Below are 56,243 nucleotides of genomic sequence, written 5' to 3'. Positions count from 1 at the left end.
GTCGGCCCGGACGGTATCGTCGATGGCGACGTAGCTGCCAGCGCCGACGACGCCGATGACGAGGACGATAGTCAGGATGGCGAGCACGAACTTGGCGAGGTAACTGCGCCGGATGAACGAGGGGACGAGTGTTGTTGCGAGTGACATTGTCTGTTAATAGGGGTCGATGCGGTCGAGTTCGGCGATTCCGCCGTCGGCGCTGTCGTCGAACTCCCAGTACTCGAAGGTGGTCTCGGTCGGGTCGCCGTTGTCGTCGAAGCCGGTATCGTTGGCCACGCCGCGGTATTCGACGGCCGACCCCTGTGCGGCGAGGGTGATGCCGTCGGCGATCGACTCCGGCGTGATCGTTTCGCCGCCGGGGCTGGTCACCGAGTGGATCGCGCTCTGGATCGCCTGACCGTCGTTCTGGCCGGCGTAAGCGTTGGCCAGCAGCAACACTGCGGTGGCATCGTAGGCGTAGTACGCGAACAGCCCGGGCTCGGTGCCGTACTCGGCAGTGTAGCGGTCGACGAACGTCTCGGTGCCAGGCCCGTCGATCAGCGGCGCGGTACCTTTGATGCCGTTCAGCGAGTAGTCGACCTGCTCGGAGAGGTCGGGCTCCCGCAGGGCGTCGGTACAGAGAACGTCGAGGTCGGGAGAGGGCCCGAGATCGGTAAACAGCGTCTGGGCCATCTCGGGGTAGATCGCCGGAATCGCCAGGTCGGCCTCGCCTACGCGTTCGAGCGCGTCTGCGTAGGAATCTGCGGTGACGTCGACGGGAATCTGGTCGGTGACGGTGCCTCCGCGGTCGCGGAAGGCACGGCTAAACGCCTGGCTGAGTTGCCACCCGTAGTCGTTGTTGACATAGAGGGTGGCGGCGGTGTCGTGGCCGAGTTCGGCGGTTGCGATCTCGGCCATGACAGTCCCCTGGACGTTGTCCGAGAGAGCAGTCCGGAAGACGAACCCGCCGTCGTTGAGCGTAGTGAGCGTGGGAGTGGTCGCCCCGGGCGAACAACAGACGGTCTGGTAGGGGATCAACACCTGCTGGGTGGCCTGCAGGACGATGTCGGAGTCCAGCGGGCCGGTCACCATCGGATACCCGTCGTCCACGAGCGAGGCGGCCGCCTGAGCCGCGGCCGCCGGGTCGCTTTCCGTGTCGGCGGCCGTATGCTCGATCTCGAGGGGAATCTCGAGGCCGTCGCGGGCCTGTTCGATCGGCAAAACGGCGGCGTCGCGGATTCCCTCCCCGACGGCGCTTCGTGGGCCGCTCAGAGGGAGCATGGTACCGAGTTTGATCGTTCGATCGGTACTGGCACGATCGGTTTCGGAGGAGGTGAGGCCTGTTGAGCCATCGGAGACGACGTCGTTACAACCTGCGAAGGCGGCGACGGCGGAGCCGGCAAGCCCCGCGAGCAGTCGCCGTCGGGTTGAATTCCTGTTCATGTTTGCAGATCTAACCAACCATATATTAGATTAATGGAATCTCATATGACTACTCCAGAGTTGTTGAAATAGACCTTCATGGTTCGGTTGATATATTGTGCCAATATACACAGCAGGTACCGTTCGACGGGAGAAGAGAAACGGAGGCAAAAACGACTTGTGACGATATACGAGCCAGCCGTTTCGAGAAACGGATTCGACGGCAGGCCGAGCACCGTTCTCGCCGTCGGAAGCGAAACGCTACCGACGGAGGTCGTTCGCGGATGACCGCGACGTCACGCTCCCCGACAGCACCCTGACGAACTGCGGCCGGCGACGAAAGGTAACAGGCGGCCCCGCTCGTCCGGTTCGGGTTCCTCCCGGCTCGAGTCTCATCCGTCCGATCCGTCGCCGAACGTGAACACGTCCTCGCCGTCGGTTGAATCGTCGTCCGATTGCTCGGTCGTGTCAGCGTCTCGGTCGACGGTGTCAGCGCCGGCATCACCGCCGTCGGTCGACTCCCGGGTTGCGTCGACACCCGCGCCGTCGCCCGCCGGATCGTCCTCGATACGGCCGTCGGCCCCATCGATGACCCCGAGGGGATCGGAACCGACGCCGTCCCCCGCGTCGTTTACCTGTCCCTGTTCGCCCTCACTTTCCCGCACCGACTCCGGGTCTTCGATGCCCTCGAGACCGACCGATTCGTCGTCGGCTCCCCCTGTGGAATCGGCGACCGAACCGTCGGCAGTTCCGGAATCGACGGTCGACTCGGACTGGCCGTTCTCGCCGGCCCCATCGACCGCCGGCGTCTCGAGTTCCGGCCCGGCCCCGTCGGGTTCGGGTTCGGCGTCGGTCTCGAACCGGTCGAGCGCCTCCGAGAGCCGCCCCGCTTGCTCCGAGAGACTCGAGGCCGATTCGGTAACCTCGGTGAGCGCGGAGGTCTGTTCCTCGGCCGCCGCCGCGACGTTCTCTGCCTCGGCAGTCGTCTCCTCGGAGATCGTCGCCGCGCCGTCGACCATCGCGACGACCTCCTCGGTCGACGCGGCCTGTTCCTCCGTGGCCGCCGAAATCTCTTGCACGCCGACGTTCGTCTCGCCGGCCAGGTCCGCGATCTCCTCGAGCGCGTCGACCGCTTCCTGGACTTTCCGACCGGCATCTTCGATTTCGGCCGTGGTGTCTTCGACCTCCGCCGCGGAGCGTTCGGTCCGTTCCCGGATCGCCTCGAGGCGTTTCTCGGCTTCGTCGGCCGCCTCGGCGACGTTTTCGGACAGCGCCTTGACCTCCTGGGCGACCGCCGCGAACCCTTCGTCGTCCTCGCCGGACGCCGAGCGGGAGGCTTCGATGTTCGCGTTCAGCGCCAGCATGTTCGTCTGGCGGGCGATCTCCGAGATGGTCGCGATCAGTTCGTCAATCTGCTGGACCTCTTCCTCGAGACGACGGATCTCCGTCACGGCTCCCTTGGCGTCGTCCTCGATCTCGTCCATCGCCACGACCGCGTCCCGGGCCGCCTCGCGTCCGCTTTCGCCGGTTTCGGCGGTCCGTTCGGCGAGATCCGCGACCTCGTTCGAGGAGGCGGCGATCTGCTCCGTGGTCGTCGAGAGGGCACTCATCTCCCCATCGACCGACTGGAGCGCCTCGTTCTGCCGTTCCGCGCCGTCGGAGATTTCCTGGATCGACTCGGTCACCTGCCGGGAGGCCGACCGGACCTCCTCGCTCGAGGCCGTGACCTGTTCGGAGGCGGTCGCGACGGCGGTGGCGAACCGCTCGGCCTCGGCCACCGTGGTTTCGATCTCGGCGAGCATCTCGTTGAACTCGGCCGCGATCGCGGCCATGGCCTCGTCGTCCGCGTCGCCGCCGTCGACGTCCATCCGCGCGGTCAGGTCGCCATCGGCGGCGGCCTCCATCACGTCGCTGTACTCGTCGGCCTTCCGCTCCAGCCGTTCGTTGATCGCCTCGACGCGTTCGCGCTCGTGTTCGGCTTCCTCGCGGGCAGCCTCGGCCTCCTCGATCTGGTCGCGCAGAGCGACCCGCATCGAGTCGAAGCCGTCGTAGAGCCGGCCGATGTTGTCGATCCGTTTCGTCTCGAGATCGACGTCGAGGTCACCTTCCTCCATCCGTTCGGCTTTCCGGGTCAGTTTGTCGATCGACGAGGCCGTGTTCCGGCCGACCACGGCCCCGACCGCGCCGATCAGGAGGACCCCGACGGCGGTCGCGATCAGTCCCCACTCGTTGACCGCTGCGACGAAGCCGTAGGTCTCCTCGATCGGCTCGTGGGTGACGACGACCCAGTCCGTGCCCGAGACACGGGCCGCGCTGGCGACGTACTCGTCGGCCTCGAACCCGTAGCTCTCGAGGACGCTCGGGGCACCGTCGAGTTCCTGCGTGCTCGCCCCTTCCGTCCGTGCAGCCTCGAGGAGGCCGGCATCGCCGTCGTAGGCGCTGTTGAGCGTCTCGTACTCGTCGCCGTAGCCGGCGTCGTCGAGGATGATCCGATCCGCCCCGTCGACGACGACCGTCGTCACCTGCTCGTCGTCCTGGAACTGGCTCCCGTAGGCCTCGAGGTCGGCGGTGTAGACGATCGCCCTGTCGTCCTGTCCGGGGACCGAGAGGACGTACGTGATGACCGCGGTCTCCTCGCCGAGTTCGCCCTCGAGCACGTACGGACTCGAGACCCAGGGCACCTGTTCGGTGGCGCTCTCGTAGGCCTCCTCCGGCACGTTCTCGATCTCGTCGGCGGACGCCTCGCGGAGGTCGCCCTCGGTGCTCGCGAGGACGGTCCCCTCGTCGGTGTCGACGTAACTGATCGCGAAGGTGTCGGCGTCTAAGTGTTCCTCCCAGTCGAGGAACCGTTCCTGGATCGCCGCCGGATCGTCGGCGGCGACGACGCCGGACCAGGCGATCACCCCGATCGTGTGCTCGTTCTGCTCGTTCCACATCTGTAGCCCCTGTGCCTCCTGGCCGGCGAACTCCGCGTGGTCGTCCTGCACCCGTTCTTCGACCTCGTGTGTGATGCCGGCCGTCGCCACGAACCCGATCAACCCCACCGACAGTCCGAGCACGAGCAACGCGATCCCGAACTTGACCGCGTACCTGCGTCGGATGGCTGCCGGTACCAATCCTCGAGGGAAATCCATGCCACCGGACACATGAGTACAACGACATATAAATTATGACGTATTATTATCAGATCCGATAACCGCTGGCATCGCGATCGGCCTTCGATCGGAAACTGCACGGGACCAATGGACGAATATCGTTGTTTAAATCGGCGATATATCGTTACTATCTTTCACAATTTCCTGGTCGACTCCGCGAAAGTGAATCCACACCATCACGTCACTCCCACAACTATTAAGAATTATAAACAGAAATACTGGTCGAGATGACCGGATCGGAGCACGGGTTCGAAGAGGGGGCAACCGGAGAGCACGGGGAGCGAAACGACACGGCGACCGGCCGGCGTCGGCGTCGGTTTCTCGAGGGCGCGGCGGGAGCCCTCGCGGTCGCGTCCGCGGGGTGTCTGGACGACGCGGGTACGGAAGCGTACGGCGCCGTGGTCGGCAGCGAGACGGCAGACGACGGGGTGACGATCGGCCTGCTCGCGCCGGACCCGGACGGCGACTTCGTCGGCCGGTCGATGGCCCGCTCGGCGCGGATCGCCGTCGACGAACTCAACGACGCCGGCGGGATCGCCGGCCACGAGGTCGAACTCGCCGTTCGCGACACGAACGCGAGTCCGCTCGAGGCCCGCCGCCAGTACCAGCAACTCGTCCTCGAGGACGACGCGGACGTGACGGTCGGGATCTTCGACAGCCCCGCGCTGTTGAACGTCCTCGACGACGTCGCCGAACAGGAAACGCTTCACCTCACGACCGGTGCGGCGACCTCCGCCGCGAGCAGGCTGGTCAGTCGGCAGTACGAGGACTACAGGTATCACTTTCGCGTCGGCCCGACGAACGACCGCGACCTCGGGCGCGGCGTCGTCGACTTCCTCGCAGACATGGCCCCGGAGATCGGCTGGGAGTCGGTCGCCGTCCTCGCCGAGGATTACGACTGGACCGAAGGGCCGTGGGACGTCTACCAGGAACGACTCGAGGACACCGGCGTCAGGGTTACGCTAGAGCGGCGATACCCGCCCGCGACCGACGACTTCTCGGGACTGTACGACGAGGTCCAGGAGTCGGGTGCGGACATCGCGTTGATCACCACCGCACACACGGGGACCGACGCCCTGCGGGACTGGAAGGTACCCCAGCCGCGACCGTTCGACTTCGGCGGGATCCACGTCCCGATGCAGTTGCCGAGTTACTACCGGCAGACCGGGGGAGCCTGTCGGTACGGGATCGGCCACACTAGCGCGACGGCCCGCAGCCGGAACACCGAGAAGACCCAGCCCTTCGTCGATAGCTATCGGGAAGAGTACGAGTCGAACCCGGTCTACACCGGCTATCACACCTACGACGCGGTGATGCTGTACGCCGAGGCCGTCGAAAGCGCCGGGACCTTCGACGACGGGGAACTGGTCGACGAACTCGAGTCGATCTCGTTTACCGGCACCGTCGGAACCCTCGAGTTCTACGGTCCGGACCACGAGTTCGCTCACGACCTCGAGTACGGCTCCGAACAGTTCCCGTTCTTCCAGTGGCAGGAGAACGCCGCCGGGGTTGGCGTCCAGGAGGTCATCTGGCCGGACGAACTGGCGACGGCGGAGTACGAGGCACCGCCGTGGTTACGGGAGGCTCGATCCTAGTTTTCGGCAGCATCGGCCGACGAGTCCTCGACGCCGACCGCTTTCGAGACGTCCACCTCGTCGGGTCCGTCGCGTCCGCCGACCACGAGCTCGCCGTCCTCGGTCTCGACGTAGGCGTCGTCCGCGAACCCGCCCTCCGCGTGGGGGTGTTCGGGATCCTCGAGTTTCTCGGGCGTCGACGGGGCCGGCGCCAGCCCGTCCCGCGGCGCGAACTGGCCAAGCGGGTCGTCGATCGTGATCTCCCACGTCTCGAAGAAGTCCCGGTAGCGCTCGTAGTGGGCCTCGAGTTCGTCGACCGGGAACTCCATCATCTCGGTCCAGCCGTGGTTGTAGAAGTCGAAGTTGGCCTGGATGTGGGTGATCTCGCGGGCCTCGGCCTCGGAATAGCCGTCCTGGAGCGCCCGGAGGTAGGTGTCGACCGTCGCATCGAACAGGCCGTCGAGGTGGTCCTTCCGTTCGTCGGCCCGCTCCGGATCGGCCTTCCCCAGGAAGACTCGCGTGTGAAGCCGGACGAGTCCCGACTTGGCCGCCGAGCGAACGACCGGCGTCTCGAGGGCCTTGCGGGACGCGAAGTGACGTACGTTCTGCTGGAGTTTCATACACCGTCCTATGGAGGGAGCGCTAAAGAGCGGTTCGGACCCGGAACCCGTAAACGGGGAATGATAGAGATATGAGCGCATACCCCGCCTTCCCGTGAGTGACGAGTGTTCCGACGCTCTGTCGGAACCGAGGAGCGAACAGGCGGGGGTCGAGCGGACAGCATAGTGTGACAGTCCACCGTTCTATTGCAGGGTTGGATTTCCCACCATTTCCGCAAGATATTCGCCATGACATGACCATAGTATGTAGCACGGATGAAGACCACACGGCACGCAACCTACAATCTTAACTACCACATAGTGTGGCTCCCGAAGTCTCGCAGAACCGACGGTTCTGCGGATATCGCGGAACAGGGGTCCGCTCAATACCGCAACGCGGTACTGACGGGAGAGGTTGCCGACCGTGTGGAATCCATCCTCCACGAAATTGCCGACGAGAAAGGCTTGGACATTCAAAACCTGACTGTTCAGCCTGACCACGTTCACCTGTTCGTCAGTAGCCCGCCCAAACACAGCCCATCGCTGCTCGCCAACTGGTTCAAGGGCATTTCCTCACGGAAATACAACCACCGCCACGCCGACCACGACGGCGAGAAAATCCAGTGGGCACGCGGCTACTACGCCGGAACAGCCGGGCACGTCTCCAGCGAAACTGTCGAAAACTACATCAGCCGACACAAGGGGGCCGAAGCGTGACCGAACTCACGAAAACGCTCGAACTGAAGCTTGTGGACCCGAACGTCCACAAGCGTCAGAAGCTTCGTGAGACAGGGGACGCTTACCAGCAGGCGCTTCAGGCCGCGTTCGCCGCTGGTTGTGACACACAGTCAGCGACCAACGACGTGGTTGTCGAGTACGACCTGAGCGGCTACGCGAAAAACGCCCTCAAGAAGTACGTCCCACAACTCTGTGGAAACAGCTACGACGCCGACGAGCTTCACGACGACCACCCGGTGCGGTTCACTAACGAGGGACTGCAACTTGACCACCAGCCACAGAACGCTATCGAGTGGTACGTCAAAATCCCGCACCACGAGGATTACCACCTCTGGATTCCGGCACGCGCCAATCCCGAACAGCGGGATTGGCTCGAAGCGGTGTACGCAGACGACGCCGAGATGGGTGAGAGTCGGCTGTTCGAGCGGGACGGAACGTGGTATCTCCACGTCACCGCTACCCGCGACGTGGAGGACCAATCTGAGGCGTCCGCCGACGAGCGGACGCCCATTGGTGTGGACATCGGAGAAGCGAGTCTCGTCACGGTGTGTCACCGCGACGACTCTGGTTCTCCTGTTCGCCCTCACCTGTGGGCCGACGACGGCAAAGCCGTTCGTCGGCTCCGCAAAACCTACTTCACCGCCAAGCGACGGCTTCAGCAGCGCGGCAGTGAGCGAATCGCGGAGTCCTACGGCGACTCGCTGTGGGACCAGATTGACGATGTGTTCCACCGTGTGACCAGCGAGGTCGTTGAGTACGCCGAGTCTGTCGAGAACCCAGTGCTGGTGCTGGAAGACCTGACGTACATCCGCGAAAACATGGACTACGGCGAGTACATGAATCGACGGTTGCACGGGTGGGGCTTTGCCAAGCTCCACGCACAGATTCGCTACAAAGCCGCCGAGAAGGGGATTTCCGTCGAGACGGTGAATCCCCGGAACACGTCGAAGGCGTGCCACGCCTGCGGTGAACATGGCTACCGGCCACGACAGGCGACGTTCAGATGCTCGAACGACGGCTGTTGGGTCGGTGAGTATCAAGCCGACGTGAACGGGGCGATAAACATTGCAGACCGCTACCGTAGTGGAGAGAGTCACCGCCGAAGCGACCGGAGTTCCCGGCAGAAGGCCGGTGACGATGTCGAGAAAAATCGAAGATTTTTCGACCATTGGAAATCTTCGATTTCCAAGAACTCGGCTACGGATGGGGTGGTTCGAGAGAGCGAAGCTCTCTCGTCATCACGAAAGGCGCTTTGCGCCTTTCGAACGACCTCTTTGACCGGGCCACAAGACAGCCAAGCCGATGCTGAAAACCAGCAGACGACGCTTGGAACGTATGCGTCTTGAGACCAACAGGCCGCTACACTCGGCCTGAAATCCCGTGGTGGGATTCCTCCGCGTTCACGCGGAGGAGGAGGTCAACGTGGGAATATATTCGGGTATTACGCGACAAACGTCCGGACGGTTCAGCTGAACGAGCAAAATGAACGAGATAGCAACCCACTTTAACCCGCATTACGAACGGTCCGGATATGACAGAGTACGTCATCATCGGTGACGGGATCTCGGGCAGTTCGGCTGCCGAGACCCTCCGGGAGGAAGACCCGGATTCGGAGATTACCGTCATCACCGATGAGGGGGAGGCACTGTACAATCGGATTCTGATCAAGGAACACGCGAAAGGGAAACTCCCCGAGGCCCCGATCTCGATTCACGAGGAAAACTGGTACGCAGAGCGGGACATCGACCTCTCGCTGAACACCTACGTCACTTCGGTCGACACCGACGAGAAGGTCGTCCACACCCACGAGGGCGAGGAGTTCGGCTACGACAAGCTGCTGGTCGCGACCGGCGGCACCCCGACCCAGCTCCCCGTCGACAACAGCGACGCCGACGGTATCCACCACTTCTGGACCTTCCAGGACGCTCGAGCGATCAAGGAAAGCGCCGAGGAAGCCGAGAAGGGCGTCGTCGTCGGTGCCGGTCTGCTGGGCATCGACTTCGCGGCGGTCTGTGGCGCACAGGGCGTCGAGGGCAAGTACCTGATGCGGGGCGACCGCTGGTGGCGCTACGCGCTCACGAGCGACGGCGCGGAGATCATCCACGACGGCCTGCGCGAGAAAGGGGTCGAGCCGGTGTTCGACAGCGGCGTCGATCACTTCGAAACGGACGACGACGGCCACGTGAGCGCGGCCGTCGACCCGAACGGCGACCGCTACGAGTGTGACTTCGCCGGCGTCGCGATCGGGCTGACCTTCAACACCGAGTTCCTCCGCGGGACCGGCATCGAGCGCGACAACGGGATCATCGTCGACGAGTACATGCAGACCAACGTCGAGGACGTCTACGCGGCCGGCGACATCACCCGGTTCCACGACGTGTTGCTCGGCGAGCGTGCCCAGAACGGCTCCTGGGGCTCGGCCAAGGAGCAGGGTCGGGTCGCCGCGGTCAACATGGCCGCCGACGACGAGGAGGAGGTCTTCGAGTGGGTCTCCTCGTACTCGATCACGCACTTCGACTTCCCGTTCCTCTCGTTCGGCCACCCGACGCTGGGCGAGGAACACGCCGAGCGCAAGTACAGCGACACCGAGTGGCGTCGCATCGCGTTCAAGGACGGCAAGATCGTCGGCGGCGTCCTCATCGGCGACCTCTCGCCCCAGAGCAAGTTCAAACAGCTGATGCGCGAACAGCGCGAGGTCGCCGACCAGGCCGAAGTGCTGCTCGAGCAGTCCGTCGACCTGGACGAACTGGCACCCGCCCAGCAGTAAGCAGTAGAGCCAGGCCCGGGATCGCCCGTCACCGTCCGTTCTCCGACTCTATCGTACTTCGGTTCGGTTCCGTTCGTCGCAGCGTCCACGGTACTCGTCACCGTCGATCATCCCCTCGAGCACGCCGTCTTCTCGCGTCCTCGAGTCGCCGAACGGTCCGGGACGCGTGAAACGCACGGCGATCGGCGACCCCGATTACGCGTCCGACTCGGCCTCGAAACCGATCGCGTCTCGGATCCACCGGAGGTACTCGTCGTCGGCGTCGATCTCCGTATAAGTGATCCCGGGCAGGTCGTCCTCGTGGCGTTTCTCGACGAACTCGTACAGCGCGGAGAGTTGTGCCGAGTGGGTGAACGCGGTCACCGTCCAGTACGTTCGTTCGGCGACTTCGCCGTCCCACCGGTAGTGACTCGTGCCCGACGTGATCCGGGTTCCCGCAGCGAGCCGGTTTTCGACGAGTAACCGCGACAGTTCGGTGGCGTCCGACTCGTCCGGGACGCCGATACGGACGGCGAGGTGTGACATAGCCCCACCGAGGCGTGTCGTTCCGAAAAAACCCCATCCGACCGGCTCCCGTCAGCTCCCTGCCCCCCCCTCACGAGTCCTCCCGTGGCCTCCGATACCGCTCTCAGCGGACGATCGTCACCGGCACCGGCGCACGCCGTGCGATCCGCTCGGCCACGCTCCCGAGCAGGATTCGGGAGACGCCCGTCCGACCGTGGCTCCCCACGCAGATGCGGTCGACCCCGCGCTCTGCGGCCAACTCGATGATCTCCGTCGCCGGCGGCCCCTCGAGCAGTTCCGTTTCGATCTCGGCCGGCGGCTCCCGCCCGGTCGCCCGCTCTCGGGCCTCCTCGAACAGCTCTTCGGCCCGCTCGCGACGTCTCTCCGCCATGGTGTCCGACCCGAGGTGTGCGAACTCGCCGTAGCCGCTCTCCGAGAGGTCGACGACGTGGGTTACTGTGATGTCGGCCTCCGGGTGTTCCTCGAGCGCGTACTCGAGTGCGGCCCAGCCGGGTTCGGAGTCGTCGAGCGCGACGAGCAGATCCATACGCGAATGTACGGCGAGCCAACACTTGAGTGTGAGCACGGTCGGGGCCGACGGTTTCCGGACGAAACGAGGAACCGATCGGACCGGACGGACGCCGAGGGGTATACGCCTTGCAAAGCCAACCTCCGGAACGATGGGGGTCGGATGCGTAGGTTTGCGAACGCGTCTCATGAGCACCAAAGAGCCGCGAGAAGCGGACATCCTACGGCCGATCCAGACCACGTCGACGAAATACTACGCGGCGGTCGCGATCGCCGGACTCGCCTTGCTCGTCTTCCTCGTCGGCTGGGCCTATCAGCTCTGGGAGGGGCTGGTCGTGACCGGACTGGCCGACTGGGGGACCGGCGGCGGCGTCACCTGGGGAATCTACATCGGCGCGTTCATCTGGTGGGTCGGCATCGCCCACGGGGGGATCATCCTCTCGGCAGCGGTACGCTTGCTCGGAATGGAGCGGTACATGCCCGTCGCTCGGCTGGCCGAGATGCTGACGCTCGCCGGCCTGTCCGCGGCTGGCTTCTACATTATCGTCCACATGGGCCGGCCCGACCGAATGGTCACCAGCGTCCTCGGACACTACCACATCACGGTCCACAACTCGCCGCTGGTGTGGGACGTGACGGTCATCACCGCCTACTTCGTCCTGACCGCGACGTACCTCGGGTTGACGCTGCGGTACGACGTCACACGGTTGCGCGACGAGTTGCCGGATCACTTCGGGCCGATCTACAGCATCATGACGATCGGCTACACCGAGAAGGAAGACGAGATCGTTCAGCGGATGGTCTGGTGGCTCGCACTCGCGATCATCATCATGGCCCCCCTGTTGCTCCACGGCGGCGTCATTCCGTGGCTGTTCGCCGTGCTGCCGACCTATCCGCGCTGGTTCGGCGGCGTCCAGGGGCCGCAGTTCCTCACTATCGCGCTCACCTCCGCGATCAGCGGCGTGATCATCCTCTCGTACGGCTTCCGGCGTGCGTACGACTGGGAACACATCATCACCGACGACATCTTCCGTGGGCTAACGCTGTGGCTCGGCTTCTTCTCGCTGCTTTTTCTCTGGCTGCAACTCCAGCAGGTCACCACGGGCACGTTCTTCCCGCCCGTCGAACTCGACGCCGCCTGGCACGCGACCCTCGAGGAAATCGGCTATCTCATTTCGATGAGTCTGGTACTGATCGTCCTGGCGTACATCTTCGCCCAGACGATCCGCCCGACGCTGTTCACCAAGGGTCGTGCCCTCCTCTGTGCAGTCGCGGTCCTTTCCGCGACGCTCACCGAGAAGGTGCTGTTCGTCGTCGAGGGCTTCCTTCACCCGGCCTTCGAGATCTACGGCGCGACCCCGGGGACGTACGTGCCGAGCCTGATCGAACTCTCGTCGATCACGGGAACGATCGGGATGGTCGCGCTGTTTTTCCTCTCGATCGCGAAGGTCGTGCCGGTGGTCGAACTCCACGCGATCGAGCACCTGCGGGCCGAACGCGACGAGGAAGGGAGCCACGACTGAAGCCCTTCCGCGGCTTTTTGCGCTCACTCGAGCCGAGCAGGTACGGCCTCCGCGATCGACCGCAGCCACGGCTCCAGGTCGCCCGACTCGAGCGCCTCGACCGCGGCCGAAGCCGCACCGGTTGCGTCGACGCCACAGTCGAACGCCCGAGCCACGTCGTCGGCCGTCCTGACCCCGCCGCCGACGAACACCGCCGTCTCCGGGGCGATCCCGTCGACCGCTTCGACGAACGCCGCGATCCGCTCGGGACGGCTCCGGACCGTTCCCTCCTCGGCGGCGATGTCGTTGGGCTGCTCGAGGAGCAGACAGTCGGGCCCCGGCTCGAGCGCGAGCGCGGCCCGTGCGGCTGCGAGACTCTCGACCCAGACGATCGACTCGAGGTCCAGTTCCGCACAGCGCTCGAGGGTCGGACCCACGGCGGAGAAGGGGAGCCGGTTGCCGGGGTGAGTGACGAAGACGCCGTCGGCCCCCGCTGCGGCGACGGCCTCGCAGGTGACCTCGCCGATCCCCGCCTCCTCCCGCCGGACGGCAGTCTGGGCGACGACCGGCAGGTCGGTCCGTTCGGCGACCCGCGCGAGGTCGGGGAGCTGGGGTGCGAGGGCGAACCGGCGACCGGTCTCGGACGCGACCCGGTCTATGGTTTCGGCGACCGCGAGGCCGTCGTCGCCGGCGGTCCCCTCGGCGGTCTTGACGTTGACGAGAAAGAGCGGATACGACAGCCCCATACGGCGCTACTCGGAGTAGCCCTCCTGGAGGAACGTTCCCTCGGTCTCGTACATCGCGACCAGTTCGGCGACGAACTCCTCCGGGGACTGACCCTCGTCGCGGTGGCTTTCGATGCGGTCCATGAGGTCGTCGTCGATCTCGAGCGTGTTTGTCATGGGCGTTCTCCTCGGACGTACCGTCGGTCCGGGAGGGCATATAGCTCGGGGGCGCAGTTGCGTCGTCCCGGCGACCCCAACGAACACTACGATCTCGAGCGTACCCCGTGGTATGGATCCGATCGAGATCCGTGAGACGATCCCCGCGCTCGAGTTCCACCTGGACGACCGCAACGACCGGATTCGGGCCGTCATCGAGGATGTCTCCGGCGTCGGGCCGGCGATCTCGAAGGCGATCGCCCGCGAGTACGACTCGCTCGCCGACTTGCGCGGGACCGGTTGGGACCGCCTCGAGTCCGTCCCCCTACCCGTGCTAAAGGTTACATTCCTAATCCACAGCATCTATAACACATAACCAATAATAATAGTCATTAGAAACTACTAGAAATTATAAGAAAAATATATTTTTATCGGTGTGACATTCGGACTGTGGGAACTAACCTTTCCCGACGGAGGACGATGAAGCTGCTTGCAGCTGCAGGATTACTCACTCCATTTGCGAGTACTCCAGTTACTGCTAGTGATGAGCGAAACGAAATGGACTACAGTGTCGATCACCACAGTGATGAATTCGATGAGAAAACAATAACAAATAGTGGTGCCATTGACTATGTAGAGCAGAGAGACTTAGAGAATCCTGCTACGTCACCCTCAACCTGGCAAGCTGGGTCATGGGTTAATGCATCTGATGATAGTAGTGATAGCAATACGTGGACGGGTGATGTCTGGTTTTCAGGGTGTGACAATAGTCGAGTAACCATTGAGCAAACGGGTAGTGCGCCGTCAGAGCTCGTTCTTGAAACAGTGCATCTGTACAAAGGTGATGAAGATGACGACGACTTCCCCTCCGAATATGCAGAATGGGCATTTGATGCAGTCTGGGCTATTGCTACCGATAGTGCTCCATTCCCAATTCCATCCCCAACAGGTCTTATGGGGGTTGAGGATGAGGACGACAAAAAGACTAAGATTGACCGAACAACAGTCGATATCTCATTTGACGATCCGACACCAGCAATTGATGACGAATCTAGTACGACGCAATCTGTTGACTGGAAATGGGATGTAATGGGTACTCCAGAGTCAGGATGGCACCATGTGGGTGCTAATAGAGAAGTCGAACGCGGGTACTACTACTTATCAAGCGGTCAAACGACGTTCGAAAATGAGTCAGAACACCAACTCCGAATGATATCTGCTTTTTGTTACTACCGCTCAGATTCCAGCGATTGTGAGTTTGATGAACCACCGGGAGGAATTACACCTGAAGAGAGCCAATGCTGTGAAGTTGATGCACTAGATCTTGCAATCGATATTACAGATTCTCACATCGAACATGCCCAATCTCAAGCAGCAGAAATATCTACAGTTGAATCGAGTGAGTTTGGTGAGCAAGCCAAAGCAAATGTTGATATTGCTGAAAAGTTAGATGATCCATTTAGGCGCCTAGTTGCATATCGTTCGGCTGCAGCGCTTGCTGCAGGAAGTATCGCACAGCAGAGAGCTCGCGCCGATGAACTAGACAGAGAACGACTCCCCCAACATACAGAATCGCTAAAAGATAAGATTGATTCACATCAATCCCGACTCGCTTATACTGGAGAATCGCTTCCTGAAGCGCTTGCAAAAGCTTCAGAGATTGAGCGGAGTTTAATTTCTTCCCAGACGTGGTCCAACCAAGTCCCAAAAATATTAGAAAATAATAATTTGGATAACGAAACACGAGCGATGTATGCTGAATCGGGACTTGAATTCGCCCGTGGCAACCTGCATGACGCGAAAATCTTCCAGGAAGCGGTTGACTCTGCTGACCACAATGGATCTGACTATGAGTCCAACATTCGAGATCAGTATGAACGCTTCTCTAAGGCCATCTCGACGAGGCTGAGTGGTGTCTCTCATGACGGTGATCACGCCAGCTATGTGCTTGAAAACGCTGAAGTATATTTCGAGCGAGCAAGGGAGAGATACGAGCAGGAATACATCGGTTTAGCATTGCTGGACTTGCTTTATGCACGGACCTATATTGACGCCTCGTCGCTAGTGGCTTCAGACGATCTGAACGCAAAAGATCGAGATACACTAACTGTAGAGCAGGAACTCACTACGGATGAATTCAATCAAATGGCAAGTAGTGCAGAGTCACTGATTGCTCTACCAATTCTGAATGTTGCGAAGATGGAATTGGGCGAAGGGAACCAATGCCTTCGTGATTTTGATATTTACGGGACAGATCACTATCGTAAGAGGTCATACGTGCACTACCGAACTGCCCAAGCCCTTATGGAACTTGCCCAGGATGCTCATGAACTGTTGTCTGGTAACTAATTGAGTATCCAAGGGTATTTCACTCCAGGAATTTAATAAATTGATGTGGAGTAACACATAGATTTAGATGAGTAATCCATATATGCCCTTCAGGCGTCAGGTGATATCCGTTGCAGTAGTTTTGATAGGAGGACTTGCTGGTTGTACTGAATTTTCAAACCAAGACACCCTTGGTATAGTGGATCAGGTCGATATTGATAATAATACTAACGAGGAGTACACTGCAACTGTACGGATCCACAACGATGAAACAGTATATAATGAAGAGACACACATTCCTCCAAATATTAGAGAAGGCGTAGAGATTCCGCCTCACGAACCAGGAACGTACACTGTGGAGGTTACTATTGAAGAGTTAACCACTACACGGGAAATGAATATTTCCGAGCATATTTCAGAAGAAGAACCCTGTATCAGTCCGATATTTCGGATTGAACCAGAGAGTACAATGTTTTCTGATTCGCATACCTATTCTGAGTGTTAAATTCGATCAGTCCATGCGAACACCTCTACAAGCCGTTTCCGCATGAACTCGCGTCGATACTCTCGGCGTTCGTACTCCGAGAGGTAGTTTTTCAGGACCACAGACGGATCGCTACTCCCCCGTTCAGCAGCGATCACGTCGAGATTCTTGAGCAGGTCGTTCATCGCCTGGTTGTACATCGTGTACCAGAACCGCCGGCCCATCTTCGAGGTCGGTTCCTCCCCGTATACCCGGACGTTTACCTGTTCGGCCAGTCGTTTGAACCGCGCCTGGACGGTGCCACCCGTGATATGGCCGGTTGCGGACTGCCGCGAGGGGAACAGATACCCCGACCACTCCTCGCGACGCTCGAGTTGATCGATCCGCTCCGACAACGCCTCTCCCCCATAAATCAGCGCGACCGTGCCCGGCCCGTTCTTGCGCTCGTCGAACGTGATATGTGGATCGTCGCCGTCGCGTTCGAACGGTGAGTCGTGCAACGACGCGACCTCGTTGCGCCGCAGGTCCCATGCACACACCGCGAGGACGAGTACGCGTTCGGCTGGCGTCTCGGCGGGCGCGTACAGCTCGCTGACTTGCTCGCTGGTGAGTATCGGGTTGTCCGGTTCGTCGGGTCCCAGATTTCCGCATGGTCGACGTTCTCGGCCGGGTTGAACGCCGCGCCGTGGCGGGTGACGAGATGGTCGTAGAACTGGCGGACGTCGCTGAGGTACCGCAGCATCGACTGGTAGCTCTCGAGGTCGTGCTCGAGTTCGTCACAGACGGCTTCGACCCGCCGGAGTACGTCGTACTGGTTGGCCTCGGCCATCACGCGGTCGACGATCGTGCCGGTCGCGTGGACGTCGTCGTACAGCCGGACGTAGGTGCCGAGCCGATAGCGTTTCGAGTCGACAACCTACTGCAACTGGGGTGCGGGCGGACCGAGTCCCCGTCCTGTCGTCAACGCCGCACGGGAGGCGCTCGAGGACCACGAGTTCCGAGCGCCGGCCGAGAACCTGGCGAGTCCGCGTGAGTTCGAGTCGGGACTGGTCACCGTCGCGGTCGACGAACCCGAGCGGATCGTCGATCGGGTCGCCGAGTCGGACGTGGTCGTCCGGTCGCTCCCGACCCCCGAGGCGATCCGGGTCTCGCTGCACGCGTTCAACACCCGCGAGGAGGTCGACCGGGTCCTCGAGGCGCTGTCGCCGGCGTGGTAGCGGCGGTTACTCGGTTCCGTCGTCGGTCGAGGCGTCGCCGTCCGTATCGTCCGCCTCGGCCGCCATCTCGAGCAGCGTCGTCCGGTCCTGCTCCTCGAAGTACGCGGGCGCGTCGTTGTCGGCCTCGAACTCGACGACGCGCCGGATCGCGTCCGTGCCCGACTCGACGTCGGTCGCCAGGTCCGCCGCGAGTTCGGTGTAGTCGGCCGCCAGTTCCTGGAACGCCTGCATCCGCGTATGCTTGGCTTCGGCGAGCAGCTGTTTCTCCTCGAGTTCGTCCTGGAGTGCCTCGATGGCCTCGAGGTCGACGTCGCTCTCGCCGCTGGCTGGCGCGGTCGTCGACGGCGGGCGCTCGGTCGCCTCGACGTCGTCCGGCAGGTCCTCGAGCCGGGAACGGATCTCTGCAGTCCGCTGGTCGATCTCGTCGAGCAGGGCGTCGGCTTCGGTGGCCATCGTATCGACCCGTCCGGAGAGGAGGCCGGCCTGAGTGTGACAGTAGTCGACGAGTTCGTCGACCGAAAGCGAGGGGTTCGAATCCGTCCCGTCGCTCGTAGCGGCCGAGGCATCGGCGTCGACGTCAGCATCCGCGTCCGCATCGGGATCGTGATCGGGAGCTGCGTCCCCGTCGTCGTCCATACGCCCCGTTGGTGCTACCGTCCGAAGACACTTTGGTCCGCTCGCTGGATCGGCCGGCGACCCGTGTTCCTCGGCAGGTCGCCGGTCGATCCCTCGAGCGGTCGGCCACCCGCTGCTAAATTGCTAGCACATATCACGGTGTTGGGCTTTCAGACCCGTTAAGTCCCTCCGACCACTGACTGCACACGATGAATCGAGCACCGCGTCGGACGATCGAGCGACCCCTCTTCGTCGCCGAAACATGAGCAAGGAGTACATCGAAGTACGAGGTGCGGAGGAGCACAACCTCAAGGACCTCGACGTCGAGATCCCCCGCGAGGAGTTGACCGTCGTCACCGGCCTCTCGGGGTCGGGCAAGTCCTCGCTGGCGTTCGAGACCGTCTACGCCGAGGGCCAGCGCAGGTACATCGAGAGCCTCTCGGCGTACGCCCGAAACTTCCTGGGCCAGATGGACAAGCCCCAGGTCGAGACCGTCGAAGGGCTCTCCCCGGCGATCTCGATCGACCAGAAGAACGCCGCGAACAACCCCCGCTCGACCGTCGGGACGGTGACGGAACTGCACGACTATCTCCGTCTTCTCTACGCCCGCGTCGGTACCCCTCACTGTCCCGAGTGCGGTCGCGAGGTCGGCGAGCAGTCGGCACAGAACATGGTCGAGCGCATCCTCGAGTTGCCCGAGGGGACGAAGGCGAAACTCGCCGCCCCGGTCGTCCGCGACCAGAAGGGGGCGTTCGAGGACCTGTTCGAGGAACTGGTGTCGGAGGGCTACTCCCGCGTCGAGATCGACGGCGAAGAGTACGACCTCACGCTCGACGACCCCGATCTCGACGAGAACTTCGACCACACCGTCGACGTCATCGTGGATCGCGTCAAGGTCTCGACCGAGGCGCGGCCCCGGATCGTCGACAGCGTCGAGACGGCCCTGGACGAGGCCGAGGGCGTCCTGAAGCTCATCCTCCCGGACCCGCCGGAAGACGCCGCAGCGGATCTCGGCGAGGAGGCCCGACGGACGGGCGCGCTGGGCGACGAGAGCGAGGAGGACGACCGCTTCGTCGTCGAGTTCTCGAAGGACCTCGCCTGCACGCACTGTGGCATCGACGTCCCCGAGATCGAGACCCGCTCGTTCTCCTTCAACTCGCCCCACGGTGCCTGTCCGGAGTGTGAGGGGCTGGGCGAGACCAAGGAGATCGACGAGGACCTCGTCATCCAGGACGAGTCCAAGCCGCTGAAGGAGGTCTTCGAGCCCTGGAGCTACAACCGCTCGTACTACCAGACGCGACTCGACGCCGTGGCCGAGCACTTCGACGTCTCGCTGTCGACGCCGTTCGAGGAACTCGAGGAGGAGATTCGGGACGCGTTCCTCTACGGGACCAGCGACCAGGTGCTGTTCATGCGCAACACCAAGAACGGCACCCGGCGCAAGAAGAAGCGCTTCGAGGGCGTCATCCCGAACCTCGAGCGCCGGTACGTCGAGACCGACTCGGACTCGACCCGCGAGCACATCGAGGACTACATGTCCGTGACGGAGTGTCCGGCCTGTGACGGCACCCGCCTCAAGCCCGCCTCCCGCGCCGTGCTGGTCGACGACACCTCCATCACGGAGATCAACTCGATGAGCATCGGCGACGCCCTGGAACACTTCGAGTCGATGGAGGCAGACCTCACCGAGCGCGAGAAGGTGATCGCCGAGGAGATCCTCAAGGAGATTCGGGCGCGACTCGGCTTCATGGTCGAGGTCGGCCTCGAGTACCTCACCCTCGATCGCGAGGCCTCGACGCTGTCGGGCGGGGAGAGCCAGCGCATCCGCCTGGCGACCCAGATCGGCTCCGGCCTCGTCGGCGTCCTCTACGTGCTCGACGAGCCCTCCATCGGGCTCCACCAGCGGGACAACGACCGCTTGCTGGACACGCTCGAGGAGCTGCGTGACCTGGGCAACACCCTGCTCGTCGTCGAGCACGACGAGGAGACGATGCGCCGGGCGGACAACGTCATCGACATGGGCCCCGGTCCCGGGAAACGCGGCGGCGAGGTCGTCGTCAACGGCCCGGTCGAGGAGGTCAAAGACTGCGAGGAGTCGATCACCGGCGACTACCTCTCCGGGCGCAAGCAGATTCCGGTTCCCGAGGAGCGTCGCGACCCCGACGGCGGTCCCGCGAGCGAAGCGAGTGGGACTACGTCGGACGAGCGAAGCGAGTCCGACGGCACGCTGACGATCCTCGGCGCCCGCCAGCACAACCTCGACGACCTGGACGTGGACATCCCTCTGGGCTGTTTCACGGCGATCACCGGCGTCTCCGGCTCCGGGAAGTCCACCCTGATGCACGAGGTGCTGTACAAGGGCCTCGCCCGGGAGATGAACGACAACACGTCGGTCATCCCGGGCGACCACGACGCCCTCGAGGGGCTCGACGAGGTCGAGACGGTTCGGCTGATCGATCAGTCGCCGATCGGCCGCACGCCCCGCTCGAACCCGGCGACGTACACCGGCGTCTTCGACTACATCCGCGAACTGTTCGCCGAGACCAAACTCGCCAAACAGCGCGGCTACGAGAAGGGCCGGTTCTCGTTCAACGTCAAGGGCGGCCGCTGCGAGGAGTGTGGCGGCCAGGGGACGGTGAAAATCGAGATGAACTTCCTGAGCGACGTGTACGTCCCCTGTGAGGAGTGTGACGGGGCCCGCTACAACGACGCCACGCTCGACGTCACCTACAAGGGCAGGACCATCGCCGACGTCCTCGAGATGTCCGTCGAGGAGGCCTACGAGTTCTTCGAGTCCTCGAGCCAGATCCGCCGGCGCCTCAAACTGCTGAAAGACGTCGGCCTCGATTACATGAAGCTCGGCCAGCCCTCCACCACCCTCTCGGGCGGGGAGGCCCAGCGGATCAAACTCGCCGAGGAACTCGGCAAGCGCGACACGGGCGACACCCTCTACCTGCTCGACGAGCCGACCACCGGGCTACACAGCGAGGACGAACGCAAGTTGATCGACGTCCTCCACCGGCTGACCGACAACGGCAACACCGTCGTCGTCATCGAGCACGAACTCGACCTCGTGAAAAACGCCGACCACATCATCGACCTCGGGCCCGAGGGCGGCGAGAACGGCGGCCAGGTCGTCGCGACCGGCACGCCCGAGGAAGTCGCCCGCCTCGAGGACTCCTACACGGGCCAGTACCTCCGGGACCTGTTGCCCGACGTCGACCTCGAGGGGCCACGCGGCGAGCGCGTCGAGCCGGTGACGGCGTCGCCTCCGACCGACGACGACTGAGACGGATTACTGTACCGATTTCCCGGCGCGGCCGCAGAACGGGTTGCGCCGGAACTGACGGAGAGCAGTCCGTACGCTACCCCGACTCCGATCGACTATCTTCTTCCAAGGAGAGAATCCCGTCGTTTACGACGGGTGTGAATCCGACAACGTCGACACAAACCACGTTCAGCAGATATACGGATATTTAAGTCGAATCGGCTCGTAGTATGACGTACACCGAGGCGGCATGACCGCCCACCTAATCGGACAATATCGGGACTCCGAGACCCAGAACGTTTGAGACACACTCTTGAACCGCTGTGGTGTCTCTGTCAAGATAACTCCGAGTCCCTCCCGGGATAGGAGTAACGGCGGTGTGGCCCCGCCATCGGCCCGTCATACCGACGAGTCGCAAACCAGCAAATATCCCAACCCAGCGGTACGGTGCCGTGGGAAGCCTCGCCGTTCACGGCGAGGAGGAGGTCACTTGCTGCGGAAACCCCAACCGTTACCCACCGGGCCGCGAAACGGAGCCACCGTGACTCGCAAGGAGGACGTCCGTCGCCGACTCGCCGGCGGCGGCGCGGTGTCGATAGCGATAGCGGGGCTGCTGGTTCTCGCGGTCGGCACGCCGACGGCCCCGACGGAGGTGCTCCCGTTCGCGTGGCTCGTCGTCAGCGGGGCGGCGCTGCTCGCGGCCGGTCGCCTCGAGCGGCTTCCGCTGGGCGTCGTGGCGGTCGGCTGGCCGCGCGTCGCGGCCGTCGGGCTAGCGATGCTCTCGATCGGCTCGAGCACGCTCGGGTTCGGACGACTGTTCACCGCCTCCGACATCTTCGGGCTGGCTCAGGCGGCGCTCGCGCTGTTTACCGCGCTGTTGCTCGCGCTGGCCGCGCTCGAGTGTCTGCTGGGTGGCGTCGGGTTGGACGGAGAAGCGTTCCTCGTGGAATGAGCGGACGGAACCCTCCCAGTCGGCGGGCCGAGACGGCTTACTTCGCCGGTTCGGCCATCAGCGGCCGCGCCTCGCGCCTGGCGGCCCCGTAGACAGACTCAGCCCACTCGCGGGCCGCCGGATCGTCGGTATCGAGCAGCACCCGAACCGTGCCGCTGGTCCGCTCGTAACAGCCGACGGCGATCCGTTCGTCGAAGATCCCGATCCCATAGGGCGGCAACTCGTCGTGGACCAGCAGCGTGAGATTGCCGCTCTCGAACAGCGCCGAACAGTAGTCGGGGTATGTCTCGAGGATGTACCTGGCCACGTCCGGCGGATCGACCACCTCCGTCTCCATCCCGCCGACGATCCGGCGGCGAAAGACGTCCTTGCACGGCTCGAACAGGGCGAGATCGGAGCCGACGAACCGAAACTCCGACGTCTCCTGGAGCAGCGACTCGAACCGGTTCACCGGCGCGTAGGGATCGGTCGGCTCGGCGACGGTTACCGTCGCGTCGGCACACATCTCGATCGTGAACCCCCGTTCCTCGTCCGGGAGCAGATGCCAGACGTCGCGGAGCGCCCGTTCCGTCTCGAGGCGGTCGATCAGTTCCTCCATCGTAGTCGCGACGAGCGTCCCCAGTTGCGTCGCCTCGTAGCGGTTCCCGGTTCTACGAATCCAGGCGCGATCCTCGAACGCGCGGAGCGTGCGCCGGACCGTCGACGACGAGGCGCCGGTCAGTTCGCGCAGGTCCGCCCGACTCCGCGGCCGGGCCGCTAGTGCGACGAGAATCGGGACTCGATGCTCCGAACGGACGAGGTACGCGATGTCGTCGATAGCCGACCCTGTAGAGACACGGCTCTTGATAGCAGGGCACATAGAAGGACTACTCCCAGCGCGGATATAACTATTCAGTCGCTCGAGCCGGACGGTCCCGTCGCGAAGAACGAATTGGGGTCGGTTCCCGCCGATCAGACGGTCTCCATGTGTTCGTGTCGCAGGTCGTCGTCGGTGAACTCCTGCCCGTGGACCTCCCGCATGTGGTTTCTCGCCAGTTCGATGGCCTCGGATTCGTCCTCCGATTGGACGATGAATCGACAGTCGGCGGCTTCCTTCTCGCAGTCGAGTCGGTGTGCTTGTGGCATGGCTGGTCCCCAGGGGAGAGCAGGCGCTCGGAGACGAGATAGCTACCTCCTGCCGGAACGGCAGGGGGTGACAGGGTTGGCACGCACTGCACGCCGGCCGCCGAGTCGGCGGGTTGCCGAGAGCTACGGGGTGATCGCCGCCAGCACACCTCGTTTGTACGAGGGGCACGTACGTCGACCATGGCGAGAGCGTACGCAGCACTTCGGGACCGCCTGCTCGTCTGTCGTGCCGTCGGGGATCACGACCCCGTTCCGAGCGACTGGACGACCGTGACGCGCCTCGAGGGCCACACGCTCGAGTGTGTCGCCGCGTCGGCGGACGCACCGGAGCGGGTCTTCGTCGGTACCTTCGAGGGGAGCGAGGCGCGCGGCGCCTCGGAACTCGGCGGCCTCCACCGGAGCACGGACGGCGGCGACACCTTCGAACGCCTCGAGACTGGATCCGACTTCGTCAGCGACACCGTGATGTCGCTGACCGTGAGCCCGCACGACCCCGACGTCGTCTACGCCGGGACCGAGCCCAGCCGCGTCTACCGCAGTACGGACGGCGGCGACTCCTGGAGCCACCTCGAGGGGATCGTCGACCTCCCCTCCGCCGAGGAGTGGTACTTCCCGCCGCGGCCCCACACCCACCACGTCCGCTGGCTCGAGGTGGACCCGGTCGATCCCGACCGGCTCTACGCGGGGATCGAGGCCGGCGCGTTCGTCTACACCGAGGACGGCGGGGAGACGTGGCACGAACGGCCCGAGGGAGCGCGCCGGGACAACCACTCGCTCGCGACCCACCCCGACCGCGAGGGACGGGTCTACGCCGCGGCCGGCGACGGCTACGCCGAGAGCGACGACGGCGGCGAACGCTGGAGACAGCCCCAGCGAGGGCTCGAGCACACCTACTGCTGGAGCGTCGTTCCCGACCCCGGCGACCCGGGTCGCGTCCTCGTCTCGAGCGCGAGCGGCGCCTCCCGGGCTCACACGGCCGGGTCGGCGGAGTCGTACGTCTACCGGAAGGCCGACGGGGAGCCGTGGGAGCGACTCGAGGATCGAGGGCTGCCGACCGGCGAGGGCGTCGTCCGGGCGGTCTTCGACACCCCCGGACGGCCGGGCGTCGTCTACGCCGTGACCAACCGGGGGCTGTTCGTCACCGACGACTTCGGCGACGAGTGGGAGCGCGTGGAGATCGAGTGGGACGAGGCCCTCGAGACGGGGACGCCTCGCGGGATCGTGACTCTCCCGTCGTAACGTGATCGAACGGCTCACTCGAGCAACGCGATCACGTCAGTCGACGACGCGCGAGCGCTCGAGTAGGACGACGACCGCGACGGCGTGGACGGGCGCCAGGACGGCGGTCGTCGCGAACGTCCCCCCGGGAAGACTCGCGAGCGTCCATCCGGTGAGGCCGACGACGAGGATCACGCCGAAGACCGTCCAGCCGTGGCCACGCGTTAGGCTGACGCTCTCCAGCAACGCTCGCTTCGGACCGCGGCCCGCGACGAGCAGGCCCGGAACGGCAAAGAGCCGGACGGCGACGGCGAGGTACAATACCAGTAGCGCCAGCCCCCACAGGCCCATTCCCTGGAGCGCGTCGATCGATCCGAGCGCCCGCTGGACGAGGTCGACGGCGAGGACGTACCCGAAGACGGAACCCACGGTCGCGATCCGTACGTCCCGATCCATCGCCCGGGCCATCGTGACGACGCCCGCGAGGACGACCACTAGTAAGGGAAGTAGATACAGCGCGAGCCCCCAGACGAGATACTCCAGGTGGAGGCCGACCAGCGACTCGAGCGGCGTCTTCGTCCCTGCCACGCCGGTCGGATAGCCGGCGTACGCGAGGTCGATCGAGAGGCCGTTCTCCCTGGCAACCTCCCGCTCGAGAGTAGGGATGGGATCGTGTCGTCGGAGCGCGTCGACGACAGTGAGAACGATTCCCGCGGCGAGGAACGGAACGAGCGCTGCGGGACTCTTCCGGAGCCGACCGACGGCCGTCGAGAGGATGACACCGACGGACAACTCCCGCCGGTCGTCCCCGTCGATTCTGTCGTGTGACACGATCAGGTCGCCTCCTCGAGCGCCAACAGGCCTTCGTCGGTGAGAACGTACAGCGTGCCGTCGCCGACGATCGGCTGCGTGAAGTACGTGGCTCCCTCGTAGGTCCACCGCCGGTCGCCCGTCTCGGCGTCGATCGCGACCAGTTCGGAGACCTGATAGCCGAGATAGACGACGCCGTCGGCCACGACCGGGTCCGTGTCGGGACCGTAGTCGGCGGTCCACTCCCGTTCGCCGCTCTCGAGGTCGATCGCGTGCAGCGATCCCGCGCCGTCGGTGACGAACACCGTTCCGTCGGCGACTGCAGCGCTGCCGTCGGTGGCGTTCCCTCCGTGGACGTACTCCCAGCGGACGCTTCCGTCGCTCGGATCGAGCAGGACGACGCCGTTCTGGTCGGGAATGACGAGCCCCGCGTCCGTCACCGTCGGTGGGTGGAAGTTGCGATATTGCAACGCGCTGTCCGCGTGGGGCTCGGGCCTGACGCTCCAGCGCGTTTCGCCCGTCTCGGCGTCGACGGCGACCACGTCTCCGGGGCGACTCGAGACGTAGACTGTTCCGTCCCGGACCGCAGGTCGGTTCGTGCCGATCGACCGCGGGTCGCCGATCGTTCGCTCCCACCGGACGCGGCCGCTGCTCGCGTCCACGGCGACGACGCGATCAGTGTCCGGGACGACCGCATACGCCGTCTCATCGACGGTGACGGGTGACGGTTCACGGGGCGTCGAACTGGACCAGCGCCGAGTCTCTCGGCCGTGACTGTGCCAGCGCTCGGCGCCGATCGACCGACCCCCGACCTCGTAGCCGCCGCCCGCACTCAATCCGAGCAGGCCAGCCCGGCCGCTGACGACGAGCGTGTCGCTTCGGTAGGCTCTCGCGGCGGCTCGAGCCGGTGTCGACCAGTACTGGCCGTCCCGCGTGAACCGGATCTCGCCGGTGTCGCGATCGAAGGCAACGAGGGACTGGCGGCCGATCGCGTACAGCGTCTCTCCGACGAGGATCGGCGGCGTCTGCCCGTACATGGGCGTCTCCGTATCTTGCTGCCATACGATCTCGACGTCGTCTCTCGGACCCGAGGCGTCTGGATTGTAGCCGGTCCCGACAGGATCGTATCGGGCCATCGGCCAGTCGAAGGCGGAATTGCCGCCGGTGTCGAGCGGTACCGGCCGCTCGAGGGATCGAACACCGCCGACGACCCCCGCGAGTCCGAGGGTCCCGCCGGCGAGCACGCGGCGTCTGGAGGGCATCGGTTCGATCCTCTCGGAACGGTCGTGTAAATGCTTTCATGAGTCGCCGACCTGCCGACGGGAGAGAACTCGAGACGGGGATGCCTCGAGGGCTCGTCGTACTGGGGTCGACTGGGAGACGGCGGGGAAATCAGAACAGTGACCAGACCGCGCTCTGGGCCAGGGAGACGGCGAGCCAGAGCACGATCGCAATGATCGCCAGCACGAACAGGACCCCGGTCTGTTTCACGCTCGAGAGGTCCGCCCACCCTCGTGCGCCGAGCGCGTTCGTGAGCGGGGGTTCGAACGCCGCACCCAGGAAGCCGATCCCGAAGAGGGTGGCGAACGCGCTGATCCGAGTCTCGAGGCCCAGATTCGGCTGGCCGAGCACCGAACCCACGACGACGAGGACGATTCCGATACCGAGTCGTTGCGCAGGTGAAACGTCTTCGACGTTGACGTCCATACGATTTCGTCTTACACGGACTTGATAAATATTACGACGAGTTCGAAACATTACCTGGCGACGGTGCCGAGGCGAAACCCGGGTACGAGACGGCGATAGTTCGTCTGGAGAGCGGTCCGTCCGGCCGCAGATTCGATCGAAAGGGTAACGCGAGTGCACCCCTGTCGATTCCGGGGAGCGGTGGCGGGTTCGAAATCCTTTTAGGCGCTACACGGGGATAGTAGGGTAACTGAGTGATATCATGGACGTCGACATCATCTCCGAAGAGGAGAACCCCATGTTGCATCGCACGGACGTCACCTTCGAACTGACCCACGAGGACGCCACACCCGAACGGCTGCAGGTGCGTGACAGCCTCGCCGCGAAGCTCAACAAAGACGCCGACGAGGTCGTCGTCCGCGAGCTCAACACCAAGTTCGGCATGCGAAAGACCGTCGGCGAAGCCAAGGTCTACGAGAGCGCCGACGCCGCCCGCGACGTCGAACAGGACCACATGCTCGAGCGGAACAAGATCGGCGTCGACACCGACGAGGAAGCGGAAGCCGAGGCGGAGGAAGCATAAATGGCACGCTACGACCACTACGGCGACGACGGGAGCACCGAGGGCGAACAGTGTCCCCGCTGTGGCGACGTCTTCCTCGCCGACCACGGCGACCGCAAGCACTGCGGGAAGTGCAGCTACACCGAGTGGGAGTAGCTGACGCCCAGTCGCGAGCGTGAGCGTGAGCACCGCCACTCGAGTACTCGGGATCGAAGGCACCGCGTGGGCGGCCAGCGCGGCCGTGTTCGATTCCGGAACGGACGACGTTTTTATCGAAACCGACGCCTACCAGCCCGAAAGCGGCGGCATTCACCCCCGCGAGGCCGCCGAGCACATGCACGACGCGATTCCGAAGGTCGTCGAGCGGGCACTCGAGCACGCCCGCGAGACCCAGGGCGAGGAGAGGCCGGCTGACGAACCGCCCGTCGACGCCGTCGCGTTCTCCCGCGGCCCCGGACTGGGACCCTGCCTGCGGACCGTCGGGACCGCTGCCCGCGCGCTGAGCCAGTCGCTCGGCGTGCCGCTGGTCGGCGTCAACCACATGGTCGCACACCTCGAGATCGGTCGCCACACTTCCGGGTTCGACTCGCCGGTCTGTCTCAACGCAAGCGGCGCGAACGCCCACTTGCTGGCCTACCGGAACGGCCGCTATCGCGTGCTCGGCGAGACGATGGACACCGGCGTCGGCAACGCGATCGACAAGTTCACCCGCCACGTCGGCTGGTCCCACCCCGGCGGCCCGAAGGTCGAGGCGGCGGCGACGGAGGGCGAGTACGTCGACCTCCCTTACGTCGTCAAGGGGATGGACTTCTCCTTCTCGGGGATCATGTCGGCGGCGAAAGCCGCCTACGACGACGGCGTCTCCGCGAACGACGCGAGTGGAGGCTCGTCGGACGGGTCCGACGGCGTTCCGGTCGAGGACGTCTGCTACTCCCTGCAGGAGAATATCTTCGGCATGCTGACCGAGGTCGCGGAGCGTGCGCTGTCGCTGACCGGCAGCGACGAACTCGTCCTCGGCGGCGGCGTCGGGCAGAACGCCCGTCTGCGGGAAATGCTCGCGGAGATGTGCGACGGGCGCGGGGCCGACTTTCACGCGCCCGAGCCGCGATTCCTGCGGGACAACGCGGGGATGATCGCCGTCCTGGGTGCGAAGATGTACGACGCCGGCGACACGCTGCCCCTCGAGGAGTCGCGGGTCGACCCTGACTTTCGGCCGGACCAGGTTCCCGTAACGTGGCGCACCGACGAGCCCGACCTCGAACTCGGCCGCGACCGCGGTACCGTCCAGGGGGCCGAAGCGACCGTCGACCTCGAGCCCGACGCGGGACGTGCGACGAAACGCCGCGAGACGAAGAGCTACCGCCACCCCGAACTCGACGAGCGACTGCGGACCGAGCGCACCCGGCTCGAGGCCCGCCTGACCAGCCTCGCCAGACGCGAGGGGGTTCCGACGCCGGTGCTGTCGGACGTCGACCCCCGCGAGGCGCGGCTCGAACTCGAGTACGTCGGCGAGGACGACCTCCGCGAAGCGCTGACCCCGGAACGGGTACGGGACGTCGGGCGACACCTCGCGCGACTCCACGAGGCCGGGTTCGTCCACGGCGATCCGACGACGCGAAACGTGCGCGTGAACGCGGATCGGACCTATCTCATCGACTTCGGCCTCGGCTACCACACCGATCACGTCGAGGACTACGCGATGGACCTGCACGTCTTCGATCAGAGCCTCGTCGGCACCGCCGACGACCCCGACCCACTGCGGGCGGCCGTCCGCGAAGGCTACCGCGAGGTCGGCGACGAGCGCGTCCTCGAGCGCCTGCGGGACGTCGAAGGGCGCGGGCGGTACGTCGGCGAGTAGCCCGCTTTCGACCTCGACCCCGAACCCCAACCCCAACCCCAGCCCGAACCTGACCTCGACCCCGACCCCGAGGCCTGCCGAATCGCGAACGTTCTTCCGGCCCCGGTTCGATCACCAGTCGTGACCACCAGGACCGTTCTCGTCACCGGCTACGAACCGTTCGGGGAGTTCGAGACCAATCCCGCCCGCCGGATCGCGCGGGAACTCGACGGGGAGACGGTCGCCGACGCGGCCACCGTCGTCGGCCGGGAACTCCCCGTCGTCTTCGACCGTATGGAGTCCGAACTCGAGGGGTACCTCGAGGAGTACGATCCCGATATCGTCTGCGGCCTCGGCCTCGCCGCCGGTCGCGCGACCCTCTCGCTCGAGCGCGTGGGGATCAACCTCCGGGACACGGCGGGCGTGCCCGACAACGACGACTGCGAGGTGACGGACGATCCCGTGGACGTGGAGGGGCCGAACGCTTACTTCGCGACCCTCCCCCTGCGGGAGATGAAGTCCGCGATGCGGGCCGCCGACGTGCCGACGACGCTGTCGACCGACGCCGGCACGCATCTCTGTAACGACTTCCTCTATGCGGCCCGCCACCGCGCCGAAACCGGCGACCGCGAGTTCCGTGCCGGATTCGTCCACGTCCCCTTCGCCCACGCCGACGCGGCCGAGCGCGACGAGGGCGAGCCGAGCATGGCGCTCGAGGCGATGGCCCGCGGCACCCGCGAGGGGCTTACCGTCGCTGTCGAGGGCCTCGAGTGAGCGAGCGAGGCGAAAGCGCCCGTTATCGGCCGCTCTCGGCCGACGAAATCAGCACACAATACTCTTGGTAGGGGAGGACGTATCGCCTCCCATGGCAGAGAAACCGACCTCCGGTGAGATCCTCGGGGTACCGTACAACTTCGAGCGGCCGAGTATCAGCCGCATGCTCTCCTCGTACTGGCAACCCGGCGAGGGGATGCTGGTCGAGAAGCCGTTCGGGATCGGCTACACGCTGAACCTCGCGAACTGGCGATCGTGGATCGTCGTCGCCGTCGCCGGCGTCCTGCTCTGGCAGCAGGAACAGAGCGGTTCGAGCGGCGACGGGACCACCGAGGACGAACCCGTCGAGGTCATCGTCGACGAAGAGTCGGACGACTGAGTAGTCACCGTTTCGTCGCCCGTCGCGGGGTCCGTTACTCGACCGAAACTGACCGTCCCTGCTCGGCGGACCTGTAGATCGCGTCGATCACCCGCTGGACCGTCAGCGCCCGCTCGACGGTGTTCCCTTCGGGCGGGCGGCCCTCCGCGACCGACCGGAGGAAGCGCTCGTCGCTGCCCTCCCAGCCGGTGCGGTCGATCGATCCCTCCGTGAGCGTGGCGTCGAGGTTGTGATCCGTCCCCTGCCTGCCGCTCCGGTGCAGCGTCAGTTCCTCGCCGCCGAGCTCGAGGGTCGCGCCGGCCTCCGTACCGCGAACGACGAACTCCTGGGATTCGGACTGGTTCGCCGCCCAGGCCACCTCGAGCGAGATCGTTCGATCGTCCGCACAGCGGATCATCGCCGTCGCCGAGTCCTCGACGTCGAAGACGGCCGCTTCGGTCTCGTCGTACCAGTCGCCGGGATCGACGTAGTCGTCGCGGTCTCCGAACTCCGTCCGGGTGACGGCGAAGACCTCCTGCACGTCGGGGAAGTCCATCAGGTAGAGCGCGAAATCGATCGCGTGGACGCCGATGTCCACGACCGCGCCGCCGCCGGAGAGGTCCGCCTCGGTGAACCAGGAGCCGACGCCCGGGATGCCCCGACGGCGGACGTAGTTGGCCTCGACGTGCGTGATCTCGCCGAAGTACCCCTCGCGCCGGTAGTCCGTGAACACCTCGGCCGCGGTCGAGATCCGGTTGTGGAAGTTGACTGCACAGAAGGCGTCGGCCTCCGCGGCGGCCGCGGCGATCCGCTCTGCGCCCTCGAGGTCGTCCGCCAGCGGTTTCTCACAGAGCACGTCGTAGCCGCGCTCGAGGGCGGCTACGACCGCGGGTTCGTGGACGGCGTTGGGCGTGGCGACGGCGACCGCATCGAGATCCGCGGCGTCGTACATCGCCTCGAACCCCTCGTAGGTCTCCGCGCCGAAGGTTTCGGCGAACGACGCTCGCGCCTCCTCGGAAAGGTCGGCGCCGGTGACGACCTCGTGGCCGAGTTCCGCCGCGTTCGTCGCGTGAGTCCGTCCCATGAATCCGAGCCCGACGACCCCGAGCCGGACGGGCGTTTCGAAATCACTCATAATCGAGTAAATTACCCGGAGACGGAAATGGCTGCGCGTCGCGGCAGCGACTGCTTATCGATCGACCTCGCCCATGATGCAGTCGAGGCTGCCGATCGACGCGATCAGGTCGGGAACGTACTCGCCGCGGGCGATCTCCGACAGCACGGAGAGGTTCGAGAACGAGGGACCCCGGATCTTGAACCGGGCGGGCGTCTCGGACCCGTCCGAGCGGATGTAGATGCCGAGTTCGCCTTTCGCCCCCTCGACCGCACGGTAGATCTCGGCTCCGGCGTCGGGTTTCAGGGTCCGGGGGACGTTGGCCTGTACCTCGCGGTCGTCTTCGGGCCACTCCTCGAGCAGGTCGAGACACTGGTCGACGATCTTCGCGGACTCCTCGATCTCGCCCATCCGGACGAGCGCCCGCGAGTAGTTGTCCCCGTCCGGCTGGGTGACGACGTCCCACTCGAGATGCGGGTAGTAGCCGTAGGGGTCGTCCCGCCGGAGATCGTAGTCGATCCCCGACCCGCGGGCGACCGGGCCGGTGCAACCGTACTCTTTGGCGACCGCCGGTTCGAGGACGCCGGTGTCCACACAGCGGGCCCGGAACAGTTCGTTCGTGACCAGCAGGTCGTGGTACTCGTCGATCTTGGCGGGCAGCGAATCGAGGACGTCGCGGGTCTCCGCGATGAACTCCTCGCGGGGTTCGGGCAGGTCCCAGGCGACGCCGCCGAGTCGGAGGTAGTTGAACATCATCCGCTGGCCGGTGAGGTCCTCGAGGACGTCGAGGACGAGTTCCCGATCCCGCATCGCATACTGGAAGGTCGCGGTGAACTCGCCGTAGACGTCAAGCGCGTAGGTCCCGAGCGCGATCAGGTGGGCGGCCATCCGAGAGAGTTCGGCACCCATCGTCCGGATCACCTGTGCGTACTCGGGGACCTCGAGGTCGGCCAGTTCCTCGGCGGTGCGAGCGTAGGCCCACTCGTTGAGCAGCCCGGAGGAGACCCAGTCCCACCTGTCGGGGTAGGGCATGATCTGGTGGCGGTAGGTTCCCTGCTGGCACATTTGCTCCTCGCAGCGGTGCATGTATCCGATGTCGGGTTCGGCCTCGACGACCGTCTCGCCGTCGAGCACGGCCTCGACGTGCATGACGCCGTGAGTCGCGGGGTGATGCGGGCCGAGGTTCAGGAAGAGCGTGTCCGACTCGGCGTCGCGTTCGTCGCCGGCAACCGGATTCGCGTGGTCGGAGAGCGTGACGATCTGGGGTTGCTCCTGATCGTACTCGAGGCCGAGCGGGTGTCCCTGCCACGTCTCGGGCAGGAGAATGCGCCGGAGGTCCGGGTGGTCCTCGTACTCGATGCCGACGAGGTCGTAGGCCTCGCGTTCGTGCCAGTTCGCCGTCTGGTAGACCGGCGTCGCCGACTGGCTCGTCGGCCGATCCGTCGCAGTCGGGACGACGACGCTGGCCTCGTTCGTGGGGTCGTCGTAGGACCGTAGATGATAGATCGTCTCGAACCGGTCCTCGTACTGCTGGGCGGTGACGCAGGCGCAGTGGTCGAGTCCCGCGTCTTCGCGAGCGGCGGCGAGCGCGTCCTGAACGTCGTCGGGACGGATCACGAACGCCGGCGCGTTCCGGTGATCGTCCCGGTCGATGGCGTACGGCTCGAGCGCGCGCTCGAGGGCGGCCTCGAACTCGAGCCCATCGGGGGCAGACTCCTTCGTTTCCAGTGCCGACTGTGCGGGCATCGGTGTCGGACGTTCGGGGCGCGGGCGAGGAGTCGATTCTGCGCCACTCGCTAGGGTCTTTATGTCGGGCGTCCGAACGACGACCGATGAAGTCCGTCCGGTTGACGCTCCAGCACGGGCCCGACACCGTCCACCCGATGCACCGATTCGTCGCCGACCACGACGCATTCTACCGGTATCGGCTGGTCAACTGGAACCACGCGAACGACCACAACACGTTGATCTTCCACGTGATCGGCGACCGAGAAGCCTACGAACGGCGGATCGCCGACCTCGAGACGCCGATCGCGGTCGACGTGACCGACGGGGCGGACACTGTCCGAGCGACGGAGGGCGGGGATGCCGATCCGTTCTACGTCTACGTCCGGGAGGAACCCGGCGACCTCGGAGAGCGACTGGTCGAGGCCTTCTCGCGCGGGAGCCTGGTCCCGATCCCGCCACTCGAGTACCGAATGGACTGGTCCGTGCGGTTCGGCCTCGTCGGCGAAGGGGAGGACATCCGGGCCGCGCTCGAGGTCGTACCGGAGGGGATCGATACGACCGTCGAACGCGTCGGCGAGTACCGCGGCGGGAGCCCCGGCCTCGAGCGACTGACCGAGCGCCAGCGGGAGGCGCTCCGGACGGCGCGGAACCTCGGCTACTTCGCGGTGCCCCGCGAGGCGAGTATCGAGGCGGTTGCCGACGAACTCGGGTGTGCACCGGGAACGGCGAGCGAGCACCTGCGAAAGGCCCAGGACCGGGTGATGGGACGGCTCGAGTTCTGAGTCCGGGAGCGGGACGGCAGAACGCGGACCCCGGAACGATCGATCGAGCGCACCGCGACCGACGGCTATATTCGCCCGGAGCACCCGCCCTCGCACACGCACATGCTCGTTCGGTTCGTCACCGGAAACGAAGGCAAAGCCCGCGAGGCCCAGGAGTACCTGGACGGCATCACCGCCGTCAACCGGGTCGAGTACGACTACACCGAGATCCAGAGCGATTCGCTGACCGAAATCGCGACCCGCGGCGCGCGGGAGTCGTTCGAGGAACTCCCGGGGACCGAACCGGTCCTCGTGGGCGACACGGGGCTGTTCGTCGACGCGCTGGGCGGCTTCCCGGGCCCGTACTCGGCGTACGTCGAGGACACCGTCGGCGTCGAACGGCTCTGGCGGCTGGTCAGCGAGGAGGAGAACCGGCGGGCCCGCTTCCGGACCGTTCTCGGCTACGCCGACGGCGACCGAACGGAGACGTTCTCGGGCGAACTCGCGGGAACGATCGTCGCTCCACGGGGCGAGGGCGGGTTCGGCTACGATCCGATCTTCGAGTACAACGGCCAGACGCTCGCCGAGATGAGCCTCGAGGAGAAGAACGCGATCTCCCACCGCGGCCGTGCGCTTGCGACGTTCGCGGACTGGTACGCGGACCTCCACTAGACGCTGCAGGGAGCGGGGAGGACGCCGATAGCGGTCGACACGACGGCCGGGAACCAGTACGCGACGACGAAGCGAGCCGAGAGGTCGTCTCGAGTCCAGAGATACGCCGCGACCAGGACGAACGGGACGACCAGAACCGCCCAGACGGCGATCAGGCGTTGCCCGCCCTCGTTCATACGGCCGCCATCGGAGCGGGGACTGGTGAAGTTTCCGGGAGGTCGGTGCGAGCCGACCCCTACCGAGTGCGGGACGTGACTCACCCGGGGTCGTCCGCCGTCTCTCGAGTCCGGGGGTCCAGATCCGGTCCCGGATACTCCCCGCCCTCGACTTCCTCGTAGAGGCTCCCGGGATCGAACAGTCGCGCGAACGCGTCCGGCGGGCGGACGCTGACGGAGACGTGGGGCTGCATCGAGAGGCCGGCCTTCGCCGACCCGAGTCGCTCGTCGTAGGACAGCAGATGTGCCGCCGACCCGCGGTAGGCCGAGGCCAGCGCGGGGTGGTCCTCGGGCGGGTGGTCGACCGCGACCCGTTCGGCCTCGAGTCGCTCGCGGTGGGCGGCCGCGAGGTCGGCGTCGGCCACGGCCGTGACGAGGCGTTCGGTCCGCTCGAGCAGGTGGTCGCTGGCGACGAGGTCGACCCAGGAGTGACGGCGGACGTGATCGAGCGCCGCGCGGGCGTCGCCGCCGACGAGGAGGTCGGCGGCGAGCACGTCGGCGTCGGCGACGACGCGTGCGGGGTTGGGACGGTCGGCCTCGGGGTCGGTGTCGGGATCAGTCACCGTCCTCCTCCCCCGTTTCTTCTTCCCCGAGGTCGCCCGCCGCCTCCCGGATCCGCTCGAGGGACACGTCGTACTCGCCTCCGCGCTCGAAGAGTTCCGCCCAGGTAGTCATCGGTGGCTGTTGGCAACGCGCTCTGAAAAGGAACCGGGTCAGTCGACCCGCTCGAGCAACACGAACGCGGCCGCGCCGACCGCGAAGGCGACGCCGACGTTGATCGTCAGTCCGAGGACGCCGACGCCGACCACGAGCGCGAGCGACCGTCGGTCCGAGACGGGGGCGAACGCCGCCCGGCCGAGTTCGAACGCGACGACGACGAGCAACACCCCGAGTAGGGCCATCGGGAAGGCCGAAAGCATCGCGCCGGCGGCGACGAGCGCGAGCGCGAGGTAGCCGAGTCCCAGCAGGACGTTCGCGCCGCCGGTCCGCGCGCCGAAGGCGTACTTACCCGCCAGCCCGCCGCTGCCGTGACACATCGGGATCCCGCCGAACGGCACCGCCGCGAGGCAGGTCACGCCCATGCTCTTCGACAGGGCGTCGGCCGAGACGTCCCGGTCGTAGAGGTCGCCACAGAGCAGCGCCGTCGCGATAGCGGCGTTCCCGATCGTCATTCCCAGTTGGGCGACGGTCCCCTCGACGGCGGCACCGGAGAACGCGGGCGTGCCCGCGGGAAACGCCGCGAGTTCGGGGACCTGGAGTGTCGGAACGCCGGCCGTCGCGACCGCCGCGCCCGCGCCGATCCCGAGGACGACGAGGACGCTCGTCTGCCGGTAGCCCGCCACCACGACGGCGCCGACGACGGCGAACCCACCGACGGCGACGACCGGCGCGTCGGCCGCGAGCCCGACCGCGGCCTCGAGCAACAGCAGGGCGACGGCGAACTGGATCCCGCGGACGACCGGCTCGCCGACGACCCGCTGGAGCCGGCCCACGAGTCCGAACTGGCCCACCGTGAGCAGGACCGCGCCCGCGAGCAGTCCGGCGGCGGCCAACTCGGGGTAGGACAGCGAGCCGACGATCGCCAGCCCGACCAGCGCCTTCATCGGCTCGACCGAGAGCGGCATCCCGTAGTACAGCCCCCAGACGATCTGGAAGACGCCGAACCCGACGAAGACGTGCGGAAGGGAGACGGACGTCGTCGCGGCCAGTGCGACCAGCAGTGGAAGCACCGTAACTGAATCACCTAGCGCACCCGTCAGCTCGGACGTCGAGAACTCGAGTCCGTCGGCTGCGTCCGAGCGGAACGAGTAGGACATCTATCGGCCATATGCCGGACTGACTCTTCACTGTTTCGCGTAACTCTCCGAGTTTGCATTCGGCCGGTAAGTAACCACAATAGTTTACGTCAGCTGTCGGCCCGCCGTAGCGTGCCGACGGACCACCACCCCTAAGACCGATCGCTCGGTGAGTTCGGACGTGAGCGAACTCGGCAAGATCGATCGATCCTTCTTCGACCGCCACGTCGCGCCCAACCTCGGCGCGCAACGCGACGACGTCGCCATCGGTCCCCAGCACGGCGTCGATTTCGGAGTCCTCGGCGTCGACGGCCGCGCGCTCGTGACCGCGACGGACCCCATCTCGATCCTCCCGCCGCTGGGCCTCGAGCGGGCCGCGCGGTTCGCGCTGGACCTGATCCTCGCGGACGTCGCGGTCAGCGGCGTCGCGCCCACCCACCTCTCGGTCTGTTTTACCCTCCCCGAAACGATGACCGACGAGGCGTTCGCGACCGTCTGGGAGACCTTCGACGAGGAGTGTACGGATCTCGGGGTCTCCGTCGTCACCGGCCACACCGCGCGCTACTCCGATCCGACCTACCCCTGGATCGGCGCGGCGACCGCGATGGGCCTCGGCGACCACGACGAGATCGTCCGCCCCGACGGGGCCACCCCCGGGGACGGGCTCCTGCTGACGACCGGGCCGGCCGTCGAGTCCGTCGGCCTCCTGAGCACGCTCTACGGCGACCAGCTGGACCTCCCCGAGGACGTCCTCGCTGACGCACGGGAGCGCCTCGAGGAGGTCTACGCCGTCCGGGACGCCCTCGCGGCGGCCGAGGCCGGTCCCGTGACCGCGATGCACGACGTGACCGAGGGCGGACTCGCCGGTGCGTTGAACGAGATGGCCGCCGGCGCGGGGGCGCGCTTCGCGATCGACCGGGAGGCCGTCCCGCTGCGTCCCGGCGTCGCCGAGGTCTGCGAGGCGCTCGAGATGGACCCCTGGGCGGCGACCAGTTGCGGCGCACTGGTGATCGCGGTCGAACCCGACGGCGTCGACGACGTCCGCGGGGCACTCGAGGACCGGGGGACGGTCGTCGCCGAGGTCGGCCGGGTGGAGTCGGCGGACGGCGACGGCGAGGTCCGCGTCGACGGCGAGCGACTCGAACACCCGACCGTGGATCCGTCGTGGGCGGCGTACGCGGAACTGGCCGAATCGGCGGTCGATCCGTCCGAGAAGTAAGTTCGCGCTCCGGGTCCGACGGTGACGTATCACTCGTGCGAAGTTTTTTGCCGGTGGCCGAGGGACGTAGCGACGGCGCTCGGTCCCGGCGTTCGGCGGACCCTTCGCGACCCGCGAGCACGGCCACCGACGGGAACGCGCCGCGGAGGGATCGGCGTCCACCCCGAGTTCACATGGCAGACTCAGACTACCCCGGGGAGGATCCCCGCTCGACTGCATTCGAACCGATTACCGACTACGAATCGCTTCGCGACCGCGACGACGTGGCGTACCAGGAGGAAACCGACGTCGTCGACGAGGCGGTCGTCGATCAGGTGGCCGACCTCGCCGACCTCGCCGCCGTCGGAATCACGAACCCCGACGGTGACCTGCTGTGTCGGCGACTCACCGACACTTGCTCGTGGAAGATCCCCGTGGCGACGGTCGGCCCCGACGAGGAGTTCGCGGCGGCGATCGTCGATCACGTCCGAGAGACCATCGGCTTCGACGTCGAACTCGAGTCGATCGAGACCGTCTTAGACGTCGATCTCCGGACCGAAGACGGGGAGAAAACGGCCTCGCGCGGGTTCGTCACCTTCGCCGGCACGCCGGCTTCGGGGAACTACGACCTCGAGGCGGCCACCCCGAGCGGCGACCCGGTCGAGGAGGCGGGCTGGTTCGACGAACTGCCCGAAGACGCCGACGAGATTCCCGGGACGGAGCAGTTTCTCGAGTGATCGGCCGCGGCTGACGGCTTCGTCAGTTCGCCCCCGTGCCGCCGTGCTCCGCCGTCGAGCCACAGGCCCGTTCCGGTTCGTCCCACTCCCAGTCGGCGCGCTCGAGCAGATCGGGGTTCGCCGGTTCGCACAGCGGATCCGGGTCGACGATCTGCTCCGCTCGCATCCCGGAGACCGATCCCTCGAGCGTCGACAGCGCGTCGGTCGCGGGCGCACGAGCGAGCGTCGGCGCTCCGTCGACGCGATGGAGGCGGCGATCGGCGGGGTGGGTCGGCGAGTGTGACCGCTCGAGGACGGGTCGATCGGCAGCGGGCGCGCCGACGGCACCGTGCCAGAAGTTCCCCATCCCCTCCTCGCTCCAGACGCGAAGCGTTCCGAGCCGCGCGGTCGCGTGCTCGTAGTTCCCGACGAAGTCGTTACCCGTCACCTCGTTGGTCGGCAGGAGGTGGTTGGCCCGGATTCCCTCGAGGTTGGCCACGAGGGCGTTGCCCTCGTAGATCGAGTGGCCCGCGCCGGTGGTCAGCCCGACGTCGGTCCCGGCGACGAGGTTCCCGGCGACGTAGGACCGCGACCCGGACGTGACGATCCCCTGGGACGCACCACGGATCTCGTTGCCGACGACGGCGTTGTGTGCGGGGTCGGTCATGACGTCGATCCCCGTCGAGGACGCGTCTTCGATCCGGTTGTCCGCGATCAGCGCACTCGAGGTGTACATCAGGTGGACCCCGATCCGGTTGCCCACGAGGTGGTTGTTCCGGTACACGATGCCGTCCGAGCGGTGGAGGTAGATCCCGTCGCGGCCGTCGACGAACCGCGAGTCCTCGACGACTGCGTCGGGCGAGCGTACCGCCGTGACGCCCATGTAGCCCTCGTCCCAGCGGTCGCTGCCGTGGACGGAGACGTTCCGGACGACGCTCTCCGGTGCGTCACGGAGCAAGACGCCGGTGGCCGGCGTCTCGATCGTCACGTTCTCGACGAGGACGCCGTCGGCGTCGGCGACCGCTATTCCGGCATCGCTGCGCCCGTAGGCCATCTCGAGGGCGTCGCTGGCCCCGGCTTCGCCATCGTCGGCGTCGGGTTCCGTCGCATCCCCCACGCCGTCGATCCGGAGGTCGACGACTGCGGCGCGGTCCGACTCGAGGACGACGACGGAACCGTTACCGTCGCCCCGGAGGACCGGCTGGCTTTCCGTGCCGTCGCCGTCGCTCCGGCCGGCGAGCGTGATCGGCCGATCGATCTCGAGGCCGTCGCCGTTCGGCACCTCGTGGACACCGCCGGGAACGACGACCGTCGACTCCGGCGGGGCCGCCTCCACGGCCGCCTCGAGCGTCGGAGCGTCCTCGCCGACGACGACCTCGACGGGGCGCTCGCGCAGGCGGTTCGTGTCCTCGACGCGGTCGTCGGCCCGCGCGTGGCGACGCTCGACCCGGTCGCGGACGACCCCCGCGTCGTCGACGTCGAATTCGCGCTCGGGGTCGAGCAGGGATTCCCACCCGACCACGGTACCGCCGTGGGCCGCTGCGAACGCCGCGGCGTCGTCGCGCTCCCCGAAGGGAACGACCGTCTCACCGGCCGGCGTTCGCGCGTCGCTGCCGACGACGTAGGCGGCCGACTCGGCGTCGGTCCACGACGGGGACCCGGCCGCGACGGGATACCCCTCCTCGGAGAGATCGACGTCGACCGTCGAGTAGTCCGTGACGTACGCCGCGATCGGGTAGCCGAACCGCTCCTCGTGGCGGGCCCCGGACCGGTCGTCGACGAAACGCTCGACGCCACGGTAGCCGACGACGTACTCGTACTGGGAGTAAAAGACCTGAACCTTGGGCACCTCGATCCCGCCGGCGTCCGGCGTCGGATCGTTCTCGAGGACGACGCCCGTGGTGACGGTGTCGTGGAACGGGACCGGTTCCGGCTTCGGCTCCGCCGAGCCCGCATCGACGACGAACAGGCCTGCAGCGAAGACGACGGCGACGAGGATCGCGATCGAGACGAGACGGCGACGCGAAGCGGCCATTCGTATCCTCGACTGGACGCGCAGCTGCAATAGGTCGTCTGGTACGACCATCGAAGGACGGGTTGCTCGAGGGGTCGAGACGCCCGATTCGCGTCGAGAGACCGTTGCGGTTTTAGCCCGCGGTTCCCTTGGTCCGGTAATGACAGACCGTTCGCCGTCGCGACCCTGGTCCCGCCGTCGACTGCTGGCCGCGGCCGGCGTCGGCTCGGTCGCCGGGCTCGCCGGCTGTACCGGCGGCGGGGACGCCGACGACGTCGTCGATCCCGACGACGACGACGACGGGGACGGGGACTCCCGCTCTCCGCACCTCGTCGACCACCCCGTCGACGAACCGCTTTCCTTCGAGAGCGACCACCTCTGTGGCGTCTGTACGATGGGGGTCGTCAACTACCCCGAGCGAAACACCCAACTCGCCCACGAGAACGGCGAGGGAATCCCCTTCTGTAGCCCCGGCTGTCTGTTCGCCTACTACGTCGCCCCGGAACACTTCGACGGACCGGACAGCCCGGTCGCCAACGTCTGGGTGACCGACTTCGACACCGGCGAGTTGATCGACGGCTTCGAGGCCCACTACGCGCTGGAACAGGACGAACTGCGGGCCGACGACCCGATGAAGATCGATCCGCGCGTCTACGCCGACGAGGAGACCGCCCTCGAGTACGTCCGGCAGTACGACGACCTGAGCGAGGACGACGTGATCGGTCTCGAGGAGGTCGACGAGGACGTAGCGCGGATCTACCGGAGCACGCGGTTGCCGTGATCCCGGTTCGCGCCGGGCCGACGGCTCACAGCGGCTGGTAGTAGGGCAGCGGCACCGCCGGCAGCCCGACCCCGAACGTCGCGAGCCCGTGTTGTAGCGGAACGTAGCCGAGCGCGACGAACGCGACGCCCAGAACCCGGTGCAGCTTCATCCGGGTCTCGAGGCTGAGCGACTGGAACAGCGTGCCATAGAGGAACAGCGACGGTACGGTCCCGAGGCCGAGCGCCGCGAGCGCGAGGACGCCTTCGACGGGCGATCCCCGGACGAACGCGTACAGGAACGCTGGATAAAGCAGCGGACACGGGAGCAGGCCGTGGGCCGCCCCGAGGCCGGCGATCCGGACGTCGCCGACCCAGGCGTCGACGTTCGCGAGCAGCCGCGCGTGGACGCGCTCGAGGAGCGGCGTGACGAACGGGAGCCGGACGGAGCCGCCGACGAGTCCCCGGCCGGCCAGGTAGTGCAACCCCATCGCGACGATCAGCGTGCCGACGACGATGCCGGCGACGGCGTGGACGTCAGTCGCGACCACGGTCACGGCCCGCGGAGAGACGAAGACGGCCGCGCCGGCGAGGCCGAACAGTCCGCCCAGGAGCGCGTAGCTCGCCGCACGCCCGAGGTTGAACAGCGCGTGCTGGCGGACCATGCCGAGGGTGAGTTCGGTCCGTGCCGCCGGGCCGTCGTTGCCGGCGCGAAGCCGGTCGGAGTAGGTCGTCACGAGCGGGCCACACATCCCGAGACAGTGGGCCCCGCCCAGGAGCCCGATCAACGCGAAGACGACGACGCCGACCGGTTCGACGGCGGTCGGGTCCAGCACCGGATCGTAACACTGCTCGAGGACGATCCGCGGACCCGGACCCAGCGCCGGAGCGATAGCGGACGCCATCCCGCGTTACTGCCAGCCGTCGACGACCCGCTCGAGGTCGTCGGTGATTCGGCCGGCGTCGGGGTTCTCGCCGCGGTAGGTTCGCTCGACGTACCCGTCCGGATTGACGAGGAACGTCACCGTGATGTGGATGAAGTCGTAGTCGTCGCCCATCTCCTCGCGCTGGAAGGGGATCCCCAACCCTTCGTGGACGATCTCTTTCGCCCGCTCACGGCCGTCAGGACGGAGATAGTGCCAGTTGCCCGCCTCGAGATCGACGTCGAACATGTCGGCGTGTTCTCGGAGGCTCTCGGCAGTGTCGCGCTCGGGATCGAACGTGATCGCGAGAAACCGGCTCTCGTCGCCTAAACCACGGTCGGCCGCGTTGTCCTGGACACGTGTAAGCGAGTCGATCAGCGGGATGCACTCGGCGGGACAACTCGCGAAGAACGCCGTCGCCACGAACGCGTCGTCCCCGAGGTCGTCGACGGCGACGGTCGTTTCGGCGAGCGGGTCCTCGGCCTCGAACGTCGGGAACGGATCGCCGTAGGTCGGGTACGAGGGGTCGCCCTCGATCCCCTCCTCCGGCTGCTCGAGGACGACGTCGTCGGACGATTCCTCGGCCACCAGTCCGGTCAGACAGCCCGCGACGGCGGTCAGTCCAGCGGTCGCTCCGGCACCGAGTACGCGGCGTCGGTTCATTGTCGGAAGTAACCACCGTACGACCAAGTACGATCTGGTGTATTCGTCGAAAAACTGCCGGAGAGCGGCGAGACGACCCGTCTACGGGCGAAGGATTCGGGAACCGAACCAGACGGGACTTATTCGGCGGGCACGTATCGGACGGTATGGACGAGCAAACGAGAGACGAGGGTCGGCCTCGCGACGGCGTTGCCCGCCGCGCGGTGCTGATCGGCGCGGCCGGCGTCGGGATGGCGTCGCTCGCCGGCTGTCTCGGCGGCGACGGCGACGCCCCCGATCCCATCACGATCGAGGGCGAGCAGACCTGTGACCAGTGTACGATGGTGATCGGCCAGCACCCCGGCCCCGTCGGACAGGCCCACTACGCCGACGCCGAGGCCGTCGTCGGCGAGGACCGGCCCGCACAGTTCTGTAGCTCGCTGTGTACGTACACCTACACCTTCGAGCGCTCCGAGGCGGGCGACGACCCCGAAGCCACCTACCTGACCGACTACTCGAGCGTCGAGTACAGCATCGACACGGCCGACGACGTCGAGGAGATCAGCAACCACCTCGAGGCCGAGGCGTTCGCGGCGGTCGAGGACCTCTCGCTGGTCGTCGACAGCGAGGTCCAGGGAGCGATGGGACCGTCGATGATCGGCTTCACCGACGGGGACGAGGCCGAAGAGTTCCAGGCCGACCACGGCGGCGAACTGTACGATCACGAGGACGTGACCAGCGAACTGGTCATGTCGCTGATGGGCGGCGGCTAACCGAGGACGAACCGACTTTTTTCGCGACGAGTCGACGAAGCGACACAGCGACGGCCCCCGCTCGAACCACGAGCTACCGGCGGACGCCCCAGATCGCGACCGCGAGCGAGCCGACGGTCCAGGCAGCGAGCCCGACCAGACTGGCCAGCGGCGAGGCGACGCGCGGTCCCGTGCCCGAGGCGACGACGACCGTCGTCTCGAGGACGAGCCCGCGGTAGGCGCTCAGCGGACTGATCGCCAGCGAGTACAGCAGGTCGGCGTCGCCGATCACGCCCTCCGCGAGCCCGTAGACCAGCGCCAGGTCGAAGCCGATCAGCAGGGCGACGAGCGCGACGACCGCCAGTGCGAGGGCGCTGCGGGTCCCGCCGACCAGCGCGGAGATGGCGATCGCGACCGCCAGGAGGACGAGGCCGAACAGGACCGTCAGGACGAGAAACCGGGCGAACAGGATCGGCGAGTCCGCACCCGTATGGGTCGCGTAGATGGCGACGGGATCTTCGCCCCCCAGTGCGATCCCGACCGCGGCCAGCGCGAGCGGCACCGCGATCGCGACGGCGACGCCGACGGCCCGGCCCGCGTAGACCCCGAGGACGATTTCGCGGGGCGAGACGGGATAGGTCTCGAGGACGTCGAGTTCGCCCCGCAGTTCGTCGCCCAGGATCGCCCGGTAGCCGAAAGCGACGGCGACGATCGGGACGAGCAACTCGAGCGGCGTCAGGAGGTCGACGGTCGTGGGGAGATACCCCGCAGTGAACCCGTCGCCGATCCAGGTGATCCCGAGGACGACGGCCGCGAGCGCGGCGGCGAGCAGGTAGAAGGTCCGGGTTCGGGCCACGGTGTGGAGTTCGCGGTCGACGATCGTCCACAGGCGGTGACCGGTGCTCGGGGTCGACGGCTCGCGCTGGGCCTCGGCCGCGGTTGCCGCTCGCTTCTCGCCGGGTTCGGGGCTCATTCGTCGGTCACCCCCTGGACCCGCACGGTGCCGGCCTCGGCCGCGACCGACTCCTCGTAGACCCCGCGCAACGAGTCGACGCCGAGGTCCGCCCGTAGCGCCGCGGGCGGTCCCCGGCGAACGATCCGCCCCTCGTCGAGTATCGCGACCTCGTCCGCGACGCGGTCTACCAGTCCGAGGTCGTGCGAACTCAGCAGGACCGCCGTCCCCTCCGCGGCGAACTCCGAAGTGATCTCGAAGACGTGTCTGCTCATGCCGGGATCGAGGCCGCTCGCCGGCTCGTCCAGTACGACGACGGGCGGATCGCCGATCGTCGCCTGTGCGATCCCGGCGAGTCGTGTCATGCCGCCCGAGAGCGCCTCGACGGGCCGATCGGCCGCATCCGCCAGTCCGACCGTCTCGAGGCGGGCCATCGCGTCGTCGGCGTCGGCGCCGACGAGCGACGAGTAGAACGCCAGCGTCTCGAGGACGGTGAACCCGGGGCGGAAGGCGGGCTGCTGTGGAAGGTAGCCGATCCGGCGTGTGGCCTCGCGACCCTCGTATGCGACCGAGCCCGACGTCGGCTCGAGCAGGCCAGCGAGCACCCGCAGCAGGGTCGTCTTGCCGGAGCCGTTCGGCCCGACCAGGGCGGTGACGGCCCCGGCGTCGACGGCCATCGAGAGGTCCTCGAGGACCGAGACCGAGCCGTAGGCGTGGTCGACGTCCGTCGCCTCGAGAACGGGCGTTCGGTCCGTCTCCGGCGTCGAGTCCCGCTCGGACCGGGTTCTGGACCGCGGTTCGGGGTCAGCGCTCGCGTCGGCCGGGGGTGCGTTTGCCCGTCCCCTGCGATTGCTCTCGGAGTCGTTGTCGTCGTTCGATTCCCGCGCTCGGGACGCGGCGCTCGAGTCTCCGGTCGGCGCCGCGTTCGGGCTGGCCGTCTCGTCGGTCATATCATGTCTCACCGTAACTCGTCGGTTGCGTTCGATCGCAGGACCACGCTCGATCGGCCCACTCGGTCCGCTCGAGGAGGTCCGGGTTGTTCGGCTCGCAGGTCGGTGCCAGGTCGACGACGCTGCCGGTCCGCATCCCGGGGACGGTCCCCTGCAGGCCCTCGAGCGCACCGAGGGCGGGCGCACGGGACAGCGTCTCCGTCCCGTCGACCCGGTGGAGTCGCCTGTCGACGGGATCGGTCGGGGAGTAGGACCGCTCGAGGACGCCGGACCCGTCCCGCGTAGCCGCGCCGAGGTCCGTCGTCCCCTGCCAGTAGTTGCCGACGCCGTCGTCGGTCCAGATCCGCAGCGGGCCGGTTCCCGCGTCCGCGTGGACGTCGTTCTCGACGAAGTCGTTTCGCGTTACCCGGTTCGTCGGGAGCATCGAGCGCGTCTGGGCACCGATCTCGTTGCCGGCGACGACGTTTCGCTCGTAGATCGTCCCGGTCGCGTCGACCCGCAGGCCGACGCGGCTGTCCGTGAGGACGTTGTCGGCGATGTAGGAGTCGCTCCCGCTGGGGAACAGCGCGTAGTCGGCGTTGCTGATGTCGTTGCCGACGACGGCGTTGCGCTCCGGCCCGGTCATGACGTAGATCCCCGTGTTGGACTGGTTCCGTAGCCGGTTGTCCGCGACCAGCGAGTCCGAGGTGTGCATCAGGTGGACGCCGAGGCGGTTCCCCTCGAAGTAGTTGTCCCGGACGACCAGCCCCGGCGACCGGTGGGAGTAGACGGCGTCGCGGCCGTCGTACACCGTCGAGTTCTCGACGACGATCGGCGAGCGAAACGCCAGGATCGCCGCGTGGCCGTCCTCCCACTCCTCGGGACTGTGAACGGTCACGTTACGGACGACGGACTCGCCGCTGCGCCGGAGGACGATCCCGGTGATCTCGGAGTCGATCGTGACGTTCTCGATCAGCGAGTCGGTCGCGGTGTGGGCCGCGATCCCGGCGTCGCCGCCGGCGTAGTTACGCTCGAAGGTCGCGTCCCACTCCTCGTCGTCGCCGTCTTCCCGGGGATCGAACCCGGGCAACTCCCCGGAACCCTGTTGCACGGTACCGGAACCGGTGATCTCGAGGCCGATCAGCGCGGTCCGGTTCGCTGTCGTCGTGATCACCGAGCCGTTACCGCCGCCGTCGATGGTGACGTTCCCGTCGCCGACGAGCGTGAGCGGGCGATCGATCTCGAGACGTTCCTCGTACTCGCCGGCCGGGATCCGGACGGTCGTGTTCGCGGGCGCGTCGTCGATCGCCCCCTGGATCGTGTCGGCGTCCTCGCCGACGACGGTCGAGACGGGCCGATCCCGGAGGTCGGCCGCCGCCGCGACGCGGCGGTCGGCGTCCGCGCGGTGGTCGTCGACTCGGTCACGGACCAGGGTCGCCTCTATCCGGTCGAACTCGACCTCGAGCAGGTCCGTCCACGCGAGGACGGTCCCGCCGCGGGCGTCGGCGAACGCCTCGGCGTCGGCCCGGTCGGAGAAGGGGAGGATCGCGTTCCCCCTCGGCGTCGTCGCCTCGCTGTCGTGGACGTACCACGCGCGTTCGGCGTCGACCCAGCCGGGTTCCCCGCGGTCGTCGACCGCGGGATACCCCTCCTCGGTGAGGTCGACGTCGACCGTCGAGTAATCCGTGACGTACACCGCGAGCGGGTAACCGAACTGCTGTGAATGACCGGCTTCCCGGCTCGTATCGACGTAGGTGTCGATCCCGTAGTAGCCGACGACGTACTCGTACTGGGAGTAGAAGACCTGCGCCTTCGGCAGTGCGACCCGCTCCTCGAGGCCGTACTCCTCGGACAGGGGCAGTCCCATCGAAACGGTGTCGTCGAAGGGGGCCGGCTCCGGCGTCGTCGATTCGACCTCGACGACGAACGGGCCGATCGCGGCGACCGAGCCGACCAGGAGGAGGACGACCACGCCGACGACGCGCCACGGGCGATTGGGCACGGTGGGGATTGGCGCGACGCGTACGTATAGGGTTTGGTGCGGTCGTCGAACGCGACTGTCACTCGCACGGACCATCATGGATTAGTATAACCCGAGAATACACCCGGGTATGCGAACGCCAGCACCGGACACCCGACCCGTCGCGCTGACCATCGCGGGCAGCGACTCCGGCGGCGGCGCCGGGATCCAGGCCGACCTCGCGACGATGACCGCCCACGGCGTCTTCGGCACGTCGGCGATCACGGCCGTCACCGCCCAGCACACCCGCGGCGTCGAGTCCTCATACGCGCTCCCGCGCGAGGAGGTCGCGGCCCAGATCGACGCCGTCACCGACGACTTGGCCGTCGGGGCCGCGAAGACCGGCATGCTCGCGACGACGGAGATCGTCGAAACCGTCGCCGAGCGGGCCGCCGACTTCCCGTTCCCGCTGGTGGTCGACCCCGTCATGGTCGCCACCTCCGGGGATCGCCTGCTCGAGCCCGAGGCGGAACGCGCCTACGAGGACCTGCTCGCGGAGGCGGCCGTCGCCACGCCCAACGCCGACGAGGCGGAGGTACTGACCGGCGTCGAGGTCGTCGACCGCGACAGCGCCCGTGAGGCCGGCGAGGAGCTGCTGACCGTAGGCGTCGACGCGGCGCTGATCAAGGGCGGCCACGTCCCCGGCGAGACCGTCCGGGACGTCCTCGTCACCGGCGACGGGACGACGACGACGACGTACGAACACCCGCGGATCGGCACCGAGGCGACCCACGGCTCCGGCTGTGCGCTCGCGGCCGCGATCGCCGCCCGCCTGGCCCGGGGCGACGGTCTCGAGGCCGCAGTTGACGGCGCGACCGACTTTCTGGCCCGCGCAGTCCGGTACCACTACGACGTCGGCGAGGGGCCGGGCGCGGTCAACCACGCCGTCGAACTGCGCAACCGGGCTGCACGCGAGCCGACCGCCGAGGAGGTCGAGGCCGTCGTCGAGCATCTCGTGGAAGCCGACGCGACGGCGCTCGTCCCGGAGGTCGGGATGAACGTCGTCGGCGCGACCCCCTACGCCGAGACCGTCGCCGAGACGGCGGCCGTCGAGGGACGGATCACCCGGACGCTCTCCGGGATCGAGCCGAACCGGGGCGTCCGGTTCGGCGCCTCGAGTCACGTCGCACGCTTCCTGCTGTCGGCCCGGGAGTTCGCCCCCGAGTTGCGGTTCGCGGCCAACTGCCGGTTCGCCCCGGACGTCGAGGACGCGCTCGAGGACCTGGGCTGGACGGTCGCTGAGTACGACCGCGCTGACCAGCCAGCGGACGTCTCGGAGACGGAAGGCCAGACGATGGGCTGGGGAGCACGGCAGGCGTTTGCCGACCGCGAGGAACCGCCCGTCGCCGTCGTCGACCGGGGCGACGTCGGCAAGGAGCCGATGACGAAACTGATCGCCCACGATGCCGAGACGCTCGCCGAGCGGCTCCGTTCGCTGGCCGGCGCGCTCGAGGAGTAGCGACGAACCGGGGTCGTCCCCTACGACTCCGAGCCGTTCCCGTCGAGTTCCGGCTCGAACAGGTCCTCGATCCGACAGTCGAAGTGGTCGGCCAGCTCGAACGCCAACTCGAGCGAGGGATCGTATCGCTCCCGTTCGATGGCGTTGATCGTCTGACGGGTGACGCCGACTTCCTCGGCGAGTTCGCCCTGGCTGAGGCCCGCTGCCTCGCGACGGGTCGTCACGACGTTTTTCATGCGATCACCGCCGCCGACTGACGACCGTATAGCACGCGCCGTAGAGAAGCCCGAGGGCCGACACCGCATAGATGACCCCCCACAGCGTCGCCCCGATCGTGGCGTAGCCGCCGGCATCGAGCACGTACAGCGCCGGAACGACCGACAGCGTCGCCACGCAGACGGCGGTGATCGTCAGCCCGCTGGCGCGGTCGTGGATCTCGGCGTCGCGCTCGTCCAGCAGCGTAACGTCGGAGACGTAGGGGTAGCCAAATGCCACCGCCATCGCCGCCCAGACCGTCACGAGATAGCTCGCGGTCCCGGCGAGTCGTGCCTCGGCGACGATGCCGGCGACGAGGGCAAGGCAGCCGACGAGGACCAGGCCCCAGACCAGCCGTTCGTACGTTCGTTTCCCGGCCGCGAACGGATCGCGGATCGATCGTGTGCTGTCAGACATGCTTTACAGTAAAGCTCACTTTACACCCCCATAAATCCATCCCAGGAAATCCGGACGGTCACCGATCCTGACTCGAGCACGGTCGCGAGCGGTGCCGGAAACCGAACGCTCATTCCCGACGGTGTGATACCACGAATCATGGTCGAGAACCCGTTCGACGTCGAGATTCGCGTCGGCGAAGTGCTCGAGGCCGAGTCGTTCACCGAGGCGCGGAAGCCGAAAATGACGAAGCTGTGGATCGACCTCGGCGAGGCGGGCGGCGAGATCCAGTCGGCGGCGCAACTCGATCACCACTACGATCCCGAGGACCTCGAGGGGCGACAGGTGCTGTGTGCGACGAACCTCGGCGAGGTGCGGATCGCCGGGTTCAAATCCGAGGCGCTGACCGTCGGCGTCCCCGGCGAGGACGAGTATCCCGTACTGGTCGAACCCGAGTCGGAGGTCCCGCTGGGCGGCCTGCTCTTCTGAGAAGCCGTCGTCGCGGCTAGACCCAACAGTAGAGCTATACGTCCGGCCGGAACAGGGGTCAATATGGGCGACGCGTCGCCCCCGACAGGCGGGACCAACGTGGAAGGGGAAACGCCCCGGATCGAACCGACCGTCGAGACCGAAGAGGCGACGATCACCGACGAAGCCGAACTCGAGCGGACGCTGGGGCTTTCCGGCGGCCTCGCGATCGGCATCGGGACGATGATCGGCGCGGGGATCTTCGTCTTCCCCGGGCTGGCGGCCGGCAACGCCGGGCCGGCGGCCGCGGCCTCGTTCGCCATCGGGGCCGTCGTGGCCCTGCTGGTCGCGCTCCCGACCTCGGAACTCGCGACCGCGATGCCGAAATCCGGGGGCGGCTACTACTTCATCTCCCGCGGGCTGGGGACCCTCGCCGGGACCGTCGTCGGCCTCTCGCTGTGGTTCGGGCTGGTGTTCGCGACCGCGTTCTACCTCGTCGGGTTCGGCTACTACGCGGTCGACACGCTCGCCGAACTCGGGATCACGGTCGGCGAGGGGCTAGTCATCCCGACGGCGTTGCTGTTCGGCGCGGGGTTTACCGTCCTGAACGTCACGGGGACCGAGAACGCGGCGAAGCTCCAGAACGGCGTCGTCGCGCTGTTGCTCTCGATCCTCGTCGCATTCCTGGCGTACGGCGGGCTGGACGCGGCCGGACTCATCGGCGATCCGGCCGCTCCCGAGCAGTTCGCGCCCTTCGGCGCGGTCCCCGTGTTTTCGACGGCAGCGCTCGTCTTCACCTCGTATCTGGGCTTCGCGCAGGTGGCGACCGTCGCCGGCGAGATGAAATCCCCCGGCCGGAACCTGCCCCTGGCGATGGTGGGGTCCGTGGTGATCGTCGGGGTCCTCTACGTCGTGACCGTCTTCGTCGCGACGAGCGCCTTCGGCAGCGATCGTCTCACGGAACTCGGCGAGACCGCGATGGTCGAAGTCGGCCGCCACTACCTCGGTACCGCCGGTGCCGTCGCCATCGTCTTCGGCGGTCTGCTCGCGACGATGTCGAGCGCAAACGCCTCCGTCCTGAGCACCTCCCGTGCGATCTACGCCGTCTCGAGGGACGCGCTCCTCCCGGCGGGGGCGAGCCGGATCAACCTGCGGTACGGGACGCCCCACGTCGCGCTCGGGCTGGCCGGCGGCCCCATCCTCGTGTTGACCGCGACCGGCCGCGTGGAACTGCTCGCGGAGGTCGCCTCCTTCCTCCATCTCATCATGTACGGGCTGATCTGTGTGGCGCTGCTCGCCCTGCGGCGCGACGAACCCGACTGGTACGACCCCGAGTTCCGGGTGCCCGGCTACCCGGCGGTGCCCGTCCTGGGGGCGATCTGTAGCTTCGCGCTGATCGGCTTCATGCAGCGGGCCTCACAGCTCGTCGGCGTCGGCATCATGCTGCTGACCGCCGGGTGGTACTTCTACTACGCCGGCGACGTGGAGCTGAGAGGAAACCTGTGACACCGACACCCACCCAACGACCATGACACGCACGCTCGTTCCAGTGGCGATCCTCGAGGGGGAATCGGTACCGGCCGGCCTCGCCGAACTGCTCGAGCCGACTGACGTGACCGTCCTCGGCTACCACGTCCTGCCGGAGCAGACGCCGCCCGACCAGGCGCGGCTGCAGTACGAGGACCGGGCAACCGACGCGCTCGAGGACCTCGCCCGGGAGTTCGGGGCCGAGGAGGGCACCGCCGACTACCGGCTCGTGTTCACCCACGACGCCGAACAGACGATCGAGCGCGTCGCTGCGGACACGGGAGCGGGCGTCTACGCGATCACGGGCGCGACCGGGCCGATCGATCGACTGCTCGTGACGCTGACCAGCGACGTCGCGGTCGAGCGGATCGTCTCGTTCGTCGCGGAACTGATCGGCGACCGGGAGATCGGCGTCACGCTCTTTCTGGCGACCGACGACGAGTCCGCTGGCCGGGAGTTGCTCGAGACGGCGGCCGGCCCGCTGTCCGAGCGGGGGATCGACGTACGGACGCAACTCTCGCTCGAGGAACCGCCGCTCGAGGCCTTAATCGACGCGGCGGCCGACCACGATGCCGTCGTGATGGGCGAACAGGCCCCCTCACTGCGAACGCTGGTCTTCGGCGAGGCTGCCGAACGGGTCGCCGCGGAGTCGTTCGGGCCGGTGCTCGTGGTTCGGCGTCTCGAGGGCGAGGACGAACGCGAAGCCGCCGGGTCCTCCTCGCTGTCGGATGGCCGCGACGAGTAACTCCTTCACCCACCGTTCTCGCGGTTCTCACCGCTCCTGTCCGCTTCGCCATCGTCACTCTCGTCGCCCTCGTTCGCTTCGCCATCGTCACTCTCGCTTTCCTCCTCTTCCTCGAGATACTCCCCGCGGATGACCAACACCGGATCGACCGTTCCCCTGGCCAGGGTCTTCGCCCGGTCGCGGAAGATGAACCGGCGGATCGACGGTCGACTCTCGCCGAGGACGAGCATGTCGTGCTCCGCCGCGGCCGCGAGGATGGCCTGGGTTGGCGAGCCCTCGAGCGTCACCTGCGCGTGTATCCGATCGCGGTCGACGTCGGCGGCTTCCAGTTCGTCAGCCGCGGTCTCGACCAACTCGTCGGCCGCGTCGCGGTCGCTCTCGTCGCCGATGACGCGGAAGAACGTCACCTCGAGGTCGGTGCCGGTCAGCAGCGTTCCGAGAAGGTCGGCGATGTACTCGAGGTTGACGTCGCCACGGATCGCGACCAGCACCGACTCGAGTTTCGGCGCGGGGTTGAGCATCAGGACGGCGTGGCAGTCCTCGTCGACCGCGACCCGCTCGAAGGTTTTCAGCCGATCGTGCGTGAAGACGAGGCGGGTCGAGACGTCGACGCAGCCGGCGTCCTCGAAGACGGACCGGAGTTCCTCGAGTTCCGCACGGGCGCGGTCGCCGTACTGGTCGCGGGCGTGACTGGTGGCGATCTGGTCGGGAATCTCGCGGTAGGCGAGCAGCGTGACCGGAACGGACGCGAACGCGTCGACGACCGTCCGGGGGACGCTTTGCCCGCCGAGGACGTCGACCGGGACGAGCACGCGGTGATCTCGAGAGCGAGGGGCAGCCATCGGTTGACTCGTGACGACGTACCACGCGAGCCGTAATAGTACCCCGACAGGAGTCACACGAATCGATCCTCTCGTTTCCCTCGCCCGTCGATCACTTTCGCCCCGGATCCCGCAGGGTTTTTGGGGTGGAACGCCACGGCTCGCGTATGACAGAGGCGACGGGGATCGTCGGCGAGTTTCTCTCGCTGAAAGAAGAGACCGACGCGGAGTTGCTGGCGATGCAGTGTGGCGACTTCTACGAGTTCTTCGACGAAGACGCCGAGATCGTCGCCGACGAACTCGATCTGAAGGTATCCCAGAAGTCCTCACACGGATCGTCGTACCCGATGGCCGGCGTCCCGGTCGACGACCTGACGCCCTATCTCAAGGCGCTGGTCGAGCGCGGCTACCGGGTCGCCGTCGCCGACCAGTACGAGACCGACTCCGGCCACGCCCGCGAGATCGTCCGCGTGGTGACGCCGGGAACCCTACTCGAGACGACCGACGCCGACGCACAGTACCTGGCGGCGGTGGTCGCCGGCGGGACGACCGACGACTACGGCCTCGCGTTCGCCGACGTGACCACCGGCCGCTTCCTCGTCGCGGAGGCGGCCGACGCCGACGAGGCGCTGACCGAGTTGTACCGGTTCGACCCCGTCGAGGTGTTGCCCGGACCCGACGCGCGGGCGGACGACGACCTGCTCGAGACGATCCGCGAGCGGATCGACGCCACGCTCACCCTCCACGAGACGGAGGGGTTCGTACCCAAGCGGGCCGACCACGCGGTCGGCGAGCAGTTCGGCCGGGAGACGGTCGACCGGCTGTCGGTCGGCGACTCAGCGATCGCTGCCGCCGGCGCCGTCCTGGACTACGTCGAGGAGACCGGCGCGGGCGTGCTGGCCTCGATGACCCGCATCCAGGCCCACCACGGCGACGACCACGTCACGCTGGACGCGACCACCCAGCGCAACCTCGAGCTGACCGAGACCATGCAAGGCGACAGCGAGGGATCGCTGTTCGAGACGATCGACCACACCGAGACCAGCGCCGGCGGTCGGCTCCTGAAGGAGTGGCTCCAGCGGCCCCGGCGCTCGCTCGAGGTCCTCGAGCGCCGCCAGGAGTCGGTCGCCGCGCTCTCGACGGCCGCGCTGGCCCGCGACGAACTGGGGGACGCGCTGGGCGAGGCCTACGACCTGGCGCGGCTGGCCTCGAAGGCGACCCACGGCAGCGCCGACGCCCGCGACCTGCTGTCGGTGCGGGACACGCTCGGCGTCCTGCCGACGCTCGCCGAGACGATCGAGTCGAACCCCGACCTTGCCAACTCGCCGCTCGTCGAGATCGTCGACCGGCCGGACCGCGAGGCGGCCGCGGACCTCCGGGAGACCCTCGAGGAGGCGCTGGCCGAGGAGCCGCCGTCGACGGTCACCCAGGGCGGGCTCTTCCGGCGGGGCTACGACGACGAACTCGACGAGGTGATCGAGCGCCACGAGGAGATCAAGGAGTGGCTCGATACCCTCGCCGAGCGCGAGAAGTCCCGGCACGGCCTCTCGCACGTCACCGTCGACCGCAACAAGACCGACGGCTACTACATCCAGGTCGGCAAGTCCGCGGCCGACGGCGTTCCCGAGAGCTACGAACAGATCAAGACGCTCAAGAACTCGAAACGGTTCACGACCGAGGAACTCGAGGAGAAAGAGCGGGAGGTGCTCCGGCTCGAGGAACGTCGGGGCGACCTCGAGTACGAACTCTTCGAGGAACTCCGCGAGGCGGTCGCCGACCGCGCGGAACTCCTGCAGGACGTCGGCCGGGCGCTCGCGACCGTCGACGCGCTGGCGAGCCTGGCGACCCACGCGGCCGAGAACCGCTGGGTTCGGCCCGACCTCCACCGCGGGGATCGGCTCGAGATCGATCAGGGCCGCCACCCGGTCGTCGAGCAGACGACCGAGTTCGTCCCCAACGACGTGCGGATGGACGAGGACCGGGGCTTCCTGGTCGTGACGGGGCCCAACATGTCCGGGAAGTCGACGTACATGCGGCAGGTGGCGTGTATCGTCCTCCTGGCCCAGATCGGGAGCTTCGTTCCCGCCAGAGACGCCGAGATCGGACTCGTCGACGGCATCTTCACCCGCGTCGGCGCGCTGGACGAACTCGCGCAGGGCCGGTCGACGTTCATGGTCGAGATGAGCGAACTCTCGAACATCCTCCACACCGCGACCGAGGACTCGCTGGTGATCCTGGACGAGGTCGGCCGCGGGACCGCCACGTACGACGGGATCTCGATCGCCTGGGCCGCCACGGAGTACCTGCACAACGAGGTCCGGGCGAAGACGCTCTTTGCGACCCACTACCACGAGTTGACGGGGCTCGCGGAGGAACTCCCCCGCGTGGCGAACGTCCACGTCGCCGCCGACGAACAGGACGGCGACGTCACCTTCCTGCGGACCGTCCGGGACGGCCCGACCGACCGTTCCTACGGCATCCACGTCGCCGACCTCGCC

General features: G+C 66.6%; 56 protein-coding genes and 1 pseudogene (2 of these 57 cut by a window edge). 28 read left to right on the top strand and 29 right to left on the bottom strand.

The genetic code is table 11. The features are described 5' to 3' along the window. The 3 genes from BM113_RS05685 to BM113_RS05675 all read right to left on the bottom strand — a co-directional run. Positions 1-147: the 5' end (the start) of a methyl-accepting chemotaxis protein gene (locus BM113_RS05685; protein ID WP_089786138.1), read on the bottom strand. 2,412 nt of this gene lie to the left of the window's left edge; only the first 147 of its 2,559 coding nucleotides appear in the window; it begins with the start codon at positions 145-147; its stop codon lies beyond the left edge, outside the window. 6 nt (positions 148-153) lie between these two features. Next, on the bottom strand, positions 154-1,422 hold the full coding sequence (locus BM113_RS05680) for an ABC transporter substrate-binding protein (protein WP_089786136.1): 1,269 nt from the start codon (positions 1,420-1,422) through the stop codon (positions 154-156). A gap of 371 nt (positions 1,423-1,793) precedes the next feature. Next, positions 1,794-4,535 (bottom strand): methyl-accepting chemotaxis protein, encoded by a 2,742-nt coding sequence (locus BM113_RS05675; protein WP_089786134.1) that lies wholly within the window; start codon positions 4,533-4,535, stop codon positions 1,794-1,796. 248 nt (positions 4,536-4,783) lie between these two features. On the opposite strand from BM113_RS05675, the gene BM113_RS05670 reads away from it, so the two are divergent. Further along, a complete protein-coding gene (locus tag BM113_RS05670) occupies positions 4,784-6,151 on the top strand; it encodes an ABC transporter substrate-binding protein (protein WP_089786132.1) in 1,368 nt (455 codons plus the stop codon). On the opposite strand, the gene BM113_RS05665 is transcribed toward BM113_RS05670, so the two are convergent. Then, entirely contained in the window at positions 6,148-6,750 is a 603-nt protein-coding gene (locus BM113_RS05665) for a DUF6149 family protein (RefSeq protein WP_089786130.1), read from the bottom strand. The two genes, BM113_RS05670 and BM113_RS05665, sit on opposite strands and share 4 nt — an antisense overlap. Positions 6,751-7,005: 255 nt before the next feature. On the opposite strand from BM113_RS05665, the gene tnpA reads away from it, so the two are divergent. The 3 genes from tnpA to BM113_RS05650 all read left to right on the top strand — a co-directional run bounded on the left by tnpA (position 7,006) and on the right by BM113_RS05650 (position 10,234). Then, a complete protein-coding gene (gene tnpA / locus BM113_RS05660; protein WP_089786128.1) occupies positions 7,006-7,446 on the top strand; it encodes an IS200/IS605 family transposase in 441 nt (146 codons plus the stop codon). Next, the gene (locus BM113_RS05655; protein ID WP_089786126.1) at positions 7,443-8,813 is read left to right on the top strand and encodes an RNA-guided endonuclease InsQ/TnpB family protein; all 1,371 of its coding nucleotides are present in this window, start codon (positions 7,443-7,445) and stop codon (positions 8,811-8,813) included. The genes tnpA and BM113_RS05655 overlap by 4 nt, the downstream gene beginning before the upstream one ends. A 185-nt stretch (positions 8,814-8,998) precedes the next feature. Then, entirely contained in the window at positions 8,999-10,234 is a 1,236-nt protein-coding gene (locus BM113_RS05650) for an NAD(P)/FAD-dependent oxidoreductase (protein ID WP_089786124.1), read from the top strand. 195 nt (positions 10,235-10,429) lie between these two features. Here BM113_RS05650 and cutA read toward each other — a convergent pair whose 3' ends face one another. Both cutA and BM113_RS05640 read right to left on the bottom strand, forming a co-directional pair. Next, complete coding sequence (gene cutA, locus BM113_RS05645) at positions 10,430-10,759, bottom strand: divalent-cation tolerance protein CutA (RefSeq protein WP_089786122.1); 330 nt, start codon at positions 10,757-10,759, stop codon at positions 10,430-10,432. Between the two features lie 103 nt (positions 10,760-10,862). Further along, positions 10,863-11,285 carry a universal stress protein gene (locus BM113_RS05640; RefSeq protein WP_089786120.1) on the bottom strand — a complete coding sequence of 141 codons (423 nt, stop codon included), beginning with the start codon at positions 11,283-11,285 and terminating at the stop codon, positions 10,863-10,865. A 169-nt stretch (positions 11,286-11,454) separates the two neighbouring features. Between BM113_RS05640 and nrfD the strand changes: the two genes are divergently transcribed. Further along, the gene (gene nrfD / locus BM113_RS05635) at positions 11,455-12,789 is read left to right on the top strand and encodes an NrfD/PsrC family molybdoenzyme membrane anchor subunit (protein WP_089786118.1); all 1,335 of its coding nucleotides are present in this window, start codon (positions 11,455-11,457) and stop codon (positions 12,787-12,789) included. Between the two features lie 23 nt (positions 12,790-12,812). Here the strand turns inward: nrfD and BM113_RS05630 are convergent, their stop codons facing one another. Together BM113_RS05630 and BM113_RS22215 are read right to left on the bottom strand one after the other, a co-directional pair. Continuing rightward, the gene (locus BM113_RS05630) at positions 12,813-13,514 is read right to left on the bottom strand and encodes a triose-phosphate isomerase (RefSeq protein ID WP_089786116.1); all 702 of its coding nucleotides are present in this window, start codon (positions 13,512-13,514) and stop codon (positions 12,813-12,815) included. Between the two features lie 6 nt (positions 13,515-13,520). Beyond that, the gene (locus BM113_RS22215) at positions 13,521-13,670 is read right to left on the bottom strand and encodes a DUF7557 family protein (RefSeq protein ID WP_177209106.1); all 150 of its coding nucleotides are present in this window, start codon (positions 13,668-13,670) and stop codon (positions 13,521-13,523) included. Between the two features lie 112 nt (positions 13,671-13,782). Between BM113_RS22215 and BM113_RS05625 the strand changes: the two genes are divergently transcribed. The 3 genes from BM113_RS05625 to BM113_RS21795 all read left to right on the top strand — a co-directional run bounded on the left by BM113_RS05625 (position 13,783) and on the right by BM113_RS21795 (position 16,482). Beyond that, entirely contained in the window at positions 13,783-14,025 is a 243-nt protein-coding gene (locus tag BM113_RS05625) for a helix-hairpin-helix domain-containing protein (RefSeq protein WP_089786114.1), read from the top strand. Between the two features lie 104 nt (positions 14,026-14,129). Next, the gene (locus BM113_RS22575) at positions 14,130-15,998 is read left to right on the top strand and encodes a hypothetical protein (protein ID WP_245757977.1); all 1,869 of its coding nucleotides are present in this window, start codon (positions 14,130-14,132) and stop codon (positions 15,996-15,998) included. A gap of 67 nt (positions 15,999-16,065) precedes the next feature. Beyond that, the gene (locus BM113_RS21795; protein ID WP_143095807.1) at positions 16,066-16,482 is read left to right on the top strand and encodes a hypothetical protein; all 417 of its coding nucleotides are present in this window, start codon (positions 16,066-16,068) and stop codon (positions 16,480-16,482) included. Here BM113_RS21795 and BM113_RS23075 read toward each other — a convergent pair. Beyond that, positions 16,479-17,371: pseudogene (locus BM113_RS23075) on the bottom strand (site-specific integrase); the annotation flags it as partial. The gene BM113_RS21795 and the pseudogene BM113_RS23075 sit on opposite strands and share 4 nt — an antisense overlap. Positions 17,372-17,567: 196 nt before the next feature. Between BM113_RS23075 and BM113_RS05610 the strand changes: the two are divergent. Next, a complete protein-coding gene (locus BM113_RS05610) occupies positions 17,568-17,678 on the top strand; it encodes a hypothetical protein (protein ID WP_007140099.1) in 111 nt (36 codons plus the stop codon). A 6-nt stretch (positions 17,679-17,684) separates the two neighbouring features. Here BM113_RS05610 and BM113_RS05605 read toward each other — a convergent pair whose 3' ends face one another. Then, entirely contained in the window at positions 17,685-18,314 is a 630-nt protein-coding gene (locus BM113_RS05605) for an ATP synthase subunit B family protein (RefSeq protein ID WP_089786111.1), read from the bottom strand. A gap of 241 nt (positions 18,315-18,555) precedes the next feature. Between BM113_RS05605 and uvrA the strand changes: the two genes are divergently transcribed. Together uvrA and BM113_RS05595 are read left to right on the top strand one after the other, a co-directional pair. After that, positions 18,556-21,582, top strand: coding sequence for an excinuclease ABC subunit UvrA (uvrA, locus tag BM113_RS05600; protein WP_089786109.1), 3,027 nt, complete (start codon positions 18,556-18,558; stop codon positions 21,580-21,582). Positions 21,583-22,102: 520 nt separating this feature from the next. Continuing rightward, positions 22,103-22,513, top strand: a complete 411-nt coding sequence (locus tag BM113_RS05595; RefSeq protein ID WP_089786107.1) for a DUF7994 family protein — start codon at positions 22,103-22,105, stop codon at positions 22,511-22,513. Between the two features lie 37 nt (positions 22,514-22,550). Here the strand turns inward: BM113_RS05595 and BM113_RS05590 are convergent, their stop codons facing one another. Both BM113_RS05590 and BM113_RS21785 read right to left on the bottom strand, forming a co-directional pair. Next, a complete protein-coding gene (locus BM113_RS05590; protein WP_089786105.1) occupies positions 22,551-23,372 on the bottom strand; it encodes a helix-turn-helix transcriptional regulator in 822 nt (273 codons plus the stop codon). A gap of 92 nt (positions 23,373-23,464) precedes the next feature. Continuing rightward, positions 23,465-23,638, bottom strand: coding sequence for a DUF1059 domain-containing protein (locus tag BM113_RS21785; RefSeq protein WP_143095806.1), 174 nt, complete (start codon positions 23,636-23,638; stop codon positions 23,465-23,467). Positions 23,639-23,818: 180 nt separating this feature from the next. Here BM113_RS21785 and BM113_RS05585 point away from each other — a divergent pair, with 180 nt between their 5' ends. Then, positions 23,819-24,877 (top strand): WD40/YVTN/BNR-like repeat-containing protein, encoded by a 1,059-nt coding sequence (locus BM113_RS05585; RefSeq protein ID WP_089786103.1) that lies wholly within the window; start codon positions 23,819-23,821, stop codon positions 24,875-24,877. 36 nt (positions 24,878-24,913) lie between these two features. Here the strand turns inward: BM113_RS05585 and BM113_RS05580 are convergent, their stop codons facing one another. The 3 genes from BM113_RS05580 to BM113_RS05570 form a co-directional block, all read right to left on the bottom strand. Continuing rightward, the gene (locus BM113_RS05580) at positions 24,914-25,687 is read right to left on the bottom strand and encodes a hypothetical protein (RefSeq protein ID WP_394327710.1); all 774 of its coding nucleotides are present in this window, start codon (positions 25,685-25,687) and stop codon (positions 24,914-24,916) included. 2 nt (positions 25,688-25,689) lie between these two features. After that, on the bottom strand, positions 25,690-26,928 hold the full coding sequence (locus tag BM113_RS05575) for a PQQ-binding-like beta-propeller repeat protein (protein ID WP_089786101.1): 1,239 nt from the start codon (positions 26,926-26,928) through the stop codon (positions 25,690-25,692). Positions 26,929-27,058: 130 nt separating this feature from the next. After that, a complete protein-coding gene (locus BM113_RS05570; RefSeq protein ID WP_089786099.1) occupies positions 27,059-27,373 on the bottom strand; it encodes a hypothetical protein in 315 nt (104 codons plus the stop codon). A gap of 241 nt (positions 27,374-27,614) precedes the next feature. Here BM113_RS05570 and BM113_RS05565 point away from each other — a divergent pair, with 241 nt between their 5' ends. The 5 genes from BM113_RS05565 to BM113_RS05545 all read left to right on the top strand — a co-directional run bounded on the left by BM113_RS05565 (position 27,615) and on the right by BM113_RS05545 (position 30,904). Beyond that, entirely contained in the window at positions 27,615-27,935 is a 321-nt protein-coding gene (locus BM113_RS05565) for a 30S ribosomal protein S24e (protein ID WP_089786097.1), read from the top strand. After that, positions 27,936-28,070: a 30S ribosomal protein S27ae gene (locus BM113_RS05560; protein ID WP_007140110.1), complete on the top strand. Its 135-nt coding sequence runs from the start codon at positions 27,936-27,938 to the stop codon at positions 28,068-28,070. Positions 28,071-28,095: 25 nt separating this feature from the next. After that, positions 28,096-29,772: a bifunctional N(6)-L-threonylcarbamoyladenine synthase/serine/threonine protein kinase gene (locus BM113_RS05555; RefSeq protein ID WP_089786095.1), complete on the top strand. Its 1,677-nt coding sequence runs from the start codon at positions 28,096-28,098 to the stop codon at positions 29,770-29,772. Between the two features lie 120 nt (positions 29,773-29,892). Then, positions 29,893-30,525: a pyroglutamyl-peptidase I gene (locus BM113_RS05550; protein ID WP_089786094.1), complete on the top strand. Its 633-nt coding sequence runs from the start codon at positions 29,893-29,895 to the stop codon at positions 30,523-30,525. 91 nt (positions 30,526-30,616) lie between these two features. Beyond that, positions 30,617-30,904, top strand: coding sequence for a DUF5808 domain-containing protein (locus BM113_RS05545; RefSeq protein ID WP_007140113.1), 288 nt, complete (start codon positions 30,617-30,619; stop codon positions 30,902-30,904). 34 nt (positions 30,905-30,938) lie between these two features. On the opposite strand, the gene BM113_RS05540 is transcribed toward BM113_RS05545, so the two are convergent. Next, positions 30,939-32,018 carry a Gfo/Idh/MocA family protein gene (locus BM113_RS05540; protein ID WP_089786092.1) on the bottom strand — a complete coding sequence of 360 codons (1,080 nt, stop codon included), beginning with the start codon at positions 32,016-32,018 and terminating at the stop codon, positions 30,939-30,941. 54 nt (positions 32,019-32,072) lie between these two features. After that, positions 32,073-33,743: an NADH-quinone oxidoreductase subunit D gene (locus BM113_RS05535; protein WP_089786090.1), complete on the bottom strand. Its 1,671-nt coding sequence runs from the start codon at positions 33,741-33,743 to the stop codon at positions 32,073-32,075. A gap of 86 nt (positions 33,744-33,829) precedes the next feature. Here BM113_RS05535 and BM113_RS05530 point away from each other — a divergent pair, with 86 nt between their 5' ends. Then, positions 33,830-34,507, top strand: a complete 678-nt coding sequence (locus BM113_RS05530; protein ID WP_089786088.1) for a helix-turn-helix domain-containing protein — start codon at positions 33,830-33,832, stop codon at positions 34,505-34,507. Between the two features lie 102 nt (positions 34,508-34,609). Next, a complete protein-coding gene (rdgB, locus tag BM113_RS05525) occupies positions 34,610-35,158 on the top strand; it encodes an RdgB/HAM1 family non-canonical purine NTP pyrophosphatase (protein WP_089786086.1) in 549 nt (182 codons plus the stop codon). Here the strand turns inward: rdgB and BM113_RS05520 are convergent. The 3 genes from BM113_RS05520 to BM113_RS05510 all read right to left on the bottom strand — a co-directional run bounded on the left by BM113_RS05520 (position 35,155) and on the right by BM113_RS05510 (position 37,190). After that, positions 35,155-35,334, bottom strand: coding sequence for a hypothetical protein (locus BM113_RS05520; RefSeq protein ID WP_089786084.1), 180 nt, complete (start codon positions 35,332-35,334; stop codon positions 35,155-35,157). The genes rdgB and BM113_RS05520 overlap by 4 nt on opposite strands. 80 nt (positions 35,335-35,414) lie before the next feature. Then, a complete protein-coding gene (locus BM113_RS05515; RefSeq protein ID WP_089786082.1) occupies positions 35,415-35,936 on the bottom strand; it encodes a DUF7384 family protein in 522 nt (173 codons plus the stop codon). 150 nt (positions 35,937-36,086) lie between these two features. Further along, positions 36,087-37,190, bottom strand: coding sequence for a putative sulfate/molybdate transporter (locus tag BM113_RS05510; protein WP_089786080.1), 1,104 nt, complete (start codon positions 37,188-37,190; stop codon positions 36,087-36,089). 160 nt (positions 37,191-37,350) lie between these two features. Here BM113_RS05510 and BM113_RS05505 point away from each other — a divergent pair, with 160 nt between their 5' ends. Together BM113_RS05505 and BM113_RS05500 are read left to right on the top strand one after the other, a co-directional pair. Further along, on the top strand, positions 37,351-38,388 hold the full coding sequence (locus BM113_RS05505; protein WP_089786458.1) for an AIR synthase family protein: 1,038 nt from the start codon (positions 37,351-37,353) through the stop codon (positions 38,386-38,388). A gap of 173 nt (positions 38,389-38,561) precedes the next feature. Continuing rightward, complete coding sequence (locus tag BM113_RS05500; protein WP_089786078.1) at positions 38,562-39,104, top strand: NUDIX hydrolase; 543 nt, start codon at positions 38,562-38,564, stop codon at positions 39,102-39,104. 22 nt (positions 39,105-39,126) lie between these two features. On the opposite strand, the gene BM113_RS05495 is transcribed toward BM113_RS05500, so the two are convergent. After that, positions 39,127-41,118, bottom strand: coding sequence for a NosD domain-containing protein (locus BM113_RS05495; protein WP_089786077.1), 1,992 nt, complete (start codon positions 41,116-41,118; stop codon positions 39,127-39,129). Positions 41,119-41,257: 139 nt separating this feature from the next. Here BM113_RS05495 and BM113_RS05490 point away from each other — a divergent pair, with 139 nt between their 5' ends. After that, entirely contained in the window at positions 41,258-41,878 is a 621-nt protein-coding gene (locus BM113_RS05490; protein ID WP_089786075.1) for a nitrous oxide reductase accessory protein NosL, read from the top strand. Between the two features lie 25 nt (positions 41,879-41,903). Here the strand turns inward: BM113_RS05490 and BM113_RS05485 are convergent, their stop codons facing one another. Together BM113_RS05485 and BM113_RS05480 are read right to left on the bottom strand one after the other, a co-directional pair. After that, the gene (locus BM113_RS05485) at positions 41,904-42,761 is read right to left on the bottom strand and encodes a sulfite exporter TauE/SafE family protein (RefSeq protein WP_089786073.1); all 858 of its coding nucleotides are present in this window, start codon (positions 42,759-42,761) and stop codon (positions 41,904-41,906) included. Between the two features lie 6 nt (positions 42,762-42,767). Beyond that, a complete protein-coding gene (locus tag BM113_RS05480; protein WP_007140125.1) occupies positions 42,768-43,442 on the bottom strand; it encodes an SCO family protein in 675 nt (224 codons plus the stop codon). A gap of 146 nt (positions 43,443-43,588) precedes the next feature. Between BM113_RS05480 and BM113_RS05475 the strand changes: the two genes are divergently transcribed. Beyond that, positions 43,589-44,194: a nitrous oxide reductase accessory protein NosL gene (locus tag BM113_RS05475; RefSeq protein WP_089786071.1), complete on the top strand. Its 606-nt coding sequence runs from the start codon at positions 43,589-43,591 to the stop codon at positions 44,192-44,194. Between the two features lie 73 nt (positions 44,195-44,267). On the opposite strand, the gene BM113_RS05470 is transcribed toward BM113_RS05475, so the two are convergent. From BM113_RS05470 to BM113_RS05460, 3 genes are read right to left on the bottom strand one after another with little or no spacing between them, the layout of a single operon-like run. Then, positions 44,268-45,146, bottom strand: coding sequence for an ABC transporter permease (locus BM113_RS05470; RefSeq protein WP_089786069.1), 879 nt, complete (start codon positions 45,144-45,146; stop codon positions 44,268-44,270). After that, entirely contained in the window at positions 45,143-46,075 is a 933-nt protein-coding gene (locus BM113_RS05465) for an ABC transporter ATP-binding protein (protein ID WP_089786067.1), read from the bottom strand. Before BM113_RS05465 ends, BM113_RS05470 begins: the two co-directional genes overlap by 4 nt. Position 46,076: 1 nt before the next feature. Beyond that, positions 46,077-48,056, bottom strand: a complete 1,980-nt coding sequence (locus tag BM113_RS05460; protein WP_089786065.1) for a NosD domain-containing protein — start codon at positions 48,054-48,056, stop codon at positions 46,077-46,079. A 109-nt stretch (positions 48,057-48,165) separates the two neighbouring features. On the opposite strand from BM113_RS05460, the gene thiD reads away from it, so the two are divergent. Further along, positions 48,166-49,533 (top strand): bifunctional hydroxymethylpyrimidine kinase/phosphomethylpyrimidine kinase, encoded by a 1,368-nt coding sequence (thiD, locus tag BM113_RS05455; protein WP_089786064.1) that lies wholly within the window; start codon positions 48,166-48,168, stop codon positions 49,531-49,533. Between the two features lie 20 nt (positions 49,534-49,553). On the opposite strand, the gene BM113_RS05450 is transcribed toward thiD, so the two are convergent. Both BM113_RS05450 and BM113_RS05445 read right to left on the bottom strand, forming a co-directional pair. Then, positions 49,554-49,769, bottom strand: a complete 216-nt coding sequence (locus tag BM113_RS05450) for a helix-turn-helix transcriptional regulator (RefSeq protein ID WP_089786061.1) — start codon at positions 49,767-49,769, stop codon at positions 49,554-49,556. Positions 49,770-49,773: 4 nt separating this feature from the next. After that, positions 49,774-50,205 (bottom strand): DUF2178 domain-containing protein, encoded by a 432-nt coding sequence (locus tag BM113_RS05445; RefSeq protein ID WP_089786059.1) that lies wholly within the window; start codon positions 50,203-50,205, stop codon positions 49,774-49,776. Between the two features lie 138 nt (positions 50,206-50,343). Between BM113_RS05445 and BM113_RS05440 the strand changes: the two genes are divergently transcribed. The 3 genes from BM113_RS05440 (at position 50,344) to BM113_RS05430 (ending at position 52,924) form a co-directional block, all read left to right on the top strand. After that, the gene (locus tag BM113_RS05440; RefSeq protein ID WP_089786057.1) at positions 50,344-50,673 is read left to right on the top strand and encodes a tRNA-binding protein; all 330 of its coding nucleotides are present in this window, start codon (positions 50,344-50,346) and stop codon (positions 50,671-50,673) included. 63 nt (positions 50,674-50,736) lie between these two features. Next, positions 50,737-52,158: an APC family permease gene (locus BM113_RS05435; protein ID WP_089786055.1), complete on the top strand. Its 1,422-nt coding sequence runs from the start codon at positions 50,737-50,739 to the stop codon at positions 52,156-52,158. A gap of 22 nt (positions 52,159-52,180) precedes the next feature. Further along, positions 52,181-52,924 carry a universal stress protein gene (locus BM113_RS05430; RefSeq protein WP_089786053.1) on the top strand — a complete coding sequence of 248 codons (744 nt, stop codon included), beginning with the start codon at positions 52,181-52,183 and terminating at the stop codon, positions 52,922-52,924. 5 nt (positions 52,925-52,929) lie between these two features. Here BM113_RS05430 and BM113_RS05425 read toward each other — a convergent pair whose 3' ends face one another. Then, positions 52,930-53,766 (bottom strand): universal stress protein, encoded by an 837-nt coding sequence (locus BM113_RS05425; protein WP_245757976.1) that lies wholly within the window; start codon positions 53,764-53,766, stop codon positions 52,930-52,932. A gap of 146 nt (positions 53,767-53,912) precedes the next feature. On the opposite strand from BM113_RS05425, the gene mutS reads away from it, so the two are divergent. Beyond that, a protein-coding gene (gene mutS / locus BM113_RS05420; RefSeq protein WP_089786456.1) for a DNA mismatch repair protein MutS crosses the window boundary here: on the top strand, positions 53,913-56,243 show its 5' portion. The gene runs 324 nt beyond the window's last position; the window shows 2,331 of its 2,655 coding nt (coding positions 1-2,331); the start codon lies at positions 53,913-53,915; its stop codon lies beyond the right edge, outside the window.

It is taken from the genome of Natronobacterium haloterrestre, assembly GCF_900112205.1.
In the GTDB taxonomy this organism is placed as follows: Archaea; Halobacteriota; Halobacteria; order Halobacteriales; family Natrialbaceae; genus Natronobacterium; species Natronobacterium haloterrestre.
Note: the sequence above shows the minus strand (reverse complement) of the source record. Positions and strands in the feature narration are given on the sequence as shown.

Coding starts and splice junctions, on each gene's coding strand:
- BM113_RS05680 (WP_089786136.1), bottom strand. CDS start 1,422: ATGAACAGGAATTCAACCCGACGGCGACTGCTCGCGGGGCTTGCCGGC.
- BM113_RS05675 (WP_089786134.1), bottom strand. CDS start 4,535: ATGGATTTCCCTCGAGGATTGGTACCGGCAGCCATCCGACGCAGGTAC.
- BM113_RS05670 (WP_089786132.1), top strand. CDS start 4,784: ATGACCGGATCGGAGCACGGGTTCGAAGAGGGGGCAACCGGAGAGCAC.
- BM113_RS05665 (WP_089786130.1), bottom strand. CDS start 6,750: ATGAAACTCCAGCAGAACGTACGTCACTTCGCGTCCCGCAAGGCCCTC.
- tnpA (WP_089786128.1), top strand. CDS start 7,006: ATGAAGACCACACGGCACGCAACCTACAATCTTAACTACCACATAGTG.
- BM113_RS05650 (WP_089786124.1), top strand. CDS start 8,999: ATGACAGAGTACGTCATCATCGGTGACGGGATCTCGGGCAGTTCGGCT.
- cutA (WP_089786122.1), bottom strand. CDS start 10,759: ATGTCACACCTCGCCGTCCGTATCGGCGTCCCGGACGAGTCGGACGCC.
- BM113_RS05640 (WP_089786120.1), bottom strand. CDS start 11,285: ATGGATCTGCTCGTCGCGCTCGACGACTCCGAACCCGGCTGGGCCGCA.
- nrfD (WP_089786118.1), top strand. CDS start 11,455: ATGAGCACCAAAGAGCCGCGAGAAGCGGACATCCTACGGCCGATCCAG.
- BM113_RS05630 (WP_089786116.1), bottom strand. CDS start 13,514: ATGGGGCTGTCGTATCCGCTCTTTCTCGTCAACGTCAAGACCGCCGAG.
- BM113_RS22215 (WP_177209106.1), bottom strand. CDS start 13,670: ATGACAAACACGCTCGAGATCGACGACGACCTCATGGACCGCATCGAA.
- BM113_RS05625 (WP_089786114.1), top strand. CDS start 13,783: ATGGATCCGATCGAGATCCGTGAGACGATCCCCGCGCTCGAGTTCCAC.
- BM113_RS22575 (WP_245757977.1), top strand. CDS start 14,130: ATGAAGCTGCTTGCAGCTGCAGGATTACTCACTCCATTTGCGAGTACT.
- BM113_RS21795 (WP_143095807.1), top strand. CDS start 16,066: ATGAGTAATCCATATATGCCCTTCAGGCGTCAGGTGATATCCGTTGCA.
- BM113_RS05605 (WP_089786111.1), bottom strand. CDS start 18,314: ATGGACGACGACGGGGACGCAGCTCCCGATCACGATCCCGATGCGGAC.
- uvrA (WP_089786109.1), top strand. CDS start 18,556: ATGAGCAAGGAGTACATCGAAGTACGAGGTGCGGAGGAGCACAACCTC.
- BM113_RS05590 (WP_089786105.1), bottom strand. CDS start 23,372: ATGTGCCCTGCTATCAAGAGCCGTGTCTCTACAGGGTCGGCTATCGAC.
- BM113_RS21785 (WP_143095806.1), bottom strand. CDS start 23,638: ATGCCACAAGCACACCGACTCGACTGCGAGAAGGAAGCCGCCGACTGT.
- BM113_RS05585 (WP_089786103.1), top strand. CDS start 23,819: ATGGCGAGAGCGTACGCAGCACTTCGGGACCGCCTGCTCGTCTGTCGT.
- BM113_RS05575 (WP_089786101.1), bottom strand. CDS start 26,928: ATGCCCTCCAGACGCCGCGTGCTCGCCGGCGGGACCCTCGGACTCGCG.
- BM113_RS05570 (WP_089786099.1), bottom strand. CDS start 27,373: ATGGACGTCAACGTCGAAGACGTTTCACCTGCGCAACGACTCGGTATC.
- BM113_RS05565 (WP_089786097.1), top strand. CDS start 27,615: ATGGACGTCGACATCATCTCCGAAGAGGAGAACCCCATGTTGCATCGC.
- BM113_RS05560 (WP_007140110.1), top strand. CDS start 27,936: ATGGCACGCTACGACCACTACGGCGACGACGGGAGCACCGAGGGCGAA.
- BM113_RS05545 (WP_007140113.1), top strand. CDS start 30,617: ATGGCAGAGAAACCGACCTCCGGTGAGATCCTCGGGGTACCGTACAAC.
- BM113_RS05540 (WP_089786092.1), bottom strand. CDS start 32,018: ATGAGTGATTTCGAAACGCCCGTCCGGCTCGGGGTCGTCGGGCTCGGA.
- BM113_RS05535 (WP_089786090.1), bottom strand. CDS start 33,743: ATGCCCGCACAGTCGGCACTGGAAACGAAGGAGTCTGCCCCCGATGGG.
- BM113_RS05530 (WP_089786088.1), top strand. CDS start 33,830: ATGAAGTCCGTCCGGTTGACGCTCCAGCACGGGCCCGACACCGTCCAC.
- rdgB (WP_089786086.1), top strand. CDS start 34,610: ATGCTCGTTCGGTTCGTCACCGGAAACGAAGGCAAAGCCCGCGAGGCC.
- BM113_RS05520 (WP_089786084.1), bottom strand. CDS start 35,334: ATGAACGAGGGCGGGCAACGCCTGATCGCCGTCTGGGCGGTTCTGGTC.
- BM113_RS05510 (WP_089786080.1), bottom strand. CDS start 37,190: ATGTCCTACTCGTTCCGCTCGGACGCAGCCGACGGACTCGAGTTCTCG.
- BM113_RS05500 (WP_089786078.1), top strand. CDS start 38,562: ATGGCAGACTCAGACTACCCCGGGGAGGATCCCCGCTCGACTGCATTC.
- BM113_RS05495 (WP_089786077.1), bottom strand. CDS start 41,118: ATGGCCGCTTCGCGTCGCCGTCTCGTCTCGATCGCGATCCTCGTCGCC.
- BM113_RS05490 (WP_089786075.1), top strand. CDS start 41,258: ATGACAGACCGTTCGCCGTCGCGACCCTGGTCCCGCCGTCGACTGCTG.
- BM113_RS05485 (WP_089786073.1), bottom strand. CDS start 42,761: ATGGCGTCCGCTATCGCTCCGGCGCTGGGTCCGGGTCCGCGGATCGTC.
- BM113_RS05480 (WP_007140125.1), bottom strand. CDS start 43,442: ATGAACCGACGCCGCGTACTCGGTGCCGGAGCGACCGCTGGACTGACC.
- BM113_RS05475 (WP_089786071.1), top strand. CDS start 43,589: ATGGACGAGCAAACGAGAGACGAGGGTCGGCCTCGCGACGGCGTTGCC.
- BM113_RS05470 (WP_089786069.1), bottom strand. CDS start 45,146: ATGAGCCCCGAACCCGGCGAGAAGCGAGCGGCAACCGCGGCCGAGGCC.
- BM113_RS05465 (WP_089786067.1), bottom strand. CDS start 46,075: ATGACCGACGAGACGGCCAGCCCGAACGCGGCGCCGACCGGAGACTCG.
- thiD (WP_089786064.1), top strand. CDS start 48,166: ATGCGAACGCCAGCACCGGACACCCGACCCGTCGCGCTGACCATCGCG.
- BM113_RS05450 (WP_089786061.1), bottom strand. CDS start 49,769: ATGAAAAACGTCGTGACGACCCGTCGCGAGGCAGCGGGCCTCAGCCAG.
- BM113_RS05445 (WP_089786059.1), bottom strand. CDS start 50,205: ATGTCTGACAGCACACGATCGATCCGCGATCCGTTCGCGGCCGGGAAA.
- BM113_RS05440 (WP_089786057.1), top strand. CDS start 50,344: ATGGTCGAGAACCCGTTCGACGTCGAGATTCGCGTCGGCGAAGTGCTC.
- BM113_RS05435 (WP_089786055.1), top strand. CDS start 50,737: ATGGGCGACGCGTCGCCCCCGACAGGCGGGACCAACGTGGAAGGGGAA.
- BM113_RS05430 (WP_089786053.1), top strand. CDS start 52,181: ATGACACGCACGCTCGTTCCAGTGGCGATCCTCGAGGGGGAATCGGTA.
- BM113_RS05425 (WP_245757976.1), bottom strand. CDS start 53,766: ATGGCTGCCCCTCGCTCTCGAGATCACCGCGTGCTCGTCCCGGTCGAC.